Origin of the sequence: Neofamilia massiliensis (assembly GCF_001299475.1) — a bacterium.
GTDB classification, from domain to species: Bacteria; Bacillota; Clostridia; order Tissierellales; family Peptoniphilaceae; genus Neofamilia; species Neofamilia massiliensis.
Genome location: NZ_CYUJ01000003.1, coordinates 634,388 through 691,837, shown reverse-complemented (window position 1 = coordinate 691,837; position 57,450 = coordinate 634,388). Strand labels below are relative to the sequence as shown.

The 57,450-nt window shown below is 36.0% G+C and carries 59 protein-coding genes and 2 riboswitches (2 of these 61 only partly in view); of the genes, 43 read left to right on the top strand and 16 right to left on the bottom strand.

Going from position 1 to position 57,450, the window contains the following annotated elements; all coding sequences use genetic code 11:
* From BN2667_RS07670 to BN2667_RS07655, 4 genes are all read left to right on the top strand, one after another.
* A protein-coding gene (locus tag BN2667_RS07670; RefSeq protein ID WP_054252742.1) for a DUF5714 domain-containing protein crosses the window boundary here: on the top strand, positions 1-105 show its 3' portion. It extends 600 nt beyond the left edge of the window; only the last 105 of its 705 coding nucleotides appear in the window; its start codon lies off the left edge, out of view; the stop codon is at positions 103-105.
* A gap of 26 nt (positions 106-131) precedes the next feature.
* Complete coding sequence (locus BN2667_RS07665) at positions 132-383, top strand: kinase to dihydroxyacetone kinase (RefSeq protein ID WP_054252741.1); 252 nt, start codon at positions 132-134, stop codon at positions 381-383.
* A gap of 139 nt (positions 384-522) precedes the next feature.
* On the top strand, positions 523-1,080 hold the full coding sequence (locus BN2667_RS07660) for a ribonuclease domain-containing protein (RefSeq protein ID WP_082380230.1): 558 nt from the start codon (positions 523-525) through the stop codon (positions 1,078-1,080).
* Positions 1,081-1,091: 11 nt separating this feature from the next.
* Positions 1,092-1,358 (top strand): barstar family protein, encoded by a 267-nt coding sequence (locus BN2667_RS07655; protein ID WP_054252740.1) that lies wholly within the window; start codon positions 1,092-1,094, stop codon positions 1,356-1,358.
* Positions 1,359-1,432: 74 nt separating this feature from the next.
* Here BN2667_RS07655 and BN2667_RS07650 read toward each other — a convergent pair whose 3' ends face one another.
* Positions 1,433-1,723 carry a hypothetical protein gene (locus BN2667_RS07650; protein ID WP_054252739.1) on the bottom strand — a complete coding sequence of 97 codons (291 nt, stop codon included), beginning with the start codon at positions 1,721-1,723 and terminating at the stop codon, positions 1,433-1,435.
* Between the two features lie 14 nt (positions 1,724-1,737).
* On the bottom strand, positions 1,738-3,081 hold the full coding sequence (locus BN2667_RS07645) for an MATE family efflux transporter (protein WP_054252738.1): 1,344 nt from the start codon (positions 3,079-3,081) through the stop codon (positions 1,738-1,740).
* Between the two features lie 187 nt (positions 3,082-3,268).
* Here BN2667_RS07645 and queG point away from each other — a divergent pair, with 187 nt between their 5' ends.
* The 4 genes from queG to BN2667_RS07625 are packed head-to-tail and all read left to right on the top strand — an operon-like array spanning position 3,269 to position 6,458.
* Positions 3,269-4,162 (top strand): tRNA epoxyqueuosine(34) reductase QueG, encoded by an 894-nt coding sequence (gene queG / locus BN2667_RS07640; RefSeq protein ID WP_054252737.1) that lies wholly within the window; start codon positions 3,269-3,271, stop codon positions 4,160-4,162.
* A 4-nt stretch (positions 4,163-4,166) separates the two neighbouring features.
* A complete protein-coding gene (locus tag BN2667_RS07635) occupies positions 4,167-4,460 on the top strand; it encodes a DUF503 domain-containing protein (RefSeq protein ID WP_054252736.1) in 294 nt (97 codons plus the stop codon).
* The gene (gene nth, locus BN2667_RS07630; RefSeq protein WP_054252735.1) at positions 4,447-5,091 is read left to right on the top strand and encodes an endonuclease III; all 645 of its coding nucleotides are present in this window, start codon (positions 4,447-4,449) and stop codon (positions 5,089-5,091) included. The genes BN2667_RS07635 and nth overlap by 14 nt, the downstream gene beginning before the upstream one ends.
* A gap of 11 nt (positions 5,092-5,102) precedes the next feature.
* Entirely contained in the window at positions 5,103-6,458 is a 1,356-nt protein-coding gene (locus tag BN2667_RS07625) for a VanW family protein (RefSeq protein ID WP_054252734.1), read from the top strand.
* A gap of 98 nt (positions 6,459-6,556) precedes the next feature.
* On the opposite strand, the gene rd (BN2667_RS09205) is transcribed toward BN2667_RS07625, so the two are convergent.
* The gene (gene rd / locus BN2667_RS09205; RefSeq protein WP_075967910.1) at positions 6,557-6,718 is read right to left on the bottom strand and encodes a rubredoxin; all 162 of its coding nucleotides are present in this window, start codon (positions 6,716-6,718) and stop codon (positions 6,557-6,559) included.
* Between the two features lie 72 nt (positions 6,719-6,790).
* Positions 6,791-6,952: a rubredoxin gene (gene rd, locus BN2667_RS07620; RefSeq protein WP_075967924.1), complete on the bottom strand. Its 162-nt coding sequence runs from the start codon at positions 6,950-6,952 to the stop codon at positions 6,791-6,793.
* 181 nt (positions 6,953-7,133) lie between these two features.
* On the opposite strand from rd (BN2667_RS07620), the gene BN2667_RS07615 reads away from it, so the two are divergent.
* Both BN2667_RS07615 and BN2667_RS07610 read left to right on the top strand, forming a co-directional pair.
* A complete protein-coding gene (locus BN2667_RS07615; protein ID WP_054252732.1) occupies positions 7,134-7,550 on the top strand; it encodes an ATP-binding protein in 417 nt (138 codons plus the stop codon).
* A 144-nt stretch (positions 7,551-7,694) separates the two neighbouring features.
* Entirely contained in the window at positions 7,695-8,132 is a 438-nt protein-coding gene (locus BN2667_RS07610; protein ID WP_054252731.1) for a MarR family winged helix-turn-helix transcriptional regulator, read from the top strand.
* Between the two features lie 92 nt (positions 8,133-8,224).
* On the opposite strand, the gene yfcE is transcribed toward BN2667_RS07610, so the two are convergent.
* Together yfcE and BN2667_RS07600 are read right to left on the bottom strand one after the other, a co-directional pair.
* The gene (gene yfcE, locus BN2667_RS07605) at positions 8,225-8,770 is read right to left on the bottom strand and encodes a phosphodiesterase (RefSeq protein ID WP_054252730.1); all 546 of its coding nucleotides are present in this window, start codon (positions 8,768-8,770) and stop codon (positions 8,225-8,227) included.
* Positions 8,771-9,007 (bottom strand): glutaredoxin family protein, encoded by a 237-nt coding sequence (locus BN2667_RS07600; protein ID WP_054252729.1) that lies wholly within the window; start codon positions 9,005-9,007, stop codon positions 8,771-8,773.
* A 123-nt stretch (positions 9,008-9,130) separates the two neighbouring features.
* Between BN2667_RS07600 and BN2667_RS07595 the strand changes: the two genes are divergently transcribed.
* The 7 genes from BN2667_RS07595 to BN2667_RS07565 all read left to right on the top strand — a co-directional run bounded on the left by BN2667_RS07595 (position 9,131) and on the right by BN2667_RS07565 (position 17,916).
* Positions 9,131-9,592 (top strand): hypothetical protein, encoded by a 462-nt coding sequence (locus BN2667_RS07595; protein ID WP_054252728.1) that lies wholly within the window; start codon positions 9,131-9,133, stop codon positions 9,590-9,592.
* A 128-nt stretch (positions 9,593-9,720) separates the two neighbouring features.
* The gene (locus tag BN2667_RS07590; protein WP_054252727.1) at positions 9,721-10,899 is read left to right on the top strand and encodes an iron-containing alcohol dehydrogenase; all 1,179 of its coding nucleotides are present in this window, start codon (positions 9,721-9,723) and stop codon (positions 10,897-10,899) included.
* Between the two features lie 192 nt (positions 10,900-11,091).
* The gene (locus BN2667_RS07585; protein ID WP_054252726.1) at positions 11,092-11,682 is read left to right on the top strand and encodes a TetR/AcrR family transcriptional regulator C-terminal domain-containing protein; all 591 of its coding nucleotides are present in this window, start codon (positions 11,092-11,094) and stop codon (positions 11,680-11,682) included.
* 101 nt (positions 11,683-11,783) lie between these two features.
* Complete coding sequence (locus BN2667_RS07580) at positions 11,784-13,577, top strand: oleate hydratase (protein ID WP_054252725.1); 1,794 nt, start codon at positions 11,784-11,786, stop codon at positions 13,575-13,577.
* 82 nt (positions 13,578-13,659) lie between these two features.
* Positions 13,660-15,081, top strand: coding sequence for an AAA family ATPase (locus tag BN2667_RS07575; protein WP_054252724.1), 1,422 nt, complete (start codon positions 13,660-13,662; stop codon positions 15,079-15,081).
* The gene (locus tag BN2667_RS07570) at positions 15,053-16,837 is read left to right on the top strand and encodes a vWA domain-containing protein (RefSeq protein ID WP_054252723.1); all 1,785 of its coding nucleotides are present in this window, start codon (positions 15,053-15,055) and stop codon (positions 16,835-16,837) included. Before BN2667_RS07575 ends, BN2667_RS07570 begins: the two co-directional genes overlap by 29 nt.
* Before the next feature lie 221 nt (positions 16,838-17,058).
* A complete protein-coding gene (locus BN2667_RS07565) occupies positions 17,059-17,916 on the top strand; it encodes a DegV family protein (protein ID WP_054252722.1) in 858 nt (285 codons plus the stop codon).
* A gap of 69 nt (positions 17,917-17,985) precedes the next feature.
* On the opposite strand, the gene pdxS is transcribed toward BN2667_RS07565, so the two are convergent.
* The 6 genes from pdxS to BN2667_RS07535 form a co-directional block, all read right to left on the bottom strand.
* Positions 17,986-18,825 (bottom strand): pyridoxal 5'-phosphate synthase lyase subunit PdxS, encoded by an 840-nt coding sequence (gene pdxS, locus BN2667_RS07560; protein ID WP_054252721.1) that lies wholly within the window; start codon positions 18,823-18,825, stop codon positions 17,986-17,988.
* 206 nt (positions 18,826-19,031) lie between these two features.
* Positions 19,032-20,150: an NADH:ubiquinone reductase (Na(+)-transporting) subunit F gene (locus BN2667_RS07555; protein ID WP_054252720.1), complete on the bottom strand. Its 1,119-nt coding sequence runs from the start codon at positions 20,148-20,150 to the stop codon at positions 19,032-19,034.
* Between the two features lie 9 nt (positions 20,151-20,159).
* Positions 20,160-20,750 carry an Rnf-Nqr domain containing protein gene (locus tag BN2667_RS07550; protein WP_054252719.1) on the bottom strand — a complete coding sequence of 197 codons (591 nt, stop codon included), beginning with the start codon at positions 20,748-20,750 and terminating at the stop codon, positions 20,160-20,162.
* Entirely contained in the window at positions 20,750-21,364 is a 615-nt protein-coding gene (locus BN2667_RS07545; RefSeq protein WP_054252718.1) for an NADH:ubiquinone reductase (Na(+)-transporting) subunit D, read from the bottom strand. Before BN2667_RS07545 ends, BN2667_RS07550 begins: the two co-directional genes overlap by 1 nt.
* Entirely contained in the window at positions 21,364-21,966 is a 603-nt protein-coding gene (locus tag BN2667_RS07540; protein WP_054252717.1) for an RnfABCDGE type electron transport complex subunit G, read from the bottom strand. Before BN2667_RS07540 ends, BN2667_RS07545 begins: the two co-directional genes overlap by 1 nt.
* Positions 21,963-22,946: an RnfABCDGE type electron transport complex subunit D gene (locus BN2667_RS07535; protein ID WP_054252716.1), complete on the bottom strand. Its 984-nt coding sequence runs from the start codon at positions 22,944-22,946 to the stop codon at positions 21,963-21,965. The genes BN2667_RS07540 and BN2667_RS07535 overlap by 4 nt, the downstream gene beginning before the upstream one ends.
* Before the next feature lie 198 nt (positions 22,947-23,144).
* Positions 23,145-23,325: riboswitch (cobalamin riboswitch) on the top strand.
* A 334-nt stretch (positions 23,326-23,659) separates the two neighbouring features.
* On the opposite strand from BN2667_RS07535, the gene BN2667_RS07530 reads away from it, so the two are divergent.
* The 18 genes from BN2667_RS07530 (at position 23,660) to BN2667_RS07445 (ending at position 39,411) form a co-directional block, all read left to right on the top strand.
* Positions 23,660-24,637 carry an ABC transporter substrate-binding protein gene (locus tag BN2667_RS07530; protein WP_054252715.1) on the top strand — a complete coding sequence of 326 codons (978 nt, stop codon included), beginning with the start codon at positions 23,660-23,662 and terminating at the stop codon, positions 24,635-24,637.
* A gap of 70 nt (positions 24,638-24,707) precedes the next feature.
* A complete protein-coding gene (locus BN2667_RS07525) occupies positions 24,708-25,724 on the top strand; it encodes a FecCD family ABC transporter permease (RefSeq protein WP_054252714.1) in 1,017 nt (338 codons plus the stop codon).
* Positions 25,724-26,479, top strand: coding sequence for an ABC transporter ATP-binding protein (locus BN2667_RS07520; RefSeq protein WP_054252713.1), 756 nt, complete (start codon positions 25,724-25,726; stop codon positions 26,477-26,479). Before BN2667_RS07525 ends, BN2667_RS07520 begins: the two co-directional genes overlap by 1 nt.
* A gap of 40 nt (positions 26,480-26,519) precedes the next feature.
* Positions 26,520-26,652: riboswitch (molybdenum cofactor riboswitch) on the top strand.
* Positions 26,653-26,704: 52 nt separating this feature from the next.
* The gene (modA, locus tag BN2667_RS07515; protein ID WP_054253016.1) at positions 26,705-27,556 is read left to right on the top strand and encodes a molybdate ABC transporter substrate-binding protein; all 852 of its coding nucleotides are present in this window, start codon (positions 26,705-26,707) and stop codon (positions 27,554-27,556) included.
* Between the two features lie 23 nt (positions 27,557-27,579).
* Positions 27,580-28,269 (top strand): molybdate ABC transporter permease subunit, encoded by a 690-nt coding sequence (gene modB / locus BN2667_RS07510; RefSeq protein WP_054252712.1) that lies wholly within the window; start codon positions 27,580-27,582, stop codon positions 28,267-28,269.
* A complete protein-coding gene (locus BN2667_RS07505; RefSeq protein ID WP_054252711.1) occupies positions 28,269-29,318 on the top strand; it encodes a sulfate/molybdate ABC transporter ATP-binding protein in 1,050 nt (349 codons plus the stop codon). Before modB ends, BN2667_RS07505 begins: the two co-directional genes overlap by 1 nt.
* Before the next feature lie 17 nt (positions 29,319-29,335).
* Entirely contained in the window at positions 29,336-30,571 is a 1,236-nt protein-coding gene (locus BN2667_RS07500) for a molybdopterin molybdotransferase MoeA (protein WP_054252710.1), read from the top strand.
* Between the two features lie 14 nt (positions 30,572-30,585).
* On the top strand, positions 30,586-31,527 hold the full coding sequence (moaA, locus tag BN2667_RS07495; protein ID WP_054252709.1) for a GTP 3',8-cyclase MoaA: 942 nt from the start codon (positions 30,586-30,588) through the stop codon (positions 31,525-31,527).
* A 2-nt stretch (positions 31,528-31,529) separates the two neighbouring features.
* Positions 31,530-32,015 (top strand): cyclic pyranopterin monophosphate synthase MoaC, encoded by a 486-nt coding sequence (moaC, locus tag BN2667_RS07490; RefSeq protein WP_054252708.1) that lies wholly within the window; start codon positions 31,530-31,532, stop codon positions 32,013-32,015.
* Complete coding sequence (locus BN2667_RS07485) at positions 32,012-32,440, top strand: MOSC domain-containing protein (protein WP_054252707.1); 429 nt, start codon at positions 32,012-32,014, stop codon at positions 32,438-32,440. Before moaC ends, BN2667_RS07485 begins: the two co-directional genes overlap by 4 nt.
* A 7-nt stretch (positions 32,441-32,447) precedes the next feature.
* Complete coding sequence (locus BN2667_RS07480; protein WP_054252706.1) at positions 32,448-33,425, top strand: molybdopterin-binding protein; 978 nt, start codon at positions 32,448-32,450, stop codon at positions 33,423-33,425.
* Positions 33,425-33,940, top strand: coding sequence for a MogA/MoaB family molybdenum cofactor biosynthesis protein (locus BN2667_RS07475; protein ID WP_054252705.1), 516 nt, complete (start codon positions 33,425-33,427; stop codon positions 33,938-33,940). Before BN2667_RS07480 ends, BN2667_RS07475 begins: the two co-directional genes overlap by 1 nt.
* Positions 33,941-34,062: 122 nt before the next feature.
* The gene (locus tag BN2667_RS07470; protein WP_054252704.1) at positions 34,063-34,716 is read left to right on the top strand and encodes a ferredoxin-like protein; all 654 of its coding nucleotides are present in this window, start codon (positions 34,063-34,065) and stop codon (positions 34,714-34,716) included.
* A gap of 10 nt (positions 34,717-34,726) precedes the next feature.
* Complete coding sequence (locus BN2667_RS07465) at positions 34,727-36,829, top strand: aldehyde ferredoxin oxidoreductase (protein WP_054252703.1); 2,103 nt, start codon at positions 34,727-34,729, stop codon at positions 36,827-36,829.
* Between the two features lie 47 nt (positions 36,830-36,876).
* Positions 36,877-37,611, top strand: coding sequence for a hypothetical protein (locus BN2667_RS07460; RefSeq protein ID WP_054252702.1), 735 nt, complete (start codon positions 36,877-36,879; stop codon positions 37,609-37,611).
* Between the two features lie 24 nt (positions 37,612-37,635).
* The gene (locus BN2667_RS07455; RefSeq protein ID WP_054252701.1) at positions 37,636-37,869 is read left to right on the top strand and encodes a Sec-independent protein translocase subunit TatA/TatB; all 234 of its coding nucleotides are present in this window, start codon (positions 37,636-37,638) and stop codon (positions 37,867-37,869) included.
* Between the two features lie 17 nt (positions 37,870-37,886).
* On the top strand, positions 37,887-38,636 hold the full coding sequence (tatC, locus tag BN2667_RS07450) for a twin-arginine translocase subunit TatC (RefSeq protein ID WP_082380227.1): 750 nt from the start codon (positions 37,887-37,889) through the stop codon (positions 38,634-38,636).
* Positions 38,620-39,411 (top strand): molybdopterin-guanine dinucleotide biosynthesis protein B, encoded by a 792-nt coding sequence (locus BN2667_RS07445; RefSeq protein ID WP_054252700.1) that lies wholly within the window; start codon positions 38,620-38,622, stop codon positions 39,409-39,411. The genes tatC and BN2667_RS07445 overlap by 17 nt, the downstream gene beginning before the upstream one ends.
* Before the next feature lie 255 nt (positions 39,412-39,666).
* On the opposite strand, the gene BN2667_RS07440 is transcribed toward BN2667_RS07445, so the two are convergent.
* Positions 39,667-40,908 carry an AraC family transcriptional regulator gene (locus tag BN2667_RS07440; RefSeq protein WP_054252699.1) on the bottom strand — a complete coding sequence of 414 codons (1,242 nt, stop codon included), beginning with the start codon at positions 40,906-40,908 and terminating at the stop codon, positions 39,667-39,669.
* A gap of 190 nt (positions 40,909-41,098) precedes the next feature.
* On the opposite strand from BN2667_RS07440, the gene argF reads away from it, so the two are divergent.
* From argF to BN2667_RS09375, 7 genes are all read left to right on the top strand, one after another.
* Complete coding sequence (gene argF, locus BN2667_RS07435) at positions 41,099-42,091, top strand: ornithine carbamoyltransferase (RefSeq protein ID WP_054252698.1); 993 nt, start codon at positions 41,099-41,101, stop codon at positions 42,089-42,091.
* Between the two features lie 140 nt (positions 42,092-42,231).
* Complete coding sequence (locus tag BN2667_RS07430; protein WP_054252697.1) at positions 42,232-43,386, top strand: CD0519/CD1768 family membrane protein; 1,155 nt, start codon at positions 42,232-42,234, stop codon at positions 43,384-43,386.
* A gap of 9 nt (positions 43,387-43,395) precedes the next feature.
* Entirely contained in the window at positions 43,396-45,906 is a 2,511-nt protein-coding gene (locus tag BN2667_RS07425; protein ID WP_054252696.1) for an AAA family ATPase, read from the top strand.
* A 14-nt stretch (positions 45,907-45,920) separates the two neighbouring features.
* Positions 45,921-47,084: an ornithine cyclodeaminase family domain gene (locus BN2667_RS07420; RefSeq protein WP_054252695.1), complete on the top strand. Its 1,164-nt coding sequence runs from the start codon at positions 45,921-45,923 to the stop codon at positions 47,082-47,084.
* Complete coding sequence (locus BN2667_RS07415) at positions 47,084-48,178, top strand: putative NPN-dependent ornithine cyclodeaminase (protein ID WP_054252694.1); 1,095 nt, start codon at positions 47,084-47,086, stop codon at positions 48,176-48,178. Before BN2667_RS07420 ends, BN2667_RS07415 begins: the two co-directional genes overlap by 1 nt.
* A gap of 17 nt (positions 48,179-48,195) precedes the next feature.
* Positions 48,196-49,125 carry a carbamate kinase gene (arcC, locus tag BN2667_RS07410; protein ID WP_054252693.1) on the top strand — a complete coding sequence of 310 codons (930 nt, stop codon included), beginning with the start codon at positions 48,196-48,198 and terminating at the stop codon, positions 49,123-49,125.
* Between the two features lie 353 nt (positions 49,126-49,478).
* Complete coding sequence (locus BN2667_RS09375; protein WP_156191370.1) at positions 49,479-49,643, top strand: hypothetical protein; 165 nt, start codon at positions 49,479-49,481, stop codon at positions 49,641-49,643.
* 468 nt (positions 49,644-50,111) lie between these two features.
* Here the strand turns inward: BN2667_RS09375 and fic are convergent, their stop codons facing one another.
* The 3 genes from fic to BN2667_RS07395 all read right to left on the bottom strand — a co-directional run bounded on the left by fic (position 50,112) and on the right by BN2667_RS07395 (position 52,407).
* Complete coding sequence (fic, locus tag BN2667_RS07405; RefSeq protein ID WP_054252692.1) at positions 50,112-50,675, bottom strand: protein adenylyltransferase Fic; 564 nt, start codon at positions 50,673-50,675, stop codon at positions 50,112-50,114.
* Positions 50,676-50,841: 166 nt separating this feature from the next.
* Positions 50,842-51,927 (bottom strand): tRNA 2-thiouridine(34) synthase MnmA, encoded by a 1,086-nt coding sequence (gene mnmA / locus BN2667_RS07400; RefSeq protein ID WP_054252691.1) that lies wholly within the window; start codon positions 51,925-51,927, stop codon positions 50,842-50,844.
* 48 nt (positions 51,928-51,975) lie between these two features.
* A complete protein-coding gene (locus BN2667_RS07395) occupies positions 51,976-52,407 on the bottom strand; it encodes a Fur family transcriptional regulator (RefSeq protein ID WP_054252690.1) in 432 nt (143 codons plus the stop codon).
* 320 nt (positions 52,408-52,727) lie between these two features.
* On the opposite strand from BN2667_RS07395, the gene BN2667_RS07390 reads away from it, so the two are divergent.
* Positions 52,728-57,450 carry the 5' portion of a G5 domain-containing protein gene (locus tag BN2667_RS07390; protein WP_054252689.1) on the top strand. Its footprint extends 1,304 nt past the window's final position, so the window shows 4,723 of its 6,027 coding nt (coding positions 1-4,723); its start codon is at positions 52,728-52,730; its stop codon lies off the right edge, out of view.

Genomic DNA, 57,450 nt, shown 5'->3' with positions numbered 1-57,450 from the left:
TTTGGTGTGAAAATGGACATCCCAGACCAAGTTACTTGTAGGTTTTTTAGAAACAACCGCCAATGCCTAGGAAAGAGATGCCCTTACTTTCCAAATAAAAATTAAAAATTTTATAAATCACGGAGGATATAATGATAGAATATAGATATGACGTTCAACTTCTAATTGAAGGCGAAAACTTAGACGAAAATGTTATTAACGATTATTTCAACGAAAACTTTAAGGGAGACTGTCTCCTTGCAGTTGGCGGTGGCGACCTTGTTAAGATCCACTACCACACAAACGAGCCTTGGGACGTTTTAAAATATTGTAGGTCCCTTGGAGAAATTTTTGATATAGTTGTTGAAGACATGGACAGACAAGCTAGAGGCCTTGAAGGTTAATTTTTTGCAGCCAAGATTTTCTTGGTTGCTTTTTATTTGCCCTTACATAAGAAGAGAAAGTTTTAAATGTAGACTTAGTTTTTAAAACTTTAAATAATTTTTAAATGATAATTAACAAAAATTGGGGTATAAAGCTTATATGAATAATAAAATTAAAAAAAGATATTTGAACAAGCTTCTTTTATTTTTCTTGGCTGCAGTTTTTATTTTTACTGGCTGCAAGTCAAAGGATCAAAAAATAGAAAAAGCTCAAGCAGACCAAGTAGTCGAAGAAAACTTAATAGAAAAAACTGAAAGAAAAAAGACTCAAACAGATGAGTCAAGTGAAGAGAATTTAGTTGAAGAAGAAACTCTTGAAGATGAAAAACTCATTTTAGAAGATGAAGAATATTATGATTTAGAAGATCTAGTTGAGTACATTCATATCTACAAGACCCTGCCAAAAAATTATATTAAAAAGGCTGAAGCCAAAGACCTTGGTTGGTCAGTTGAAGACAACGGAGGTTTTGTAATTGGTGGCGACATCTTTTATAACAGAGAGGGACTTTTGCCTAAAAAAAGTTCTAGGACTTATTATGAAGCTGATTTAATTTCTGGCTATGACAAAAATAGGGGACCTGAAAGAATAGTTTATTCAGACGACGGATTAATTTTTTATACTAAGGACCACTACAAGTCCTTTGAACAATTTTATTAGTAGGTGATTTTATGAAAAAATTTATTTTAATGGGAGAGGAATTTGTAAATAGAGACAAGGCCTATGAGCACATGGACAAAGTCTTTAAGTTTCCTCAAAGTTTTGGAGATAACTTAGATGCTCTTTGGGATATTTTGTCAATGGAAGAAAACTTAGACGTTGAAATTGTCGATGCAAGATTAATACCTAGAAGCCTTGGCGACTATGGTCTCAATATTCTCGATGTCTTTGGAGACCTAAGCAAGATGAACGACAATAAAATTGAAATAATGTGGTAAGAAAAAAGGCCAGTTTTATACTGACCTTTATTTTTTTGCTTATTTACTTGTAAAATGAAATAAAGCCTGCCTTATTATTTCAAGTTTTCCTTGTCTACCATTGAATCGTAAATTACATTTATTGGAAATCTAGTAGAAATTATTGTAAGCTTTCTATCTTCCCCATTAGGTCCATTTAGAGAAACTAAGTAGCCATCCATTTGGGAATATTTTTCGATTGCTTCAACTGTATAGGCTTGTAAGTCATTTTCTTTAATATACTTGTCTAAGGTCAGTTTTAAAAAGACCTGCCTATAAAAAAGCAAAAAGACTACAAGTAGGATCAAAAAAATTATTAAGATATTTTTCCCAAGTGATTCTTTCATAGGTCCTCGTCCTCCTAAAGGGGATTTGATATTTTGTAAGTGGCATAGGTCTTTAGCTTGTAGGTTGAAAATATAAAACCAACTAGCTCTGACAGAGGAAAGGCAAGCCAAATTAAATTTAAGTTTCCACTTAGAGATAGAAAATATGCTGCAGGCAGCAAAACTACCACTTGTCTAAGTAGAGACGAAACTAAGGCAAGAACTCCGTTTCCTAAGGCTTGGAAGACTGCATTGGCTACAAAGTTTATTACTACAAAGAAAAAAGATGTAGAAATAATTCTAAGAGCAGGAATTCCAAGATCCAAAAGTTGGTCTGAGGCGTTAAAGATTTTTAAAAGCTTTTCTGGGAAAATTTGGAAAATCAAAAATCCCAGACAGGCAATGGCAAGGGCAAGCTTTATAGCAAAAGATATTGTGTCCAAGGCCCTTTTTGGCTTTTTCGCCCCGTAGTTGTAGGCAATTATTGGAATCATCCCGTTATTTAAACCAAAAACTGGCATAAAGACAAAGGACTGGACCTTATAATAGGCACCTAGTGCTGCAACTGCTGTTGGCGAAAAACTTCCTAGGATCATATTCAGAAAATAAATTACCGTTGAAGTCATTGTAATTAAAACTACAGATGGAATGGCAATTTTATAAATCTCTCCAATAATTTTAAAATCTAGGTCAAGGCCTTTTAATCTCACTTCAGGATTTTTCTTTTTATTTAAAATAAAGCCAAGGATCGCTCCTAGAACTTGGCCAATAACTGTAGCCAGAGCTGCTCCTCTAACACCCATTTTAGGCAGGCCAAAGTATCCAAAAATTAAAAGCGGATCTAGAATAATGTTAATGACGGCGCCAAAAATTTGGGCGTACATAGAAAGTTTTGTCCGACCAGAGGCTTGCAAAAATCCTTCAAAGGAAATTTGAAAAAATATTCCAACTGCCATCATAGTAACTATTCTACTGTAGGCTATGCCGTAGGAAATAATTTCTTGCGAATCAGTTTGGCTTTTGTAGTAGCCTTCCATAAAGAAAAGTCCAAAGACAAAGAGTAAGATGCCGTGAAAAATTGTAAGGCTCAAGGCATTTTCTGAAACCTTAGAAACTTTTTCTAAATTTTTCTCTCCTAGATAGCGAGACATTAAAGCTTTTGTTCCAACTGATGTTCCTACAGCTAGGCCGATAAAAGTATTTTGAATTGGAAATGCCATTGAAACTGCAGTGAAGGCAGCCTCGTTTATTTGTGAAACAAAGTAGGAATCTATAATATTGTAAAGGGCTTGGATCAACATGGATAACATTATTGGCAGAGACATTTCTAAAAGCAGGGCTCTTGTATCCATGGTTCCCATTTTATTTTCTTTTTCCATAAGTTCTCCTTTAAATTCTTATAAGATTATACTATATAGCTGGAGTTATTAGTAGACTTTTTCTAGGCCAAATTAAAAGATCAAGTTTGTATAAATTAAAACCATTCAAAAGTTACAATATGTTTAAACTTTTGTAAAAGTAAAGAAATTTCATAAACTTTAAGGTATAATTAAGATGGTGAAAGACGTGGACATAAGACTAGATGATTTAAAGAAAAAGCTTAATATTGACCTTTTAGGCCTAGTGGAGGCAAAGAGCTTAGACCAAGTTGGATCTAGGATTTTATCAAATAAAAACGAGGGCCTAACCACAGATTTTGAACTTCAAGATCTTTCCTTGCGTATAGATCCTTGGACAAGGCTAGAGAGTGTTAAGAGTATTTTTGTCTTAGGCATGTCCTATTATTGGCCTTGTGATTTTGACGGAGCCTATAAAATTTCATCCTACGCTAGAGGTAGAGACTATCATTTGGTCTTAAGAGAAAAAATTCAAGAACTTAAAGAGATTTTAAAAGAGACTTTTGAGTTTTCATCTTATATCCAAGTTGACAGCGGTGGCTTTTATGAAAAAGAACTAGCCCGTCTTGGAGGCTTTGGCCACTATGGGAAAAATTCCCTTATAATAAACAAGGACTTAGGGTCTTATTTTTTTCTAGGCCTGCTTTTTACTTCAATACCAGCAAGTAAATTTATTTACGAAGCTGAAATTGATTTAAGTTCTTGTGGATCTTGTAATTTATGTAAAGAAGCCTGCCCAACTGGGGCAATTCTTGGCGACTACAGGGTAGACTTTTCTAAATGCCTGTCCTATTTGTCCCAGAAAAAAGATGCCAGTCCTTATTTAAATAACTTGACCTACGCCTATGGCTGCGATGTCTGCCAGGAAGTCTGTCCAAAGAACAGGGGAATTTTATCAGATGTTCACGCAGACTTTAAGCCGAAATTTTTAAGTTTTGACGATCTTGACCTTGCCAGCCTTTCTAACAAGGCCTTTAAGAAAAAATACAAGGACTTTGCCTTTGCCTGGTCAGGGAAAAAAGTTATTGAGAGAAATATAAAAATACTTGCTTCAAGGGGCTGATTTTATGTATGTAGGTGTTTTAGAAGTCCAGATAAAAATCTATGAGGCCTTTAACTTAAAAGACAAGAGGAGAATTATTAAGTCCACCTTTGACAAGGTTTCAAAAATTTATAACTTTTCTTGTGCTGAAGTTGAAAATTTAGATATGATAAATTTAGGAAGCCTTGGTTTTTCTTGTGTTTCAAATTCGTACAGCCACTTAGAAGAAAGATTAGACCAGCTAATAAAATTTTTAGATGACGATTATAGATTTGAGATTATAAATTTAGAAAGAGAAATTATAAATGTTAATTACTGATGAAGAGTTAAAAGAAGTATTAGATATTTTAAATAAGACCTATCCTGATGCTAGGCCAGAGCTGGACCATACAAGTCCCTTTGAAATGTTAATAGCCACAATTTTATCTGCCCAGTGTACTGACGTTAGGGTAAATATGGTTACTAAGGACCTTTTTAAATTGGCCCAAGGACCTGAAGATATTTTAGCCTTAGGCTTTGGTCGTCTTAGTGAAATTATTCGCCCTTGTGGTTTTTATAACACCAAGGCATCTAACATTTTAAAAACCTGCCAGCTTTTAGTTGACAACTATAAGTCTGAGGTTCCTAAAACTATTGAAGAATTAATAACCCTACCTGGAGTTGGCAAGAAAACTGCCAATGTTGTAGTTTCTACTTGTTTTGGAGTACCTGCCATTGCAGTTGATACCCATGTTTTTAGGGTAACTAATAGAATAGGAATTGTAGATGAAAAAAATGTTGAAGATACTGAAGAAAAATTAATGGAGAGAATTGATAGGAACTTTTGGACCAAGGCCCATCACATTTTTATCTTCCACGGAAGAAGAACTTGCAAGGCCAGAAATCCTCAGTGCCAAAATTGTCCAATTAGATCTTTCTGTTTAGAGTATAAAAAATTAGTTCAAGTTTAATGAGGTGAAAAATGAAGAAACTAATCTTCGGCCTTTTAATTATATTATTAGTTCTTGGAATTTTTGTAGGCATTAGCTATGGAACCTATAACAATGTTGTCAATGTAGACACAATTTATAGGGGGATTTCTGTAGACGGCATAGATGTTTCAAACTTAACCCTTACAGAAGCTATGAAAAAGGTTGTTAAAGAGGGAAAGATTCCAGACAAAAAACTAGTGCTGACATATGAAGACTACAAGTTTGAGTATCCTTATAGCGAACTAGGTTATAAAATTGATTACGGCTATGGAGTTTTACAGGCCTACAAGTATGCAAGAGAAGGAAGCCCAGGAGATAGATTTGTTCAAGTTACAAAACTAAGCTCAAATCCAATAAACTTTGAGTTAGAGGGAAGTTTTTCTGAAGCAGAAATAGATAAGGTTATTGGCGACTTAAATAATATGATTTCAAGGCCAGCAGTAGATGCAAATTTTTCTGTAGTCAATGGCAAAAAACAAGTTGTTGAAGCAATTGATGGCCTAAATGTAGACAATAAGAAAACCAAGGACCTAATTTATAAGTCTCTAGAAACAGGAGAGGATGTAAAAATTGTTGTAGATAAAAAACCTGCCAATCTTTACGCCAGTGCCTTTGACCACTTAAAGGGTCCAATTGGAACATTTGAAACAGATTATTCTTCTAGCGTTTTAAATAGAAAAAAGAATATAAAGAAGGCAGCAGAAATTTTAAACGGCTTAATTATAAAACCCAAGGAACAAATTTCCTTTAACAAGGTAATCGGAGAAATATCTGAAGAAGCAGGATTTTTCCCTGCAACAGTTATAAATGAAGGAAACTTCGACACAGGAGTTGGTGGAGGAATTTGCCAGGTTTCAACAACCCTTTATAACGCAGCAGTCAAAGCAGATCTTTCTATTGACGAAAGAAGAAACCATTCAAGACCTGTAAACTATGTACCAAGGGGAACAGATGCAGCTATAGCCATTGGATATTTAGATTTAAAAATTTCTAATCCCTTTGATTTTCCAATTTATATAGGGGCAGAAGCTGACGACAAGAAAATTAGATTTACAATAATTGGTGACACTGATGTAAAAGACTATGACGTGTCTTTAATTGTAGAGAAAGTTGAAGATATAAAAAGTGAAACTATAAGTAGAGACAATCCCAACTTAGACCAAGGCCTAAGAGAAGTTAGCCAAAAAGGCTATGATGGATCAATTTATCAATCCTACAAGGTCAAAGAAAAAAATGGAGAATTTTTAGAAAAAGATAAATTTTATAGGTCAACATATCCTGCTAGAAATACAATTATAGAAAATGGAACAAAAATTGTTGAAACAAGTTCAGAAGATTTAGATTAAAAAGAGGGCTGAGGCCTTCTTTTTTTGCTTAAAAGAAAAAATTTAAAAGAAAAAACCTGCAGGTTTAAACCTACAGGCTTAATAGTTAATTTATACAATTAGTCTAGTGGTGAGAAAGAATCCTTACCAACACCACATAGTGGACATTCGAAATCTTCTGGAAGATCTTCAAATGCTACACCTGGTTCTAAATCATATTCTGGAGCTCCAACTTCAGGATCATAAATCCATCCACAAGCGTCACATACATATTTTTGCATAAATATACCTCCTAATAGTTATTGTACTTATAAATTACCCTAAAAGTAAATTTAATAAGCAGAAATTTTAAATTATTCCATTGGGCTAAATTGATCTTTGCCAACGCCACAAATTGGGCATACCCAATCATCTGGAATATCTTCAAAAGCAGTTCCGATAGCTATATCAGTATCTGGATCACCAAATTCTGGATCATATACATAGCCACAAGCGTCACATACATATTTCATAATTTTACCTCCTATAATATTTCTCAATACTTATTTACCCATTAAATCCTGTTAAAAACTTAGTTAATAGATATTTTTCTGATTTAAAAAAATTTAAAAGGGTAAATTTACTAATGTAGAAGTTAACAAGAAATTAACAATAAACCTACAAGGAAATAGAAAAAATTAAGGTGAGTTGTAGTAGATGGAATACTATTTTAATGGATGTGTAAGAAGCGACATAAATATAATTAGAGACTTTGTAGATTGTCGAATGAGAGAACTACACAGGTATATTTTAGATGCAGATAAGCTCTTTGATGTAAAACTAATTGTCAACGAGCTGATTATTAATGGTGCCCTCCATGGCAACAAACTTGCACAAGATAGGTCTGTCTATTTAAATATAAACATAGAAGAAGGCTATTTGACAATAAAGGTTAGAGACGAAGGAGCTGGCATAGTTTATGATTTAGAAAATGACTACTATCCAGAACAAATGCTATCTTCAGGCAGGGGCCTAGTTTTAGTTAATGGCCTTGCTGATAAACTCGTCTTAGACCACAACAAGGCTGTAGCAATTATAGCTTTGGAAACCAATGGAGAGGAAGACAATAAATAAGAAATGTCTAATAAATCTTCTTATATTATTATTAGATATAAAGAAAACAATATTTCACCAAGTTTTTATTAAAAAAATCTGTTTTATATGTTAAAATAGAATTGTAAAATAATATAAAAATATTTTTAGGAGAAAGATATACTTATGAAAAAACAATTTTTAAAGGTTTACAATAGGTTTAAATTAGACTTCTACAGAACATTAAATATGGGAGAAAACAAAGAAGACAGTTTAACTGTTTCTGAATCCTTCTGCCTAGAAGTTATTAATGGCCTAAAGAAACCTACAGTAAGAGACGTTGCTAGTTTTATGAAAATATCCCAACCAAACGCAGCCTACAAGATTTCGAATCTTGAAGACAAGGGATACATTACAAAAACTCAATCTAAAGAAGACAAGAGAGTTTTCTATCTAAATGTAACTAAAAAATATGACAAGTTTTCACAAAGCAAAAACAAATACTTGGCAGATATTTTAGACACTTTAGAAAAAACTATGTCTCCTGAAGACATTAAAAAGACAGAGGAAGTATTAAAGGCTGTTTATGACCACCTTCCTACTGCAGATGACTTATTAAAATAAGTAAGTTAGTACTTAAAAAAGAGAGCACCTTGAGGTGTTCTTTTTTTTGTTTTAAATAAAAAACTAGACCCTGGAAGCCAAGGTCTAGATATTTAATCGATTTTCAATTCTTTAAGAACTTTTTTACTTTCTAAATCAATTAGCTTAAAAGTTTTATTTTCATAAGTGGCAATGGACTTAGACCCATCTTTTGGTAGAGTTGTAGATCCTGGATTTAAAATAACCATACCATCTTTTTCTTCTAAAACCTTTATGTGAGTGTGACCTGTTACAATAACATTGGCTCCAAGTTCTAGAGCCTTATAAAATCTAGAATTTTCTGATTCTAAATAGCCGTGAGTTGCAAAAATCTTTAAATCTCCCCAAGATAAAAAGTCGCTAGACTTTGAAATATCTTTGTCCATAACCATTTCATCTACATCGGCATCACAATTGCCTCTAATGTAGGAAATGTTTTTTCTGGATTTTAAAATTTCTGCCAGGTCCTTTGGATTGTATTCTTCTGTAAGGGCATTTCTAGGTCCATGAGCAAGGACATCTCCTAAATGCAAGATCTTGTCACAGTCAGAAAGATAGTCAAGAGCTTCCATGGTCCACTTAAGATTGCCGTGGGTGTCTGATAAGAATCCTATTTTCACTTATGCTAATTGGTCCTTTAAAAATTTTACAATGTCTCCAGATTCGTACATTGGTTTGCCGTCAATTGTAAGCATTGGGACTTGGTCTTGGCCACCGATTTCAAGTAAGTCCTTGTGGTTTTTTTCGTCAGCTATATCAAGTTCTTCAACCTTAAGCTCAGGATTTTTTTCGATAAACTTTCTAACTTTTTTACAAAATGGACAGCCTTCCATATAATATAATTTTAATTCTTTCATTTGATCCTCCTAAAATTTTTTTGGACAGTGTTTGTCCTTGATACTTAAATAATACCCTAAAAGAAAAAATAAATAACAAATTTAGGGTATAAATTAAATAGACAGGTAGAGAGGGGACTTAGTATGAAAAAAGATATAGACCTAATAGTAAATGAACTTTATAAAACGCTTAACCAAGGCAGGGATATAGTTATGACCCAAGTAAGCGAAATGTCTGACTACTGCCAGCAAAAAAAAGAAATAAAAAAACTTGAAGACCAACTTGAAATAGAATTTAGAGAAATTGGAGTTCTTTCTTATGAACTTTATAAAATGGACGTAGCCTATTCCTTTGACGACTTTAAAAGAAAATTTAAAAAAATATCAGAGCTTCAAAGGCAGTTAAAAGAAATAAAAATCGACCCAGATAATTTTAATAAAAGCCAAAGACCTAGTATTGACAAAAATTTAATTGAAGAAAAGATGCAGACAGCATTTTCAGATAAAAATCTTGATCAAGAGCAAATGACAAGGTGTAAAGCCTGTGGCAAAGCCAATTCTATTTATGTAGCCTATTGTTCATCTTGTGACGAAAAATTAGAATAGGAGGCAAAACTACTTAAGCTTAAGTAGAAAATTAAAAATAAATTAAAGAGATAGTGTTATTTTTAACGATTTCGGGGTATAATGTAATTGTTAGATAGTAATGTTATTACACAAGGAGGAAAAACATTATGAAAAGATACACATTACCTAGAGATACTTATTACGGACCAGGTGCCTTAGATGCACTAAAGGACCTTCATGGTGAAAAAGCCATTGTAGTAGTAGGTGGAGGCTCTATGAAAAAATTTGGCTTCTTAGACAAGGTTGTTGCTAACCTAAAAGAAGCTGGCATGGAAGTAGAATTATTTGAAAATGTTGAACCAGACCCATCTGTAGAAACAGTTATGGCTGGCGCAAAGAAAATGCAAGAATTCAAACCAGACTGGATAGTAGCCATGGGTGGTGGATCTCCAATAGACGCAGCTAAGGCTATGTGGATTAAATATGAATATCCAGAAATAACCTTTGAAGAAATGGTTGTTCCATTTGGTCTTCCAAAACTTAGAAACAAGGCAAAGTTTGTAGCTATTTCATCAACATCAGGAACAGCTACAGAAGTAACAGCCTTCTCAGTTATTACTGACTACGAAAAGGGCATTAAATACCCAATAGCTGACTTTAACATTACTCCAGACATAGCCATCCTTGACCCAGCTCTTGTAGAAACTATGCCTAAGAACTTAATTGCCTATACAGGAATGGACGCTTTGACTCACGCCTTTGAATCCTATGTTTCAACTGCCAACAGTCCTTTCACAGATCCACTAGCAATTCACGCCATCCAAATGGTCTTTGAATATCTAGAAAAATCTTATAACGGCGACCTTGAAGCCAGAGAACAAATGCACTATGCCCAATGTCTAGCAGGCCAAGCTTTCTCTAACGCCCTACTAGGAATTGTTCACTCAATGGCCCACAAGACTGGCGCAGTTTTCTCAACTGGCCACATTATCCACGGCTATGCAAACGCCATGTACCTTCCATATGTAATCCAATACAATATGAAAGATGAAACTGCCCTAAAGAGATACGGCGAAATTGGTAAGAACCTTGGCCTAAGTGGAACTGACGAAGAAATCGCCAACGAACTAATTAAAATGATCAGAGGCTTAAACGCTAAGTTCGATATTAAAAACAACCTAAGAGACTTTGGAATTAAAGAAGACGAATTCAAAGAAAAGATCGATGCCATAGCAACAAATGCAGTTGCCGATGCATGTACAGGATCAAACCCAAGGTCAATTGATGTTGCAACAATGAAAAAATTATTTGAATATGTTTACGAAGGCAAAGATTTAGACTTCTAATTAAAAAAATTTTTGGCACCTAGAATTAACTAGGTGCTTTTTTGTTGAAAAAATTTTTGTTTTTAGTAAAGGTTTAGAACTTATAGAGCTAATAAAACCCTTAATTTGATTATTTTAATACTTATGATTTAAGTTCTTGATTTTTGAGGGTATATTATACATATAAATTTTTATTATGAAAGTGGTGGACTTATGTCACAAAATTATACTAAGGACCTTATTCGCAAGGAATTTATAAATCTTTTAAACAAAAAACCTATCCACAGTGTTACAGTTACTGAACTAGCTAAGAAGTGTCAAATCGAAAGAAAAACTTTCTATTATCACTACGAAAATCTAACTGAATTAGTCAAGGAAATTTTTGAAGAGGAATTAGCTGTAGTAATTGAAGAGTTTAATGAAACTCTTTCTTGGGAAGATAGTTTTATTTTAGCGGCCAAGTTTATTTTAGATAATAAAAAAGCTATAAAACACATGTATGAATCAGACTACAAGGCTGATGTTGAAAAATATGTTTTCTCTATTGCTGGAGAAATTATGAACAAGTACGTAAGTCTTGTTGCTAAAGAAACAAAGGCCAAGGACATAGACATTAAATTAATAGCTTATTTTTACCAATGCGCTTTAAGCAGCTCCCTAATCCAATGGGTTGCAAGTGGAATGAAAACTGATCCAGTAGCGCTTACTAATAGGATTGGCAAGTTAATGGATGGAAATATTTTACTTTCTCTAAAGAGAAGTGAAGACTTAAAAGATTTTACCCAAAATTTAAATATTGAGTAAACTTTACCCACAAGTCCTCTTTTGGTAGATGAATCTTTGTCAGATAAGTGATTTAATTAAAAGTGTAAAGAATAAAGATTGAATTATTTAAGGAGGAAATTATGGAACTTAAAACTTATGATGAAAGACTAAAACTTACTAATGGAGATTTTCAAAGACTAGTAAAGGCTAGAAAGCCTAAGGGAATTGAAGAAAAATCTGCCTACTTAGTTGGAACTGGTATTGCATCTTTAACTGCAGCTTGTTTTCTAATTAGAGATGCTCACATGGACGGTAAGAAAATTACCTTCTTAGAGCAAATGGATATTCCAGGCGGATCTCTTGATGGAGAATATATGGATACTAGAGGTTATGTTGCCCGTGGTGGTAGAGAAACTGGTGCCCACTTTGAATGTCTTTGGGACATTTGGAGCTCAATTCCAAGTTTAGAAAACCCAGAAATGAGTGTATTAGATGATTATTTCTATACTAACTACGATGATCCAAACTTCAGTAACTGTCGTATTACCCACAAACAAGGTAATCGCTATGACGATGGAAAATTTAACTTAACTCAAAGCCAAGTTAAAGAAATTGCTACTTTATGTATGACTAGTGATGAGGACCTTGAAGACAAGGCAATTGAAGATATTTTCTCTGATGGAGTTTTAAATTCAGACTTTTGGACTTATTGGAGATCTATGTTTGCCTTTGAAAATTGGCACTCAGCCTTGGAAATGAAATTATATTTAAACCGTTTTATCCACCATGTTGGAGGTTTAACTAACTTATCTGCTTTAAGATTTACTAGATATGACCAATACAATTCTATTGTAAGACCAATGGTAAAATATCTTGAAGACTACGGATGTAAATTCCAATATAATACTAAGGTAACTGATGTTGATTTTGATATTTCTGAAAATAGAAAAGTTGCTACTAAGATTATAGCTGAAGACAAAAATGGCAACGACAAGTCTATAGACCTTAGCGAAAATGACCTTGTCTTTATTACTAACGGTTCTATGACAGAAAATTCTAGCTACGGAGATGATAATACTCCTGCTGAACTTAGTGATGAACAAACAGGTTGCTGGGAAATGTGGAAAAATATTGCAAAAAAATCTGATGACTTTGGTCGTCCAGAAGTTTTCTGCACTGATGTTGAAAAAACAAATTGGGAATCTTGTACAGTAACCTGCCACGATGATTCTATTCCTAAGTATATTGAAAAAATTACTAAGAGAAGCCCTTATGGTGGAAAGACTGTAACTGGTGGTATTGTTACTTGTGTTGACTCATCTTGGTTAATGTCTTGGACTATTAATAGACAAGGTCAATATCCAGACCAACCTGAAGATGATGTAGCAGTTTGGGTTTATGGATTATTTACTGACGTTGAAGGCGACTATATAAAGAAGAAAATGAGAGATTGTACTGGTAAGGAAATTACTAAAGAATGGCTTTACCACATTGGCGTTCCAGTAAATGAAATTGATGCACTTGCTGAAACTTGTACTGCTGTTCCAGTTATGATGCCTTATATTACTTCTCAATTTATGCCAAGAAAGGCTGGAGATAGACCATTTGTTGTTCCTAAAGGTGGAGTAAACTTTGCTTTCTTAGGCCAATTTGCTGAAACTCTTGACAAACCAGGTAGAGATACAGTATTTACTACTGAATATTCTGGTAGAACAGCTATGGAAGCAGTTTATGTCCTATGTGGAGTTGAAAAAGCTGTTCCAGAAGTTTTTGCATCTAGATACGACCTTAGGTATTTATTAAATGCCATGGTAGCCCTATCAGATGGAGAAAAGCCTGATCTTCCACTTACACCACTACAAAAAATGAAGGTTGGAAAACTTATTAGGGGAACAGATATAGAAGAAATGCTAAAGGACTTTAATTTGATCTAAAGATTATTATCTTAAAAATACAAAGGGGCGAGCTTGTTATCGTCCCTTTTTTACATCAAAAACAAAGGAGCATGGCATAAATATGAAAAATAAAAATATAGATTCTATACCTAGCCTTAGAGAAATTCAAAATCTCTATGAAGATGCCTTGCGCAAAGAGGCAAAAGCGACGTCAGATAAAAGTTCAACTAGCCTAGGCGAATTTTTCAAAAACTTTAGAATAGAAGAAGATGTAGACAGGTCTTTTAGCGAAAATGACTTATTAAAAAAATATAAAGACTACCTAACTTTAAATAAAAGTTATCAGAAAAAAGCCATTGAAGAATTGGAAAACTTAATTGCCTACGAAAAATTTTTCCTAACAGTTGAAAGAAAAGAAAATCAAAATCTTTATGCTAGTAATTTTTATGGAAGCAGCTTTCAAACTAGGGCTAGGATAGAAAGAATTAATGAATATAATAAAAACCTAAAAGAACTAATAACAAGTTCTCCTGATGCTTGGGAATTTTATTATCAAAGACAGTTACTAAGAGACATAGAAAATTCAAATAGCAATAACTTAGTTGACATTTCTTATGTCCTTGAAGCTAAGAAAAAAATTATAGAATCTTTAAAGGCTGGAACTCCAGTATATCTTGTTGGCCACCTAGGTAGTGGAAAAACTCAGCTGGCTAGAGAGGCAGCAATGGAGTTTTCTATAGAAAATATTATCCAAGATGACCTAGAGCTAGAAATGAACAAGTGGTTTTTAAAAAATCAAAATATAAGTGAAGCTGAAGCCATAGAAAAATTTGCTCAACTTAACAAAGAAAAAAGGACCTATTACAAAGAAGCCCTAGCTAGAGGCAGTGAAAAAGATCTTGAAAAAATATATCCCTACTTTATATCAGGCTCTTACAATTTGACCTATGAAGATATGTTTGTTGAAAAGACTCTGTCTTTAGAAAAAGCAAATTCAAAAGAAAGTGACATAGACCTTGTAGACAAAGTTGTGGACCAATATTTAACCTGGCTAAGAAGTCACGAAAAAGACTTTAAGAACCTTCCATATGAAAAAGAAAACCTAATAAAATCTAAACTTTGGGACAGTATTTCAGAAATTTTTATAGCTAGAAACTCAACCTATGGAACAGTTGTAAAGAAAATCGAAAAGGAAATATTGTTGGCAGTAAAAAACGGCAGAACTGTTATTATTGATGAGCTTAACACCATTGCCATGGAAAATCTCATAGGTCTTAACGATATTCTCCAAAGTAAAGTTGGCTCAATGGCCTATGTAACTGGACTTGGACCTGTGAAAATAAAAAAAGGTTTTGGACTTATTGGAACAGGAAACCTTTCAACAGATTCTGTAAGTTATGAAGGAACCCAAGACCTAAACCCAGCCTTTAAGTCTAGATTTTTAACTATAGAGTATAATTATGTCAACCAATCCACCCTAGGCTCACTAAAAAATCAAACAAATCCTGAAAAAAATGAATTATTTAGAAAAGTTTGTTTTTAATCCAAAGGAAGGTATTTTATATTTGCCACTGGCAAGTTTTTTAGAAAAGGATCTTTCTAATAGTGAAATTTTGTGGCATATATATTATGAATTAGCCCTATACCCAGATTGGAAGAAAAATGCAGATTTATATTTAAAGAGAAGGCTATCTTTTAAAGATGAAATAGACCAAGTTTCTTACTATCTACAAAAAAAGTTAGAAGACCTAGTAGAAGATTCAACGACTATTGACAAAAATTTTATAAGATCCTATGTAGAAAAGGAAATATTAGATTTTTTATTTGAAATTGATTGTTATAGTGCCTATTTAAAAGTTTTAGAAACCTGCCCATTTTATAGAGATCAAGAAGAAAAAGAAAAAATTATCACTTATATGAAAAAAGAAAAGAATCCAAAAAGAATTTTTTCATCTTTAGACCACCAAGCCTTTAGTCAAAGCTTTTTACTTTGGACTTTATATTTTAATGACGAAGGCTTAAAAAGAGACATTGAAAAGAAATTTGGTCAGGAAATAATGGGCAAGTCTATTTATGAATTTTTATATGACAACCTCCTAAGACAAATTAACGACAACCAGGGAATTATAGAAAGAGATCCACTTATAAAGGCCTTCATTTATCCAAACTTTAAAAAACTTTGGTTAAAAGAAATTGACTCTATGAATAGCAGCCAAGAATCTTCTAGTGGAGAAAAAATTTTTGAAGATGGGAATGAAGACCAAAGAGAAAATAAGTTAGAATCGTCTAGAGCAGATGTAGAAGAAAGGCTAAGGGAAATCCTAAAAGAAGAAAAGCCTCAAGTCCTATCACAAAGGGAAGCAGAAATAAAAAAACTTGAAGATTTTGCTATAAGTAGAGAAGATATATACTTATTTTCTTTTTATGAAAATAAAATTAGTGGCCAAAGAAGGGCTTTGAAAGAATTTTGGAAAAAACTTCTTGGGTCTGCAAAAAAAGAAGTTCAAGTAGAAAAGGACAAGCAGGCTAAAGGAGACTTAAATGTAAATGATTTAATTTATTCTTATCCAGATTTTTTAGAAGCCGAAAAAAAGGGAGCCTACAAGGACTTAAAAATATTTAACAGGTATTTTCTTGAAAGTAAAAACAATTTTCTACCAGAAAAAATTGAAATTTCTTTCTTAATAGACAATTCTGGCTCAATGGATGAGGAAAAAATTGAGGCTATGAGAAAAACCTTAGCAGCAATTTTATTGTCATTAGAAGACTTTAATGATTATTTACAAGGATCTAGCCAAAAGACCAATGAAAAAATTGTACTTTTAACAGAAACTTGGTTTTTTGGAAGAGACTTTTATAAGGTTAAAGACTTTACAGATACAGGCAATTTAAAACTAAGTAAGATAATATCATCAGTTACAAAAGTAGACGGATCTTCTGGAACCACTGACGATGGAGCTTGTCTTAGGGAGATTTATAAAAACATAAGTCCTAGAGAGAAAGTAGAAATTAAAGCAAAAAAGACCTATAAAATTATTTTTGAAATAACTGACGGAGCCTCTACTTTTCCTGGAGCAACTAGGGACATAGTAAAAGAGTTTTTAAAAGACAAGGTGGAAATTTATGCCCTACAAATTGGTCCAATAAATAGCTTAGATACAAAGACCTTTAACTATATCTGGAATGATGGCTTTAAATACTCTCATGGTATAATTTTAGGAGAAAGTATTGAAAGCCTAACAGAAGAGCTAATAAAAATTGTTAAAGAAAACTTAGAGTCAATATTTCTAGGAAAGTAAATAATACTTGCTAAAATTAAATAACAAAATAAAAAAGCTAGGACTTTTAGAGGACTTCAAAAAGTTGGAGACCATGTTAGCAAGTGTAAAAGATTTTTCAGCAAAGAACATAACAAACTTTAAGAATAATAAATGATATAAAAGACTTTACAATATCAGTTTCTTATGCTAGGATAAAATAAAATAGAAGTATACTTTTAGAGAAAGAAGGTTTTATCTAAATGAAAAATATTATTTTACTAGCAGACACTGGGGCAGACCTGTCCCAAGAGCAAATAGAAAAATTTCAAATTAAACTTGTAAACATGCACATAAATATGGGAGCCCAAAGTTACTCTGATAAAAATTTAAATGGTGAGGATATTATAAACTATTACAAAGAAAATAAAGTTTTGGCCCAAACATCTGGAGCAAACCCTTATGACTTTCACCAGGTCTTTGAAGAAATCAGAAGGGAAAGTTCAGATCCCATTGTCTACGTTTCTATATCTAAGGACTTGTCAGTTTCATACAAGTCGGCAGAAATAGCAGCGAAAGACTTTGACGATATTTATATTTTAGACTCAGGCCTAGTATCTATTGGAACAGGTCTTCTTATAAAAAAATTAGCAGAGTATATTAAAGCCAAGGGACAAATTGATGTAGAAGAAATCTTGGCCTACGGCGAAGAGTTAAAAAAACGCATTAGACTTTTTGCCATTCCCCAAAGTCTGGAATTTTTAAAGGCAGGAGGCAGACTTTCAAACAGCCAGTACCTGGGAGCAATTTTGTTTAAAATATTTCCACTTTTAACCATAGATTCAGGAAGGCTTGTAGCCAGTAAAAAGTTTAGAGGGTCTTTTAGAAAGGCACTTATTTCAACTCTTGAAGAATTTTTTGCAGGCGAAAATATTGACTTAACAAGTATTGAACTTTTACAGTCTTTTGGACTAACAAAAAGAGAAGAGAAATTTATTGAAGATGCCTTAAAGGTATTTAATGTAGATGATTTCAATTGGACTGAGGCTGGCCCATTAATTTCCAGCCACGCAGGACCAGGAGTTTTTGCTCTTGCTGGTTTAGTAAAGGAAGAAAATTAAATAAGCAAAGAAAAAAGCTAGGATTTTTTTTGGTCCTAGCTTTTTTGTGAGATAAGAAATATGTGTTTTTTATCTTTCGCTCATTATAACTTCGATTTCGTCTTCGTTTAGGCCAACCATTGCTTCCCCTAGGTCTTCTGAAACCTCAGCTAGGACTTCTGGCTTGTCGTAGTTTTGAACAGCTTTAACAATAGCTTCTGCACGTTTTTTTGGATCTCCAGATTTGAAAATTCCAGAGCCAACAAAGACTCCGTCTGCTCCTAATTGCATCATTAAGGCTGCGTCTGCTGGAGTTGCTACTCCACCTGCTGAAAAGTTTGGCACAGGAAGTTTTTGATTTTCGTGAACATATAAGACAAGATCGTATGGTACTTGAAACTCTTTGGCTATATTATAAAGCTCATCTTTTCTCAAAGAGGCAACGTATCTAATTTCTTCTTGGATGGCTCTCATGTGAGATACAGCTTGAACAACGTCTCCTGTTCCCGCTTCGCCTTTGGTCCTAATCATCTTGGCCCCTTCTTGGATTCTTCTAAGGGCTTCACCTAAGTTTCTAGCTCCGCAAACAAATGGAACTTCAAAGTCAGCCTTGTCAATGTGGTAGACATTGTCAGCAGGAGATAGAACTTCTGATTCATCTATACAGTCAACATCAATTGCTTGTAAAATTTGGGCTTCAACAAAGTGGCCGATTCTAACCTTGGCCATAACTGGAACATCTACAGTTTCAATAATTTCCTTAATCATTTTTGGGTCACTCATTCTAGAAACTCCACCAGCAGCCCTAATGTCTGCAGGAATTCTTTCAAGGGCCATTACTGCAACTGCACCAGCTTCTTCAGCAATTTTTGCTTGTTCAGGATTAGTAACATCCATGATTACTCCGCCTTTTAATTTTTCAAAATCCATTTTCAAACCTCCGATAAGTAATTTTTGTTTTCTGTATTTAGAATAAGACAAAGCTGATATGCTTTAAAGACCCACATAAACATAAAATATAGGAACCAGATACTCGGCTTAATATTAAGACAAAAATTTTTAAACAAAAATTTAAGACTTATATAGAAGACATAAAAAACCCAAGCTAAAAACTCTAGCTTGGGTTTAAAAATTATTTAAAATGCGTCGTAATAAATTCTATCTTCTGTAACTCCTTTGGCTGTTAAATGTTCGATTATTGAGTCGATCATTTTTGGAGAGCCGCATAGGTAGGCTGTCCAGTTGCCGCCGCCGTCTTCTACATACTTGTCTATAGAATCTGTTACTCTTCCAGTATCTCCTGTCCAATTCATTTCTGGAGTTGTTCTAGATAGAGTTGGCATAAATTTAAAGTCTGGAAGTTCTTCTTCAAACTTTTTCATTTCATCTAAGACAAAAAGGTCGTCTGGAGTTCTGGCTCCAAAAAACATTCTAACTTTTCTATCTATGTTGTTGTCTCTTAGATGGTAGAGAATTGAAAGTAGGGGAGCCATACCAGTTCCTGCACCAATTAATAGGATTGGGCCGCCGTCATCTTCCTTATAGTAAAAGTCTCCATAAGGACCGTTCATATTTACAATGTCTCCTTCTTTCATAATCTTGTGAACGTAAGTGGAGCAAATACCTTTTGTATAGCCGATAAAGTTTTCGACATATCCGTGATCGCCAGCTGATGAGGCTATTGAATAGGCTCTAAAGACTTCTTCATCTGAACCATCAAAGTCATCTCCACCGTCATATTCTGGGGCCTTTATTTGTATATATTGGCCTGGTTTAAAGGTAATTGATTCACCTTCAGGAAGTTTCCATCTAATCTTTTTAATTTTATCTGTTACATCTTCAATTGATTCTACTGTAACATCATATTCTCTAACATTAAATAATTCTTCTGGAATTTGGATTTTAATATCTTGTTTAACTTTAACCTGGCAGGAAAGTCTTGTGTTAGACTCTACTTCTTCCTTTGATAGCCAAGGAAGTTCTGTTGCAAGGACTGGGCCGCCTCCTTCAAGGACTTGGCACTTGCAATAACCACAAGATCCCTTACCACCACAGGCTGAAGGAATGAAAATTTTATTGTCTCTAAGAGTAGATAAAAGAGAATTTCCTCCTGCAACTACCATTGGTTCTTCGTCATTTATTTTTAGTTCAACTTCTCCATAGTCAGCAATGTACTTGTCAGCTAGTGACAAAGCTAAGGCAAGGACTGCTGAAATTATTCCTAGGATGAGAACTGTCTGTAAAATTATAGCCATGTCTCCTCCTTATGATATTTGAACTATACCAGAAAATCCTATAAAGGCCATGGCCATAATACCTGTAATAATTAAGGTGATAGCAGGACCTCCTAGGCCTTTAGGTAGGGCATCTTCATTTATTCTTGAACGAATGCCAGCCATTGAAACTATAGCAAGGAGCCAACCAAGGCCAGAACCAAGTCCAAATAGGGCTGTTTGAATAAAGTTGTAGTTTCTAATTACCATAAATAGTGAAACCCCAAGGATTGCACAGTTTACAGTAATAAGTGGTAGGAAGATACCTAGGGCATAGTAAAGATTTTCTACATATCTTTCTAAAAACATTTCCAATAATTGTACAAAGGCGGCAATGACTAAGATGAAAACAATAAATCTCAAATAGTCAAGGCCAAATGGGACTAGGACATAGTGGTAAACAATGTAGTTTAAAATTGTTGTAATAGTAAGTACAAAGGTTACTGCTATTCCAAGTCCAGTTGCTGTTTCAATTTCCTTAGAAACTGCTATATAAGAACACATTCCCAAAAAGTTTGAGAAGATCATATTAGAAGTAAAAATTGAAGCAAAAAATATTACTAAAGGATGAACATCTACCATTATCTTTTCGCCTCCTCAGTTTTGTTAACTTTTGCATTGGCCCACCACATAATAACCGCTAGGATAAAGAAAGCTCCTGGAGGCATTATCATTAGGGTCCAAGCTGTAAAAGACTCTGGCAAAATTTGAATTCCAAATACAGAACCAAAGCCAAGAATTTCTCTAATAAATGAAATAACTAATAGGACCATAGTATATCCAAGACCTGAAGCAACACCGTCTACAAAAGATGGTAGAGGTTTGTTTGCTATAGCAAAGGCTTCAGCTCTTCCCATGATAATACAGTTGGTAATAATAAGTCCAACATAAGGTCCAAGGGCCTTAGACATATCTGGCATGTAGGCCTTTAAGAAAATATCTACTAGGATTACATAAAATGAAATTATCAGTACCTGAACCATCATTCTAATATGGCCAGGAGTTTTATCTCTCAAAGCAGAAATAGTCAAAGATGAAAAACCAGTCACTAAAGCTAGGGCCAGTCCCATAATTAGGGAGTTCATCATTAAGTTTGTAACAGCTAGAGTAGAACAAATCCCTATAACTTGGAAAATTATTGGGTTGTCTTCTATTAGTCCAGCTCTAACAATTTTTTTATATTTTGTCTTAGCCATTATTTATTACCTCCTTGGTCGAAGGCCTTTAAATCTTCGTTGATCATATTTTGAACAAAGGTAGAAGTTTGAGTAGCACCAGCTATGGCATCAATATTTCCGCCAGGTGCTGGTCTATTAATAATGTACTTGTCAGTGGCATTGGAAATATCTACATTTCTGTATTGTTCCTTATAAGGAGCTTCAGAAATTCTTCCACCAAGACCAGGAGTTTCGTTTTGAGAAATAAATTCTACACCAGTAACTTCGTTCATATTTGCATCTACACCAATATAGCCTGTAATTGATCCCCAAAGACCTGGGCCAGAAAATGGAACAGCATAGGCTTTTTCGCTAGACCCATCCATAAGGGTAAAAAGCTTAGCATAATTCCAGTCAGATTCTACAACATGGTCTTCAAAAAGTTTGTTGACTTCGTCGTCAGAAGTTTTTCCTTCTTCATACATGTCAAAGACGTAGAGAATCTTTCTTCTAAGTTCTAGGTTTTGGTTTTCTTCAACCTTGGCCAGAGTAGTTTGGTTTAAAAATGCTAGGATAAAAACTGTAATGACAGTTAATAAAGTCATAAAAATAATTGGATAAGCTAGTGATTTGTTTTTCATGCCTTAGCCACCTCTTTTTCTTTGGACTTTTTCTTTTTCTGGGTCTTCCTAACAGTATAGTCAATTATTGGAGCAAAGGTATTGCCAATTAAAATAGCAAACATTACACCACCAGAGAAAAGGGCAAAGCCTCTAATAATTACAGTTACCACACCAATAATAATTCCGTACAACCACTTGCCAGGGACTGTTTTCGCTGCAGAAATTGGGTCTGTTGCCATAAAAACTGCACCTAAGATAAAGCCACCTGTAAGCATGCCGATTATAGGATTTGGAACAGATTCAACTCCCATTAGATTAAAGATTAAAGTTAGTCCAGTAAAACCAAGGGCACAACCTGCCATAATTTCCCATGAAGCAACTTTTTTCCAAATTAGATAAATTGCACAAAGAAGAATTACAATTTTTGCAGATTCGCCAATAACTCCAGGAACATTTCCTATTAATAGGTCTTTAATATTAGGAAGGATTCCTTCGTTTCTAAAGGCAAGCATTGGAGTTGCAGTAGAAACTGTGTCAATACTTGGGAAAATCCATTTTGCAAAGCCTCCTGGAAAGTCTGAAAGACTTGGAACTAGGTTCCAGTGAATAGTTAAAGGCTCTGGGAAGTTAATGTAAATAAAACACCTGCCAACAATAGCTGGGTTAAAAACATTTTTTCCAAAACCACCAAAAACCATTTTGCCAAAAAATACTCCAAAGACTATACCTACAATACTCATCCAAAGAGGAAGAGAAACAGGTAGTGTCATTGTGTATAAAATGGCAGTTACCAATAAGGCTTCAGAAACCTTTTTCTTCTTGTTGATTTTAGTTTCAAATAGATATTCAGTTAAAAAGGCAAAGATTATATTAACGGCTGTTAAAAGTAAAACCCTTAGGCCATTAAAATAAACAGAACAAATAAGTACTAAAACTAAGGCCTTTAAAACAGTTCTCATCATTTTTTGTTTAGTAAAAGTGTCGTTAACGAAACTCATAATCAACCTCCTTTTTAAAATTATTATAAAACTCAACTCATTAAATTTTATATTATGTATTATACCATTAAAAACCTTTTCTTTAAAGAACTAGTTGGGATTAAAAGCAAAAGCAAAATAAAAAATTCATCAAAGGTAAAATTTTTAAAAATTTTTAAAAGTGCTTGTAATTTTAATAGACTTGTGCTATATTCTACTTGTTTAATAAAACGTGTGTATGCACCTAGTGCTGAAGCGAAAGCGAAGGGAATTAAGTTAAAATCTTAAACTATCCCAGTAACCGTGATGCGGACAAAGGACAAAAGCCACTGCAAGTTTGTGGGAAGGCGTCTGGAGGATGAAGCTAAGTCGGGAGACCTGTACATGCGGATATTCTCCTGGGTATGAGACAAACATTTATTTGTGTTTTTGCTCTTACTTTAGGTGAGAGCATTTTTTATTACCAAGAGATAATTAAACGATAGCGCCAAGGGTCAAAATTTAATCTTTAGTGTTTCTCCTAATCTCTAGAGATTATATAATCATAATACTTTATCTCCAGAGCCCTCTCTAATCAAATTCTGGATGCGACCTAAAGCGTATAGAGTAAAAGTCCTTAGCCACCCACTAGGGGCTTTTATTTTTTAATAACTTGGGTAAAACTTTTAAGAGAAATAAAACTTTTCTTAAAATTTTTATAAATACAATTTTTGTAAATAATGAGGAGGAAATTTATGAAAAAATTTAGAATACTAGCCTTACTTTTAGTTTTAACTTTAAGTCTTGGCCTAGTAGTAGGATGTGAAAAACCAGCAGAGAACAAGGAAGCAAAGGCACCAGCCCAAAGCACTGAAGAAGTAAAAGAAAACGAAGAAGAAAGAGTAGATGGCGCCGCCTTTAATGTTGTCGATATGACAGGCAGGGAAGTTTCTTTTGAAAAGACTCCAGAAAAAGTTGTTGCTATTACTCCATCAGATGCTGAAAACCTAAACGCCATTGGAGCAGTTGACAGCCTAGTTGGAATTGGAACTTATGTTGATAATCCAGAAGAAATCCTATCTCTACCAGTTGTTGCATCTGGCAGCGACTTAAATGCTGAAGAAATTATTGCCTTAGAACCAGACTTAGTTTTAATGGCAGACATGGCCCAAAGCGAAGAACAAATTAAGGCTCTATCTGACGCAGGTGTTAATGTTGTCATAACCAATGCTGGAACAATTGAAGAAGTTTATCAGGCCCTTGAATTAATTGGCAAGGTTATGGGCAAGGAAGACGATGCAGCTAAAGTTATCCAAGATATGAAAGATTCTTTTAAAGCAATAGAAACTAACAAAGAAAACCTTGCTGGCAAGAAAATTTATTTTGAAGTTTCTCCACTTGAGTATGGATTGTGGTCTGCAGGAGCCCATACCTTTATGGATGAAATTGCACAAATTGTCGGCCTAGAAAATATTTTTGCTGACGTTGAAGGCTGGTCTGAAGTTTCAGAAGAAGAAGTTATAGCTAGAAACCCAGACTACATTGTGACAATTACTATGGGATCAATGGAAGGTCCAAGTCCTGTTGAAGAAATTATGGCTAGACCTGGCTGGGAAGGAATCACTGCAGTTAAAGAAGGAAAAATTCTAAATCTAGTTGACAATGAACTTTCTAGACCATCCGTAAGACTTGTTCAAGGGGCAGAGGCTTTAAACGATTTTGTAAATAAATAAAAACAACTTTAGGATGCTGGCTACCGCTGGCATCTTAAAATTTTACATATAATAAAAAGGGGAGAAAAAAATGAACAGAGGAAGAAAAAAATATTTTATTATCTTAGTCCTAGGCCTTGTCCTAAGTATTTTTGTCTGCCTAAGTATAGGTAGTGTCTCTATTCCTCTAAGAGAAATTTATAGCATTTTAAAGGGCCAAGTTTTAAAGGCTCCAATAAAGTCAGCCAATGGGTCTATAATTTTGGCAGTTAGGTTTCCAAGAGTTTTAAATGCCTGCCTAGTTGGATCTTGTTTGGCCTTAGCTGGAGCTGCCATGCAAGGACTACTGCGAAATCCTCTTGCTGAAGGAGGAACCCTAGGAGTTTCTGCAGGGGCAGGCCTAGGAGCAGTTTTAGCAATTGCCTTAGACATAAGCATCCCCTTTATTCCCTTTGGCGGCCCAGTAGTTATGGCAATGATATTTTCCTTTTTATCAATTTTAATTATTTTAACTCTGTCCTATAAGTTAGACTACGGCCTATCAACAAATACAATAATCCTTTTGGGAGTAATTTATTCAATGTTTATAAGCTCCATCCAGTCTTTTATTATTGTATTTTCATCTCACAAGCTAGAGGCAATAACATCTTGGTCAATGGGGTCCCTTGCTGGGTCAACCTATAAGGGAGCTTTGGTTATTTTTATAGTCCTTATAATTTTTGGCCTTAGAATTTATTCTAAATCTAGAGAGCTTGATGCCTTTGCCATTAGTGAAAAAAACGCAGCCCACATTGGAGTTGATGTAAAAAAAGTAAAACTTTCAATTATGATAAGCGTCTCTGCAATAATTGGAGTGGCAGTTGCCTTTGCTGGCTCAATTGGTTTTGTAGGCTTAATTATTCCCCACATAATGAGAAAGTTAGTTGGCCCTAGTCACAAAAAACTACTACTTGCAACTACTTTGGCTGGAGGAATTTTTTTAATGTACGCAGACCTTTTAGCCAGAGTTGTTTTAGCTCCAATTGAACTGCCTATTGGAGTAATTACATCTTTTGTTGGATCAATTCTCTTTGTAAATATATATTTTTCTATGAGGAAGGTAAGCTAATGTTAGAAGTCAAAGACCTTAGTGTTATTTTTACAAAAAAAATATTGGACCAAGTTTCTTTTACTGTAGAAGAAGGAGACTGGCTAATGATTATTGGCCCAAATGGCGCAGGAAAAACTACAATAACCAATGCCATTGCCCAAAGTTTATCTTATAGCGGCCAAATTTATTTTAAAGGCACAGACCTAAAAGACCTGCCAGCAAAAACTAGGGCAAAAAACCTAGGAGTCCTTATGCAAAACCACTACATCTCTTATGCCTTTGCAGTTAAAGATGTTGTCAGCCTAGGATCTTATTCTAGGGACAGGGGATTTTTTTCAAAAAAGACTGACGATGAGGACGACAAAATTGAAAAAGCCTTAGACCTAACTGGTATTTCTTCTTTAAAAGATCGGTCAGTTCTTAGCCTATCAGGTGGAGAGCTCCAAAGAGTTTTTCTAGCCCAACTTTTAGTCCAAGACCCAAGGCTAATGATTTTAGATGAGCCAACCAACCACCTAGACCTGTCCTACCAAGAGACGATTTTTTCTTTAGTTGATAAATGGAGGCAGGAATCAGGCAGGGCAGTAATTTCTGTTGTCCACGATTTGAGGCTGGCGAGAATGTTTGGGACCAAGGCTCTATTATTAAAAGAAGGAAAAGTATTTTCTTATGGAGACATTGAAGACGTAATGACTAGGGAAAACTTAAAAGATGTTTATGGAATTGACGTCTACCAGTGGATGAACAGATTAAATGAGGGCTGGGACCTTTAAATTGCAATTGCTATATAGACTTATTTATGCTAATATTTAAGAGTAAATATGAATCCGAGCAAAAATTTTCTAAGGGCAACTATGAAGTTTTTGCCAAAACTCTTTGGAGTTTTCAGGGTCAGAAGAGAAATCGACTGGCCTTCCGTATTTGAAAAGGACGACATAAATAAGATTTACTTGTTGTTTTGTTGTCCAAAACAACTTTTTTTATTTGGAGAAAAAAATATGAAAAAATTTTTCTTGGCGGTCTTAGCTTTTACTTTAATCTTTGGACTGGTTGCATGTAAGAATGAGGACAAACAAACAAGTGAGAAAGCAGCAATGAAAAATGCTGAAACTACAAATGAACAAACAAGTGGAGGCAAAAAAGAACTTTATGTTTTTGCAGCAGCATCTTTAACAGAATCCTTAGAAGAAATTAAGGCTGCCTATGAAGAAGAAAATCCAGACTTGGAAATAATTTATACCTTTGACTCATCTGGAACTTTAAAGACTCAAATTGAAGAAGGCGCCTATGCTGACATTTTTATTTCAGCTTCCCAAAAGCAAATGAACGCCTTAGACCCAGAAAAAAATCCTGAATCGACAGACAAAGTAGTTGACTCAGAATCTAGAATCGACCTTTTAGAAAACAAGGTCTGTCTAGTTGTGCCAAAGGGATCTACCAAGGACATTAAAACTTTTGAAGATTTAAATTCTGACAGAGTGGATACTCTTGCCCTAGGAAATTCTGACGTTCCAGTAGGCCAATACTCAGAAGAAATTTTAAGAAAGCTTGGCTCTTGGGATGCCATCCAAGAAAAGATCACTTTTGGATCAAATGTAAAAGAAGTTACTACTTGGATCGTTGAAGGAGTAGTTGACTGTGGTATTATTTACAAAACTGACGCCTACTCTGCAGGCCTTGATGTAGTTTATGAAGAAGACGGCAGCCACTTAGACACTCCAGTCATCTATCCTGCAGCCCTTTTAAAAGAAAGCGAAAACCTAGAAGAAGCAAGAAAACTTTTAGCCTACTTCCAAGGACCAGAAGCCATGGAAATATTTGAAGCAGTTGGCTTTAGTCCAGCAAAATAAAAAATTTACTTATAGGAGAACTTATGGACCTTTTTCCCCTCTACAATTCACTGAGAATAGCTATAATTTCATCTATAATAACATTTTTCCTAGGCATTTTCTTTGCCTACGAAATAAAGAAACTTCCTAGGACCCTTAAGGGGGTCCTTGATGTTTTTTTGACCCTGCCTTTAGTTTTGCCACCGACAGTAATTGGATTTTTTATTTTAAAAACTTTAGGACCAAATTCATCTTTAGGAGCCCTTGTAGACAAGGCCTTTGGCATAAGTCTTGTAATGAAATGGTATTCGGCAATTTTTGCAACAGTTTTAGTTACCTTTCCCCTTATGTATAGAACTGCCAGAGGGGCCTTTGAAGCCTTTGACGAAAATTTAAAATACGCAGCCCAAACCCTAGGCAAGTCCAACACTTGGATTTTTTGGAAACTGTATTTACCAAATTCCAAGTCGGGGATCCTAGCAGGTTTAGTTTTGGCCTTTGCTAGGGCCCTTGGAGAATACGGGGCGACTTCAATGGTTGCAGGTTATACTCCAAAGAAGACAGCTACAATTTCAACAACAGTTTATCAATTGTGGCGAACAGGCAATGACGTTGAGGCCTACCTTTGGGTTTTAATAAATGTCTTTATTTCCCTTTTAGTTTTACTAACTATAAATATTTTAGAAAACAAAAACCAGACTAAGCTAAAAAAAGAAAGTCTTGAGGACCTATAATGATAGAAGTTAAAATAAAAAAAGAATTTCCAGGCTTTAGCTTAGATGTAGATTTTAAATCAGCAAATGAAATTCTCGGCCTCCTTGGAGCCTCAGGTTCAGGCAAGTCACTGACCCTAAAATGTATAGCAGGCCTAGTCAAACCAGATTCTGGTCGCATTGTTTTAAATGGCAGGGTCTTATTTGACAGCGAAAAAAACATTAACTTAAGGCCCCAAGATAGAAAAGTTGGCTACCTCTTCCAAGACTACGCCCTCTTTCCCAATATGACCTTGAAAGAAAATGTCTTAGTTGGCATTAGGGAAAAAATATCTAAAGAAGAGAAAGATTTATTGGCAGAAAATATCTTAAAAGAATTTGACCTAGTAAACCACAAGGATCATTACATTTACGAACTTTCTGGCGGACAAAGACAAAGGGCAGCCCTTGCGAGAATTATTGTAAACAAACCAGAGATTTTACTTTTAGACGAACCTCTTTCAGCCTTAGATGACTTTTTAAGATGGCAAATAGAAATTTCACTAAAGGAAATAATTACAAAGCACAAGCTACCTGCAATTTTAGTTTCCCACTCTCGAGACGAGGTTTACAGACTTTGCGACAGCATATCTGTAATAAAAGACGGCAAGTCAGAAGAAAAAATGTCTACCCTAGACTTATTTGCCAGGCCAAAGACCCTAGCAGCTGCCTTAATATCTGGTTGCAAAAATTATTCTCACATAGAAAAAATTGGAGACGACTTAGTTTATGCCAGCGACTGGGGAATAGACTTAAAAGTGAAAGATTTAAAAGACCAAGATATTTTAGGCATAAGGTCTCACAGCTTAGAAATCATTACAAGCCAAGAAGAAAACTCTTTTAAAATAGAAAAATATATGGAAATAGATGACGTCTTTGAGTCAGTTGTTATAGTACACAGTCCGAAAAACTCTTCTAAGTTTGGGAAAATTAGAATTTCCCTGGCCAAAGAAAAATGGGCAGCCTTAAAGACCGAAGAAAATTTATATGTTAAAATTAGACCAGAAAAAATAATGCTATTAAATACTTAAAACCCTAAGGAGGGCAAATGAATTATAAGGACCAAATTACTCCTGACCAAGGAGCCAAAAAACTTTTAGACTTTAATATAGAATATAAATATGAAGAAATAGAGACAAGCCAGGCCTTTAAAAGGATTTTAGCTGAGGACCTATATGCAAAAATTGACGTGCCTTCCTTTGACAAGTCGCCCTTTGACGGCTACGCCCTAAGGGGAGAAGATACTAAAGGCGCCAGCGAAGAAAATCCAATAAGATTTGAAATTACAGAAGAAATTCCTGCAGGATCTTTTCCAAAGAAAGATCTTGGAATCTTTCAAGCAGCAAAAATTTTAACTGGCGGTCCTCTACCTAAGGGAGCCAACACTACAATAAAATTTGAAAAAACTGACTTTACAGAAAATCAAGTTTTTATAAAAGAGGAGCTAAAGGCAAACTCTAATGTAGTTAAACAGGGAGAGGATATTAAGAAAAATAGTTTACTTTTAGAAAGGGGAAGTAATCTTGACAGTCCATCTCTTGGACTTTTAGCTAGCCAGGGCATAGAAAAAATCAAAGTTTATAAAAAACCGAAATTAGGATTTTTCCTAACAGGATCAGAATTAAAAGAGTTAGGTCAGGACTTAGAGCCAGGAGAAATATACGACTCTAACCACTTGACCTTCTTGTCGATATTTGAAAATCTAGGCTTTGTAGTAGAAGACTATGGTTTAGTAGAAGATGGCCTTGAAGAAATTATGAGACTTACAAAGATAGCCAATGAGACTTGCGACCTTTTAATAACAACAGGTGGAGCCTCAGTTGGCGACTACGACTATGGAGCCAGGGCTGTTAAAAATTTAGGCGGAAAGGTTCTCTTTACAAAAACTGCCATGAAGCCAGGAGGGTCTCTAGTTGTTTCAAAACTTAATAACAAGGCAGTTATTAACTTGTCTGGCAATCCAGGTGCAGCAATCCTCGGCCTCTTTAGAGTCTGCCTGCCATTTTTAAAAAAGACCCTAGGCAGGAAAGAAATTTATAGCCCATCTTTTCAAGCCCTTTTAAAAAAGCCCTTTGACAAGGAAAATCCAAGGCTTAGGCTTTTAAGAGGATCTTTAGAATATGAAGATGGCAAGGTTTATTTTGTAGAGGACTCAAGCCAAGGCAATGGAATTTTATCTTCCTTTGTTGGCTCTAAGGTCTTTGGAGAAATTCCTCCAGGAGTAAACTACTTAGACGCAGGAAAGCTTATTAAAGTATATGACTTAGAAAATTTATTTAGTTAGCGGTGAATTAATTAATGAAAGATAGATACAAAAGAGAAATTTCCTATATGAGAATTTCCCTAACAGACAGGTGTAACTTTCGATGTCTCTACTGCATGCCAGCAGATGGCATAGAAAAGTGCAGCCACGACGACATAATTTCTCTAGAAGAAGTTGAAAAAATCGTTAGAGCAGCAGCAACCTTAGGCATAAAAAAAATTAGACTGACAGGAGGCGAGCCCCTAGTTAGAAAGGGAATCGTGTCCTTGTGCGAAAAGATTTCTAAAATACCAGGCATTGAAGAAATTTGTCTGACTACAAATGGAGCTCTTTTCAAAGACTATGCCAAGGCCTTAAAAGACGCTGGAGTAGGAAGAGTCAACTTTTCCCTAGACACCCTAGATCCAGAAAAATTTAAAAAGATAAGTAGAGGCGGCGATCTAAAGCAGACTTTAGCAGCAATAGATGAGGCCATAAGTCTTGGATTTAAGGTTAAGATAAATGCCGTTCTCATTGGCGGTTTTAATATAGATGACATTGAAAAATTAGTGGACTACACTAAAGACCATGATATTCAAGTTCGCTTTATTGAACTTATGAAAATGGGTCAGACTATTAATTGGGACCAAAAAAACTTTGTTTCTAATAATATAGTTTTAGAAAAACTTCCAGACTTGGAAGAAGTAAAGACAGATGGAGTGGCAAAAGTTTATAAAATGCCAGGACATAAGGGAACTGTCGGCCTAATTTCTCCAATTTCATCTTGCTTCTGCCAGGACTGTAATAGGATTAGACTAACAGCAGATGGCAAACTTAAGCCTTGTCTCCATTCAAATAGAGAAATTTCATTAAAGGGCCTAGATGGAGATGACCTACTAGCTGCCTTAAAGGAAGGAATATATGACAAGGACAAAAGCCACCACTTAGTTGACGGGACAACTGACACAAAAAGATTTATGAACACCATAGGAGGTTAAGGATGGAAAAAAATCTAACCCACTTAAATGAAAGTGGCAGGGCCAAAATGGTTGACGTGTCTAATAAAGACAAGACTCAAAGAAGCGCCAAGGCCTCAGCCAAGGTACTATTAAATGAAGAAACTTATAGGTTACTTGTTAACCAGGGCATAAAAAAGGGAGACGTTTTAGCAGTTAGTCAGGTAGCTGGAATAATGGGAGCAAAAAAAACTCCAGACCTAATTCCCATGTGCCATCCAATATCTATAACTGGTGCAGACATCGACTTTGTTCTAGATGATAAAAAATATGAAATTGAAATTATTGCTACGACAAAGGTCCTAGGCGAAACTGGAGTTGAAATGGAAGCCTTGACTGCAGTTGCAACAGCAGCTCTAACAATTTATGACATGTGCAAGGCTGTTCAAAGAGATATTGTTATAACAGATATAAAATTATTAGAAAAAACTGGCGGCAAGTCAGGAGACTATAAAAGGGAGGACGCATGAAAGTAGTTTCAGTTTGTATAAGTGAAAAAAAGGGGACAAGAAAACACAAGGTTCCTTTTGTTGAAATAAAAAAAGACCACGGCATTGTTGGAGACGCCCACGCAGGCAACTGGCACAGGCAAATTTCTCTACTAGGCATTGAATCTTTAGAAAAAATGAAAAAAGAATTGCCAGACTTAGACTCTGGAGACTTTGCAGAAAATATTATGACTGAAGGCCTTTGCCTTTATGAACTTCCTATAGGAACTAGATTAAAAATTGGCCAAACAGAAGTTGAAGTTACTCAAATTGGCAAAGAATGTCACCATGGATGTGAAATTAGAAAAATAACTGGCGACTGTGTTATGCCTAGAGAGGGAATTTTTGCCATAGTAATTAAAGAAGGAAAAATTTATCCAGGTGACCCAATAGAAATTTTAAAGTAGGTAAGAAATGATAAAGAAAATAAAAACAGAAGAAGCAATTGGAAAACCACTTCTTCACGACATAACAGGAATTCTAGAATCAGGTTTTAAGGGAGTTGTCTTTAAGAGAAATCACATAATCAAAGAAGAAGACGTTGAAGTCCTTAAGGACCTAGGCAAGGACCATGTCTATGTAGGAAGCCTAGATAAAGACCAAGTTCACGAAGAAGACGCAGTTTTAGAAATTAAAGACCTGCTAAAGGGAAAAAATATTTCTACATCAGAAGTTTCAGAGGGAAAGATCTCACTTATAGCTGACTGTGATGGAGTCTTAGAATTAAACAGCCAAGGCCTTTACCAGATGAATTTAATTGGCGATTACACTTTGGCGACTTTAAAAAATTTCTCTCCAGTAAAAAAAGGCGACAAGCTTTGTGGGGCCAGAATTGTTCCCCTTTGGACTAGCAGGGACCAAGTTGAAAAAGCCAAAAACCTTGCAGAAAAATATTTTCCAATTTTTCAAGTACATCCCTACCAGCACTTAAGGGTGGGCATAATTATAACTGGCGACGAAGTCTACACTGGCAGAATCGAAGATAGGTTTGAAGGAGTTTTAAGAAATAAACTTGCAAGCTTTGATGCAGATATTATTGATGTAAGAAAATGTCCAGATGATCTTCAAAAAATTAAAGAAGCCTTAGACTTTTATCTCTCTAAAGATGCAGACTTAATTATTTTTACAGGAGGCATGAGTGTAGACCCAGATGACCTAACACCAACAGCAATAAAAAATTCTGGGGCAAGGATGATTATCCAAGGTCTTCCAGTTCAACCAGGAAATATGCTGACAATTGGCGACTTAGATGGAAAGATTTTAATCGGAGTTCCTGGAGCGACTATGCACGCACCTATAACTTCCTTTGACTTTGCTCTGCCAAGAATTTTTGCAAAAATAAAATTAAAGAGAGAAGACTTTATAAAAATGGGAGAAGGAGGACTTTTATAATGACAAAAAAATTAAACGGCTACAAGGCAGCAGTCCTTACAGTATCAGACAGGTCTTATGCAGGAGTTAGAGAAGACCTTGGCGGTCCGCTTTTAAAAGACCTACTAGAAGACCTAGGTTTTGAAGTTGTTGCCAAAGGCCTAGTTCCAGATGAAGTCTATCGAATTAAAGATGCTTTAATAGAAATTACAGACAGAGAAGACATAGCTCTTGTTGTAACAACTGGAGGCACAGGTTTTTCTAAAAGAGATGTAACACCTGAAGCGACAATAGAAGTTTGTGACAGACTTGCTCCAGGCATCCCTGAAATGATGAGGGCCTATTCAGCAAAGATTACTAACAGGGCCTGCCTATCAAGAGCCCAAGCAGGACTTAGAAAGTCTAGCCTAATAATAAATTTTCCAGGCTCACCAAAGGCCATAAAAGAAAACTTGGAGGCAATTTCTGATTCACTTATTCACGGCTTAGATATGCTCACAGGTGGACCAGCAGATTGTGCAAATGAAAACAAATAAATAAAATTTTTAAAGGACAAAAGCTCTATAAAGACTTTTGTTCTTTTTTTGTTTTTTTATTGACAAGGACTTTTATTTCCACTAGTATAATATTTATAAGAAACTAATAAGAGGGGAAAAATATGTCAGAAAATAAAAAATTATTTGATAAGAAATATACACGTAGACAATTTTTACAAATCTCTGGAAAGGGACTTGCAGGTCTTGCTGTTTCTGCTTCACTTTTAAACCTAATTGGTTGTGAAGAAAAACAAATTAAAAACGGCAAAATCTTTTCCTGGGCAACACCAACAGGCTTACTTGTTGTTAACAAAGACAAGTGCGTTGGCTGTCACAGGTGCGAAATGAATTGTAACCTACAAAACGACGGAAATAGAATTCAACCATTTATCGCTAGATTAAACCTAAGAGATAATTATTACTTTGGTGAAGAGCTAAATGATGATTACCTACATAATCCAGGAGTCATTGGAAACTTTAGATGGGAACCAGTTACTTGTAAGCAATGTGCAAATCCTTGGTGCGGAAACGCCTGTCCAGTTGATGCAATTTATGCAGACGAAAAAACTGGAACAAGATTAATTGACAAGGAAAAATGTATTGCTTGTGGCGCTTGTACAAAGGCCTGCCCATGGCATCTACCAAAAATTGATCCAGAAGAAAATGTTTCAACTAAGTGCGTTAACTGTGGAGCCTGTGTAAAAGGCTGCATTACTGGCGCCATTGAAATGGTTAAGTGGGAAGATGTAGCAACTGCCCTAGCTGAAAGCAAGTAAGGAGGATTTTATGACTTTAGGATTTACAGGCAAACAACTTAGGATAAACCTAACAACAGGAGAATCTACAGTTGAAGATTCTTTAAAATACAAAGACTATATAGGAGGAGCTGGAGTAGGAACTAGAATAATGTATGAAGAAGTTCCAGTAGGCACAAAACCTTATGACGAAGCCAACAAATTAATTTATTCAGTTGGACCAAACACAGGTACCTCAGCTCCATGTTCAGGTAGAATTACAATCACTTCACTTTCTACATTTACCAAGGGCCACAACATTATCCACGCCCACATGGGTGGAGAAATGGCCTACATGATGAAAATGGCTGGCTATGACACAATAATTGTAGAAGGAAAAGCTGACAAGCCAGTCTTTATAAAAATAAGAGACGACGAAGTTTCTATAGAAGACGCCTCAGACCTTTGGGGCCAATCGACTAGGGAAACAACCAAACGTATAGCAGATAAAATCGGCAAGGAATACAACACAACTGCCATAGGAGTAGCTGGAGAAAATCTAGTCAACCTATCTTGTATGCTAAATGCAACAGCCCACTCAGGTGGTGGAGGAACTGGCGCAGTTATGGGTTCTAAAAACTTAAAGGCCATTTCAATTTATGGAACAGGTGGAGTAAAAGTCGCCGATGGCAAAAAGATTTTAGAACTAAATAACTATGTAATGAAAGACCTAATGGGATCTAACAACAATCACGTTGTTCCATCAACAGAAAGACCTTGGGCAGAATACCACGATCCTAACTCTCGTTGGACAGGAAGACCAGGCCTAACTTGGGGAGCAGCTGACGGCGGCCCAGTTGATACAGGAGATGCACCTCCAGGGGAATTAAATAAATTTGGTTACAGGTGCCAAAAGGCCTACAAGGACTTTGGACCGGTTTCAGAAAAATATACAGTAAAAATGGGCGGATGTACATCTTGTCCAGTTAGGTGCTACGGAGTAGTTGAAGTTCCATTTATGGAAGAAGAAGGCTACCTACCAGTTGGCGCTAACACCTGTATGCCTAACTTTGAATACGCAAAAATTTTAAATAAACCAAAGGACTATATGGAAGAAGGAGACGGAACTTTCTTAGCCAATTACGCAGCCTTAACAACTGCTGACGAGCTTGGACTTTGGGAAAACTACGGAGAACTTCCAAACACAATTAAATATTTTATAGACCACAATATTTTGGAACAAATTTTACCAAAAGAAGAATACGACGACCTAAGATGGGACCTATATGAAGCAGGAGACCCAGGCTTTATTAGAGACATTCAAACTAGAATAGCAGAAAAGCGTGGAGAAATTGCCCACCTAGGTGAAGGCGCCTACTTTGTAAACGAAAGATACAAGGACATCTTAGGAGACGACTACCTAAACGCCAAAGAAGTTTCAGTAATTTCACCTCTTGGTTGGTCCAAACACCACGGCAACGAATGTGCTGCCCAAGTTGGAGCCCTAACAAATATTTTCTACAACAGAGACTGTATGACTCACACAATTGTAAATATTTGGGGATCAGGCCTTCCTTATGACGTACTTAATCCAATAATTGAAGGCTACTTTGGCAAGGGATGTTTAGACAAGGTTAAAAACTACACTCCAATGAACGAGTCTAAGGCAAAATTTGCAAAATTCGGTGTTGTTCGTCAGTGGCTACACGACTCCTTTACTCTTTGTAACTGGGTATGGCCAATGACTTTATCTCCACTTCCAGAAAGAGGCTACAAGGGTGACCTTACAGTAGAAGCCCAATATATGACAGCCATTACTGGAGACGAATGGTCAATGGAAGACTTAGACTTTGCAGCAGAAAGAGGTTTGCAACTTCTTAGGGCTACAACAGTTTTAGGTCTAAACACAGTTGATATGAGAAATGAACACGATGCCTTTAACGATTGGGTTTATGATATGGATCCTGACTTTAAGGCCTTTGAAGAAGGAACTATTAAAATGGACAGGGCAGATATGCAAACAGCTCTAACTATGATTTACAGAGAAATGGGCTGGGACGAAGTTACAGGAGCACCAACTAGGGCGACTTTAGAAAAGTTTGGCCTAGGAGATGTTGCTGACGATTTAGCTTCAAAAAATCTGCTACCAGCATAAGAAATATAGGCGGGCCAAATGTGCCCGCTAAATTTTTAGGTGATTAAGTGACAAAAAATTTTGACCAAGAAAAAAATCTTCCTCAGACCAGAGCTGAAGAGGAAGCTGAAATAAAAAAATATATAGAAGAAAATACAGACCTTGATGAGAAGGAAGCAGCTGAGCTAATGCACAACTTAGATTTAAAAACAATAGCAGCCTTTGAAACTGCTATGGACAAGGTGGCAAAAGAATACGAAAGAGAAAGGTCTCAGGCAGAAATCCTATACGAATATATAAGAGGAAAAAATTTAAAAGAAAAGCTTGGAAAAAAATCTGATCTTATAAAAAATCCTCCTCAAGGCTTAAGGTCAGAAGAAGTTGAAGAGATTCTTACAAACATTGACGATTATGAAGACCTTGACAATCTTGATCTAATAGAAACTGCCAAGGATGTTTACTATTATGATATTCTCTTGTGGACTGGACAATATGCAGACACTGCTGTAATATTAGAAGAGAAAGATATTAACAAGGCAATAGCAACTAGGGCCAGAAGAGATTGTAAAATTTATCCAAGGCCCTTACAATTTACTGCCCTTTATGAGCCTCCTTATTCCTATAAGGAAGAAGAAATTGAAAGAGCCTTAAAGGCCATGGAAGCAGACGAAAACTACCAAGACATAAAAGTAGTTGAGGCTTCAAACGGCGGCAAGTGTATTTATTCCACAGATGAAATGAGCGAGAAGTATGCAAAAAGTCTTTGTGAATATTTAGAAGTTGAAAGTAAAGAGTACCAATAATTTTTATAGAAAGAAGGAAGATAAATGGGAAGATTAGGAATAGGCGAATTAGCCATAATACTAGTAATAGTCTTAATAGTATTTGGACCAAAAAAATTACCAGAGCTTGCAAAGTCAATGGGCCAAGCAGTCAAGGAATTTAAAAAAGGCCAAGAAGACCTAGAAGAAACTTTAAACCAACCAGCCATAACAAAAGAAGAAAAAACTGATGGTCAGGTTTCAGAAAAAATTGACCAAGCTCAAAACAATGACAAATAAGACTAGAGGTTAGATTTTTGAATTCAGATAAAGACATGCCAATCATTGGCCACTTAGACGAATTAAGAAAAAGACTTACTATAGTGTCAGTAGCTCATTTAATTGTGATGCTACTGGCATTTTCACGCTCAGGAAAGATCCTAGAAAAGCTTATGGAATTAAATCCTAAGATGCACCTGATTTTTGTAGAACCGTCAGAAATTATGAACGTCTACATTCACATAGCCCTAGTTCTAGCAATTGGAATCTGCTTGCCACTGACTATCTACCATCTTTGGGCCTTTGTAGCCAAGGGCCTTTATGACAATGAAAAGAAAATGGTAAAAATAGCTTTAGGTCTAGGCTTTGGATTTTTTCTTGTAGGAGTGATTTTTGCCTACAAGGTTGTTGTGCCAATATCCCTACAATTTTTTACCAGAATTGCCATTGACCAAGTTGCGCCGATGATTTCTGTAAAATCTTATATATCCTTTATCTTGACCTTGATGTTAGCTATGGGCGTGGTTTTTAATATTCCATCCTTTGCCTACATTGGCACCAAGCTAGGGATTTTGACACCAAGCTTTTTTACTAGCTATGACAAGCACTTAATTATTTTGATTTTTATTTTGGCAGCAATTATTACGCCACCAGATGTAATTTCCCAGTGCCTAATAGGCCTGCCAATGGTTGGCCTTTTAAAACTGTCAGCCTTTATTTCAACAAAGACCTACAAGGAAAAACTTAGAGAAGCAGACAAGGAGTTAGTAGATGAGACAAAAAAATAAACACATGAAGGCCTTTTCTGTAACAGGAGTTTCTAAGTCTGGCAAGACAACTTTAGTAGTTGAGCTTACAAAAGAATTGACAAAAAGAGACTATACAGTTGGAACAGTAAAATCAATTGGCTGTGGCAGAGGCTGTCAAGGTCATTTAACAGGAGCCTGTGACGGAAACCACCACCATCCAGAATTTGGTTTTACCATAGACACTGAAGGGAAAAACACCTTTAAGCACAGAAGGGCTGGAGCAAAAGTTGTAACAGCCTGGTCCAAGGGAGAAACAGCTTTAATTTATCCTGAGAGACTAGAACTTGCTGACCTTATTGACAGCTACGACTATGACTTTTTAATTGTAGAAGGTGGCAGGGCCTATGATCTTCCAAAAATCACAACAGGGTCAAGTCTTGAAAACTTAGACAAGAGACTAAAAAAGACCACCTTTGCCATATCTGGAAAAATTGCAGATGAGATAGAAGACTACAAGGGCCTTAAGGCCTTTAAAACTTTTGATGACATAGAAAAACTAGCAGACCTAGTAGAAGAAAAAGTCTACCCAGCTCTTGCCTTTAAAGACTATAAGGGCTGCAAAATGTGTGGACTGACTTGCAAGGACCTGGCAGAAAAAATTGCCCAAGGAGAAGAAACTTATAAGGCTTGTCTAAGAGCCTATCCAAAAATTGCTTTTGATGGCGATGAAGAGACAGAAGAAAAAATAAGGAAGGCCCTAGTGAAAATGGACCTAGAAAACTTTCCAAGAGAAATAAAAATTTCATACAAATAAAAAACCAAGATTAGCGAAAATGCCAGTCTTGGTTTTTTTGATTTGTTGCAAAGGGGGACACAGCTAAAACGTAAGGGGACTGTCCCTTGTGGCCTGTCCCCGACTTAACTGCAAGGGGGACACACCTGAATAGGCCGTCGAATTCTAACCAATCGACCTTCCCTTTCGGTCGGTCTCTTGGGAATTCTTGGCACGAGACCTGTAACCAAATCAGAGATTTGGACTAGGGCTTCGAATGTCCCCTGAACAAAAAATTTATTTTTCCTTACCCTTGGCGAAGCTTCTAAAGTCTGACGGGGTCATTGTGGTCTGTCTTTGGAAGTTTCGCAGGAAAGTTTTCTGGTTGTTAAAGCCTACTCGCAGGGCGATTTCACCAACAGGAATGTCTGTGTCTGTTAGTAGTTGGCAGGCTTTTTTTATTCTTAGAGTTGAAAGCAGGCTAGAGAAGTTTTCTTCTACATAGTATTTTAAAATCTTGTTTATATTTTGAGGACTGGTATCAAAAAGTTCTGACACTTCTAGGATGTCCAAATCACCTTCGTAGTTGTCGTAAATGTATTCTAAAATTTTTACTGCCCTTTGGTCCAATTTTGTATTTAAAAACTTTGTGTAGGCCTGGTTGGCCTTGCGAAACTTGTTGGCCTGAACCCCTGTGTGGGTTTGAAAGACCTTGGACACTTGGGCTCCGTCTGTAAAGTTTAATAGTGAAGCAATTTCTTCTAAAGTCAAGTTGGTGTAGACTAGGAGAAATTCGATTTTTAAAATCTTCATAGACTGGATCAGCTCATAAAAGCCCATGCCAGTTAGAGATTTTATATAAGTTGAAATTGCCGATTCAGACATATAAAAAATCTTTGACAGCCTAGCAAGTGACAAGTCCTCTTTTAAATTTAAAAACATATAAGATAAAATCTGCTCGCTAAAAAATTCGTCTTCTTCAAACTCTTCTTCAGACCTTTCAGAAAGTCTTAAAAAATAAACTAGAAGCTCTGATATTTTTGCAAAGACAAAGATGTCAGAATAATTTTTCTTGCTTAAGTTTACATCTAAGGAACAAAGGCCAACTTCATCTCTAAGACTTTGGAAGATATTTAAAATCTCAGATCTCAAGGACTGAGGAACTTGGACCTTGTTGATCCTATAAAGGGTTTCTAAAAAAGGAAAGTCTTCGCTATTTAGGTTTATGTGATTTTTAATTTGATAGTTAAATAGTTCGTACTTGTAAATCAGTAGATAATAGCTAATGTGGTCATCGACTTCAATTATTTCTGAAATCTGCCAAGGATTAAGGGCAAGTAGATCGCCTTCTTCCATGGTGTAGATTTTATTTTGGATTTTAATTTTTGCCTGGCCAGAAAGGACATATAAAAACCTAGACTCCTTGTGAAGTAGGGGCCTAGTTGGAGAAAAATCTGTTTGTAGGTCTAAGGTTATTAGGTCTCTTTCGCTGACCTTGGCCTTGTAGGGATTTTGAATTTCAACTTGTTTTAAAGCCATAATTTTGCCTTTCTAAATTTCTAGATCTAATCTTTCTTCATATAATATTATATGAAAAAAATTTTGAAAGTTAAAGCTTAAATCCATTAAATACAAAATTTTCACTCGATTTTGTCCCTTGTTGGGAAAAGGTTTATGTTAAGATTATAGTAATTGTACATGTTAAATAATTATAAAGGAGACGAAGACAATGAGTTTAAATTTAAGAGGAAAACATTTTTTAAAGCTACTAGATTTTTCTAGCGAAGAAATTAGATACCTACTAGATCTATCTAAAAACTTTAAGGACATGAAAAGAGCAGGAGTTCCACACAGATACCTAGAAGGAAAAAACGTTGCTCTAATTTTTGAAAAGACTTCAACTAGAACTAGATGTGCCTTTGAAGTTGGCGCCAAGGACCTAGGTATGGGAGTTACTTATCTAGACCCAACTGGTTCTCAAATGGGCCACAAGGAATCAATTGCAGACACTGCTAGAGTTCTAGGCAGAATGTTTGATGGAATTGAATACAGGGGCTTTAAACAAACAACTGTTGAAGAACTAGCTGAATACGCTGGCGTTCCAGTTTGGAATGGCCTTACTGATGAATGGCATCCAACTCAAATGCTAGCTGACCTTTTAACTATTGAAGAACATTTTGGTTATTTAAAGGGCCTAAACTTTGTTTACATGGGCGATGCTAGAAATAATATGGCCAACTCTCTAATGGTTGCCTGTGCAAAAATGGGAGTTAACTACACAGCTTGTGCTCCAAAAGAGTTACAAACTGACGAAGAAATTGTAAAAATCGCCACAGAAATTTCCAAAGAAAACTTCTCAACTGTAAAAGTTACTGACAAGGTTTCTGAAGCTGTTACAGGCGCCAATGTTATCTACACTGATATTTGGGTTTCAATGGGCGAACCAAAAGAAATTTGGGCTGAAAGAATTAAACTTCTAAAGGACTACCAAGTTAACGCCGACGTAATGAAAAAAGCTGATGAACAAGCTATTTTCCTACACTGTCTACCATCTTTCCACGATGACAAGACTACAGTTGGCCAAGATATTGCCAAAGAATTTGGCCTAGTTGGTCTTGAAGTTACTGACGAAGTTTTTGAATCAAAACAATCTAAGGTTTTTGATGAGGCTGAAAACAGAATGCATACAATTAAAGCTGTTATGTATGCAACCTTATTCTAAGATAAATAATTTTAGGCCGATAGATAATTTTGTCGGCCTTTTACATAGGAACTTTAAAAGTTTGCTTGGATCTGCCAGGCTTTCTTTTAAATTGTTTGATAATTTAATTTTAAAAATTTTTACTTAAAAAGAGGATGCTTATGGATAGGAAAGAAAAAGTTTTTTACAAAAACGAAGTTGGCCTAGAAGTTTTTATTTTTCTGGCCTTGTTTTTAGGATTTTTTATTTATATGGGATCTGTTATGGGCGGATCTAATATGATAAACACCATTATGTTAACTGCCTACAAACTTTTAATGGACGTCTGCTTTTATTTAATGGCAGTTTGTGTAATTGCTGGTGGGATTTCAGGACTTTTTTCAGAATTTGGAGTTATCGCCTTTATTAACAAGGGACTTTCTGTTGTTATGAAGCCGATTTACGACCTGCCAGGGGCTGCGTCTCTGGGAATTTTAAATTGTTTTATGTCAGACAACCCATCGATTTTAGCCCTGGCCCACGACTCAAACTTTAGAAGGTATTTTAAAAAGTATCAATTGCCAGCTTTAACTAACCTTGGAACTTCCTTTGGCATGGGACTTATTGTCTGTACAACTATGGTTGGCCTACCCCTAGCTGATGCGCCGAAGGCAGCCTTAGTTGGTTTACTTGGTGCCATTGTCGGCTCAATTGTTTCAGTTAGACTGATGTTACTTTCTACCAAGGCCTATTATGGCGAACTTGAAATGGTTGAAGTGACAGAAGGGGATATTATTCCAGAGGGCAAGAGAAAGGTTAGAGAAGGATCTTACGGCTCTAGGTTTATCCAATCGCTTTTAGACGGAGGTAAGGTTGGAGTAGACATGGGCCTTTCAATTATTCCAGGTGTACTTTTAATTTGTACTTTGGTTATTATGCTAACTAATGGCCATGGAGCTAACGGCCTCTATGACGGTTCTGCCAACCAAGGTGTTGCCCTTTTGCCCCTGCTTGGTGAAAAAATTTCTTTTATAATCAAACCACTTTTTGGTTTTACATCAGCTGAGGCCATTGCCGTTCCTATAACTGCCCTTGGCTCATCAGGAGCAGCCATAGCTGTAGTTTCTGAAATGGTAAAATCTGGCAAGGCCCTTGGCAATGACATTGCAGTTTTTACTTCAATTTGTATGTGTTGGTCAGGTTATCTTTCGACTCATATTGCAATGATGGATGCCCTTGACACCAAAGAAATGACAGGCAAGGCAATTTTATCTCACACCATTGGTGGATTTTGTGGAGGAGTTGCTGCCCACTTTATCTATTTACTTCTAGCCTAAAGGAGGATTATGGATACCACAACTTATACCCAGGAAGCTGCTTTTCTTATAAAAACAGGCCAAGACCTGGCTATAAAAAACGAAAATTTAGAACTGACAAATTTGCATATACTCTATTCGATTTTAGACGATGAAGGAACTAAAGTTTTTAAAATTCTTTTAGACTTAGGTCTGCCTCTAAAGCTAATTAAAGACGACCTTGACCAGGCTATAAAAAAATTAAAGTCGCCTAAGGGAGTCACTAAACTTTATCTGTCTAAGGCCTATCAAAAAATGATTTTAAGTTCTGGGGAAATTTCTAGGACCATGTACGCCTCAAAAGTTTCTTCTAGCCACATTCTCTTAGGGATTTTAAAGGGAGATGACCAGGCCAGTAAAATTGCAGGCAAGTATGGCCTAAACTACGAAGTCTTTGAAGAAGCCCTTATGGATCGTTACACTAAAGATTTAATAGAAGGAGTTTCAAAAGATTCGCTTTCTAAACTTTCTAAGTACGGCAGAAATCTTACAAAAGAAGCCTTAGAAGGAAAACTCGATCCAGTTATTGGCAGGGACAGAGAGTTAAATTCCCTAATTAGAATTTTGTCTCGTAGGCTCAAGAACAATCCAATTTTAATTGGCGAAGCAGGAGTTGGAAAGACTGCCATAGTCGAAGGCTTGGTTCAAAGAATTGTAAAGAAAGACCTGCCAGACCTTTTACAAAACAAAATCGTCTTTTCCCTAGATATGACTGCCTTAGTTGCAGGAGCCAAGTACAGGGGCGACTTTGAAGAGAGACTCCAAGAAGTCCTAGACATAATAAAAGACTCTAATGGAAAAATCATTCTCTTTGTAGATGAAATCCATAACATTATTGGTTCAGGGTCTTCATCTGGGACCATGGATACGGCAAATATTTTAAAGCCCATGCTTGCTAGGGGAGAAATTTTAACCATTGGGGCTACAACCATTGACGAATATAAAAAATACATTGAAAAAGATTCAGCCCTTGACAGGCGCTTCCAAAAAATTTTAATTGAAGAGCCAAGTGAGGAGACGACTCTTTCTATTCTCAGAGGGATAAAATCCAAATACGAAAGCCACCACAAGGTTACAATCACCGACCAGGCCCTAGTTGAAACTGTAAAACTTGCAAAGAGATACCTGCCTCAAAGGAAGTTTCCAGACGTTTGTGTAGACATAATTGACGAGGCGGCGGCTCTTTTAAGAATGTATGCTGACCAGACACCTAAGGAAATTGACGATTTGAAGAGACAAATTTCCCAGCTGGAAACAGAAAAGGCTCTTATAAAAATTGAAGAAGGAAAATCTTCTTACAGGCTTGAAGATTTAGACCAGGCCATCGAAGAAAAAAATAAGCTTTATCAAGAAAAACTATCAGCTTACAAAAAAGAAAAGACCAGGCAGGAAGATTTAATAAAAGAAAAAATTGCCCTAGAAGATATAGACAAACAAATTGCTAAGGCCAAGGCCGCAGATGACTATGAAAAACTAGACAATTTACTTCTTGGGAAAAAATCTATAGAGGCGGAAATAAAAGACCTTGAAACCCAAGGACCTTATTATAAAATCGCAAACCAAGTTACAGTTGACCAAGTTAGAGAAATAGTTGAAACTCTTTCAGGCATGCCCCAAAAGACCACTGCCTACAACTTAGACTACTTTGAAAAATTACGAAAAGATTTAAAAGAAAAATTAGTGGCCATGGATCCACTAGTTGATAGCCTAGTTGATGCCTTTATTAGGTCTAAGGCAAAAGTCATTAAAGGGAATAAGCCTCTAGGATCATTTTTGCTTCTAGGCCCAAGTGGAGGAGGCAAGTCATATTTTTCTGACCTAGTTTCTAGAGAAATTTATGACGGCGATGCATCTCTAATTAAAATGGATATGGGAGAATTTACTGACAAGTCGGCGCTGACAAAACTTTTAGGAGCCCCGCCAGGCTATGTTGGTTTTGATATGGGAGGAGCCCTTTGCGAAAATATTAGGATCCATCCTTATTCAGTTGTAGCCTTTGAAAATATTGACAAGGCCCACAAGGATATTTTTTCTACCATTATAAATATAATAAAAAACGGAAAAATTAAAGATTCTAAGGGTAGAGACGCAGACTTTTCAAATGCTTTTTTAATCTTCAGCCTAAGTACAGACCTAGAAGAAGAAAAAGCCAGAGAAAAATTAGAAGAGCTTTTGCCAAAAGACTTTTTACGCAGTCTAGACTTAATTTATTATATAGACAAATTAAATGAAGAAAATGCAAGAAAGCTTGTGCAAATAAAATTAAAAGACCTCCAAGGGTCTTTGAAAAAATCCTATATAGAATTTTCTTACGACAAGGACCTAGAAGATTATTTAGTGGCCCAAGCCTTGGCAGAAAAAACTACAGGTCTAGCATTAAATAAAATTATAGAAGATGACCTGCTAACAGAAATTTCTATCTTAACTATAGAAACAGGACCAGAAGACTTGATAAAAGTACACGGGTCTTTTGATAAAAAAATTCAAGTAATAAAAAAATAAAAAGGGGAGGAAATATGTTTAAATTACCTGTATTTGAAGCACCAGACTTCAAAGAAGAAAAGTACATGACTATGCCAAATGTAAAAACTGAGGCAGTAGAAATTAAGGGAGTGGCCCCAGAAGATTTTTATCTAACCAGTCACATGCCAACATATTATAAGGTGGGAGACAAGTGGTACCTACCAGATCACAACTCAATTAACTGCCTGGCAGTTGTAAAAGATGGGGAAGTTGTAATAAAAGAATTTAGAGACCTTGAAGTTGGAGACCAAGTTGTCCTTGGCCAAAAAAGAGATGGATCTCAGGGAATTTTACTTTACAAGGAAGGCTTTCCAGCATCTGTCTATACAGAAAAAGGCTGTGCAGTTGAATCATCATTTTCAGAAAAATACGACCAGCTTTTTGACCTAATGGAATACGAAAGAGACAACGGCGGCTATATAGTTTGGGTCCTTGGACCTTCAGTTGTCTTTGACTATGACACTAGACACTCGCTAAACAAATTAGCAGAAAATGGCTACATTGACTGCCTACTTGGCGGCAATGCCATGTGTACCCACGACCTTGAAGGTGGATTTTTAAATACTGCCCTTGGTCAAAATATTTACACCCAAGAAAATGTACCTCTAGGCCACTACAACCACTTGGACCTTTTAAACGAAGTTAGGGCTACTGGTTCAATAAAGAAGTTTATTGCAGACGGCCATGTAAAAGACGGAATTATAAAAACACTAAACGACATGGACGTACCTTTTGTCCTTTGTGGATCAGTTCGTGATGACGGCCCGCTGCCAGAAGTATATGGCGACATAGACAAGGGTCTAACAGCAACTAAAGAACACTTAGACAAGGCCACACTAATAATAACAGTTGCAACCATGCTTCACTCATCATCAGTTGCCAATATGGCCTCAGGTTATAGGGTGAGAGAAGACGGTAAGATTACTCCAGTTTATATGTACACAGTTGACATAACAGAAAACGTAGTAAACAAAATTGCAGCAGCCAGAGAAAATATGGCCTTTACACCAATAGTAACTAATGCCCAAGACTTTGTAGTAAACTGTGAAAGAGCCTTAATTAAAGTAGCAGATAATGAGCTTCAAGCAGCCAATAAAATTGAAGAAAAAGAATATATACCAGCAAAGAAAAATTCAGTGGAAGGAGAAATAAGATAATGAAATTTGAAATGCCAAAATACCATCATCCAAACTTTGAAGAAGAATTTTTAAAAAAAGCTCCAAATGTTACAACTCAAGTAGTTGAAAAAGATGGAATTTCTCCAAGAAACTACCACGCCCTTTCAGTATTTCCAGAATACTTTAAAATTAACGGCAAGTGGGTCCTAGCAACTCAGTCTAGAATGGATACAGTTTGTGTAGTAAACGACAAAGAAGGAGAAGAATCTGTAGACATAGTTGAATTTAGAAATCTAAAAAAAGGCGACAAGGTTGCCATTGGAAGAACAGAAGACGGATCAGAAGGGATTTTCGTCTGGACAAAAGGCTTCTTAGAAGAAGAGGAAGAAGCAAACACCTTTGCCTTTAGAGAAGGAAGGTCTAGAGAAACTGCCTACTCAGTTGACTATGACAACTTATACGAAGTTTTAAAACACGAAAAAGCAAACAATGGTTATGTAACCTTAGTTATTGGAGCAGCTCTTACCTTAGACAGGGATTCAAGATTGGCTCTAGAAAGATTAATTCGCGAAGGCTATGTCCAAGCGATTTTTTGCGGAACAGAAACTGCAGCCTTTGACCTTGAAAGGGGAATCTTTAACACAGCTTGGGGCCAAAAGGTTTTTGATAAGGAACAAAACACAACTAGAAATCTTTATGCCACAATAAACCTAGCAAGAAAGTACGGCTCAACTAAGGCCCTAGTAGAATCTGGCATGGTTAAAGACGGTTTTGTAAAAGCCTGTATAGAAATGGACGTGCCAATAGTAATGGGAGGCACAATTAGAGACAGACTTTCGCTACCAGAAACCTATAACAACGTCTACGATGCCCAAAACGAAATGAGAAAGCACTCAAGAAAAACATCGACAATGATAATGATGTCAGCAATACTATTTACAATAGCAACAGGAAATATGACTCCATCTTACAACGAATTTGATGGCCTAGTAAGACCAGTTTATATGTACACAATTGACATCCAAGAATTTGCCGTCAACAAACTTTCTGACAGGGGAACAGTTACTGCAGTAACAATGGTAACCAACTCCCAAGACTTTATTAGAAATGTTGACAGAGCCTTAAATTCATAAGAAGAGGAAAATAATATATGAAGAAAATTGTACTAGCCCTAGGAGGAAACGCCTTAGGCTCAACTCCGGAGGAGCAAAAAGACGCAGTAAAGACAACTGCAAAATCAATAGTTGACCTAGTTGAAGCAGGCAACAAAATAATAATATCCCACGGCAACGGCCCCCAAGTTGGAATGATAAACTTAAGCTTTGATACAGCAGCAAAATCTGAAGCAAAAACTCCAGCTATGCCCTTTCCAGAATGTGGAGCAATGAGCCAGGGATACATTGGCTACCATTTGCAAAACGCCATAGAGAATGAACTTAAAAATAGAAAACTAGAAAAAATGGTTGCAACAATAGTCAGCCAAGTTCTAGTAGATAAAAAAGATCCAGCCTTTGAAAATCCAACAAAACCAATTGGGTCCTTCTATAGTGAAGAAGAAGCCAAGGCCATGGAAAAAGACGGTTTTGTCTTTAAAGAAGATGCAGGCAGAGGCTACAGGCGAGTAGTTCCATCACCAAGACCTGTAGATATTGTTGAAAAGTCCGCCATAAAACTCCTTTACGACAATGATTGTATTGTTGTAGCAGGAGGCGGCGGAGGCATTCCAGTTGTAGAAGAAGACGGCAGGCTCATAGGAGTTCCAGCAGTAATTGACAAGGACTTTACCTCAGCAAAAATTGCAGAACTTGTAGACGCTGATACTTTAATAATTTTAACAGCAGTTGACCAAGTCGCCATAAATTTTGGTGAGGAAAACGAAAAATGGTTAGATGAAATTACAATTGATCAAGCCAAGGTCTATATAGAAGAAGGCCACTTCGCTCCAGGCTCAATGCTACCAAAAGTCCAAGCTGCTATTAGCTTTGCAGAAACTAAAGAAGGCAGACAAGCCCTAATCACATCCTTAGAAAAAGCAGCAGCCGGGCTCCAAGGCAAAACAGGAACAATAATAAAAAAATAAAAATTGAATAGAGAAAAGGGGACATTTAATTTTTGGGACGTTCCTTTAGGGAAAGGGGACATTGCTTTAGCTGTGTCCACGTTTTTCAAAATTTCGGGGACATTCGAAGCCCTAGTCCAAAATTCTCCCTTCGCTCCACACAACGTGGGGACTGACCCTTGTGGTCTGTCCCCCTTCACCATCTTAACACCAAGGCGAGAGTCGATTGGCTAGAATCTGACTGCCATTTATGTGCGTCCCCTTTTCAATTGACATAATTCACTTGCAAAAAAAACTTAACCTCATCTTAACAAAGACCCAAAGAAAAACTAACAAGCCTCCAGTAAACTAAGACTACAAACTAGGAGGCGAAAATGAAAAACGGACCAATAATAGTAAATCCCCAAGCCTTAGAAAACCTAGGCAGGGACAAAACACTTGAAATCAAAGACGAAAAACCACAAACAATTAAAGTACAAATAAACCCAGACCTAAAAGTCTACACCTACGACGAAATGTGGGAAGCGATATTTGATTGAGAATTTTTTCTTAATTTAGATTTATTAAAAACATTGACCACAACTCGTAAGTTAAGAAATTAAGTTCTTTTCATAAACAACTATTGCCAATGGCGAAGCAGCCTTCCGCAGGAACAGTTTAGGGTGAAAGGGGAGGAGGGTCTCGGGAGGAGGCGATGAGGGAGAATTAAAGCCCTAGTCCAAATCTTTGATTTGGCTAACAGGTCTTATGCAAAAGATTCCCAAGAAGCCGACCGTAGGAAAGGCTGATTGGCTAGAATCTGACTGCCAGCTCCCTTAGTCTCCTCCTGAGGTGGCAACTCATTTAATCAATGAGAAAGACTAAGCGTCACAATGACTTTTGAATTTGGCGAAGCAGAGCTAGCTCAAATATTTTTATTTACTAAAAAGAACTAAGATCAGAAACAAATTATTTAATTGGCGAAGCCTTAATACAAAAAAACCAAGGCAAAATCCTTGGTTTAAATTTTATAAGTTATTAATATCGTAGTCTTCCATAGACTCATAATAGTAAGATTGTTGAATGCCTCTTAGGTAAACTTGTCTAGATTTTATTTCATCTGTCAAGGCAGCCTTTAACAAATGCTTTAGCTCTAAAGAATTTACAGGCGACCTTTCCATTGCTGACAGGTAGTCATACTTATTTACTTTCGCCCAGTCAATACATCGACCAAGCCTGGCTTTTAAAATTTGGTCCAACCACAACCTAGTTGCCCTGCCATTGCCTTCTCTAAAGGGATGGGCTATGTTCATTTCAACATACTTTTCTACAATTTGATCAAAGTTTTCTTCTGGCATAGCTTCAATTATTCTCAAGTTGTCTTTTAAAAATAAGGTTGGGGCAAAGCGAAAGTTGCCCTTGGCTAGGTTGACATCTCGGATTTTGCCAGCAAAGGGAAAGATGTCTTGGAAAAGATAGGCGTGAATGTCACAAAGTCCTTTAAATGTTCCAACTTCAAAGTTATTGATTATATTTTTGTCCCAAAGTTCAATTGATCTTTTTTTGCTTAACAATTCTTCATCTTTTTTCATTTAGTCACCTCGCTGTTTTCGTCTTTTATTTATTATAATATAATAATAGAGGAAAGGGCAAGATGGAGATTTTTGTTAATGGGGACGAACCTAAAGGAACGTCCCCGTTTTTTTAATATCAAAAAAATGAGACGATACTTAACTTCGTCTCATTTTTCAAATACATTTATTTTGCAGACTCTAAAGTCCCTCCGCCGACAACATAATCATCTAAATAGAAAACTGCTGCCTGGCCTGGGGTGATGGCTCTTACTTTTTCTTTAAAGGAAATTTTTACCCTGCCATCATCAAGAGGAGAAATAACTGCGTCAGTTGCCGATTGGGAATATCTGGTTTTTACTTTGACATCCATTGGACCGTCAAGACTTTCCATGTAGATAAAGTTTACATCAGATACAATTGCTTCACTAGAATAAAGGTCTGATTCCTCTCCAAGAACAACTAAATTTTTCTTAGGATCAATGGCAACAACATAGGCAGGCTTTCCAAGGGCGATTCCTAGGCCCTTTCTTTGGCCAATGGTGTAGTGGGTGTGGCCCTTGTGGTCGCCGAGAATTTTTCCATCCTTGTCTACAAATTTTCCTGGACCTGGATTTATATTAAGCTCTTCTCTTAAGAACTTTTCGTAGTCGCCGTCAGGAATAAAACAAATATCTTGCGAGTCCTTTTTGTGGGCGACATCTAAGTGGCCGTCTTCTGCAAGGTCTCTGGCCTCGTCTTTACTAAGTCCTTCCATTGGAAAGAGAACACGACTAAGTTGGTCTTGTTTTAGGCTGTAAAGGACATAGGTTTGGTCCTTTCTAGGATCAGCTGACTTTCTCAAAAGATACCTGTCCTTGGTCTCATCGTATTCAATTCTTGCGTAGTGGCCAGTTGCAATTTTATCAAAACCAAGTTCGTCTGCTAGGTCAATGAGCTTTGAAAATTTTATATAGCGGTTGCACTCAACACATGGATTTGGAGTTCTGCCTTCTTCATAAATTTTTCCAAATTTATTTATAACCTTGTCCACAAAATCTTCGCGATAGTCTAAAAGATAGTGGGGAAAGCCAAGGGTTGCTGCAACTTTTTTTGCATCTTCTTGGTCCTTACTTGTTCCACAGGCCTTATTAGATTCGTCTTTTTTATCAAAAAGTCTAAGGGTGACGCCAGCAACTTCGTAGCCTTCTTTTACCATTAAAAGGGCAGCAACAGAAGAATCAACGCCACCAGACATTGCAATTAAAACCTTCTTATTAAAATCTCTTTTCATTGTAAATCCTCTTTAAAAAATTCCCAAAAAAAAGAAGCACCTAGGCTTCTAATTTTTTTTAAGTTTTTCTTCCTCTAAACAATCCTTACACAGGCCCTTTAAATAAATATCCTTGCTATCAACAGCACAATCAGCAAGTGTTGATGTATCAAGGTCCAAAGCCCTAATAGCCAGGTCCTCAATTTTTCCGCAGGCCTTACAAATAAAATGCGCATGGTCTTCTAAAATCATATCGTAGTGGATTTCAGAATTATCAAAATTAATTTCCTTAATAATTCCCCTGTTTAAAAACAACTTTAGATTATTATAAACAGTTGCCTTAGAAATCGTAGGCAGGTTTTTTGATAAATCAATATAAATTTTATCTGCTGTAGGATGAATGTGATTTTCTTCTAAGTACTTTAACATTAAAATTCTTTGAGAAGAAGGGCGAATGTCCCTGTCTTCTAAAAATTTTCCATAAGTATCGAAACTTGTCATTAATTTCCCTCCTATCAGTTTAAATTTAAAATCGTTCTAAGTAATTTGTTATATTATATGCGAATAAATATTAGTTGTCAAGAAGATGACAAATCCCACTTTAGAAATAAAATTAAAAACGTAAGTAAAAAATATATAAAACAACCAAGACTAAAATAAAAACGATAACTTTACAAACCTTGCAAACACTAATGTGTAAAATTGATGAAAGAATAGAAAAAACTTTATAATTAGAATCATTAGTGTTATAATACGCATACAATAATTAAACGGAATATAATAAGTATAAAGTGAAAACTTTAAAAGTTAGGAGTAAAAAAATGAACCAAATACCAAAAGAAAAAATCAAAGTAAGAGCTCCTTATTCTAATGAATACATTAAAAAGATTCTATTAGGAGCATCACTAGTAGCAGGAGTAGGACTACTAGGATCTGCAAGCCCAGTTCACGCAACAAACATGGCAGAACCAACTGCTATCGTTGAAAGCACAGAACGAGAAAGCATATCCATATTCCAAACCCCTAGCGACCAAAGAGAAGAAGCTGAAAAAACTTCAGAAAGAGAAATAAGTATTTTTAATAGAGAAGCAGAAGCAGCTCAAGCTAAAAAGACTTATGAAAGTCAACCAAGTATAATTAATAACCAAGAAGCAATTATCAAAGAAGCAAAAGAAGTAGAAGAAACAAAAAATTCTTCAATGGAAAGCAAGGAAATAAACAGAACCCAAGCTTCAGCTAGAAGAAGGGCAATGGCATCCAGACCTAGAATAAATAGACCTACTAGCACACCTAGTCCAAGATTAAATACTAGTAGCTTTAACCTACAAAAAGCAAACATATTAGCCAATGGATTAGAAATGTTTGGAGATACAAATTTTGGAATTCAAAAAGCACCTCAAATGGCAACTGATCCGAACTATTTAAAAGATGAGAGAAACGTAGGATTCTATAAGGATACCCAAATAGAAAGAGGAAATGGTCCATATGTCGGATATACTCCTACTACTGAAATGGATAGGTTTATAGATGGTTATCGCTACAATACCTTAGAACCATCTGCAACTGCTGAATCGAAAACTAAATATGGTTTTGAGATTGAATTTGACAAAGAAAAAGGTCAAAGAACCTATACTAGTTTTGGGTTTAGTAACTCTGGTCTTTTGAAGAATTTACTAGATCCTGTAACTATTTCTGCAAAATCACCAGAAGAAGGCAGTCTTGGAGATGGATTTAAAGCACCTAATTATAAGGCTAATACAGTTCTTGAAATTACTCCTGCCGGACGCCAAATGAATTTGAGTGCTCTTAATACTATAGAAGATTTAGAGCATATCAACAATAAAGATATTACAAACACAACTATGGTTTGGGAAGGTAACTACACAAAAGATAATCCTAATGGACTGAGAGCTACTCAAGGAAGTAATGCTTTATATAGCTTTACAGTTAATCCATGGCCAAATGAAAATGATATGCTTGACCTCATATACCTAAATGGAGATTATGACAAAAAAGAATTTGTCCAAGGTCAAATTATAGAAACTGGCATAAAGGTAGAAAACCTTGACGACAATGCAAGAGAAAGACTAGTAGGTCAAGTCTACCATCCGGTATCAGGAGAAGTTGTCCCAGGTGCAGAAGCCTATATCGATAAAAATGATATGGTTGTAGTTAAAATGCCAGAGGGTGCTCTAAAGAAAGACGCCAATGGCAAGACTGTAATCAATGAAGAATCTATCTTTAGCAAAGCTGGATACAAGAACATTCAAAGTTTGGATGTAAAATTCTTTGCTCGTCCAAGGACTAAAGCGGAGTTTGAATCGATTGCTGGAGATAATTATGGAACATATACGGAAACAGGTGCTGGTACTGAAACCATCAACCACAAGGGCCAATCTGTAACAATAGACAAACAAGGTATCCCTCGCTATGACCACTACAACATAGTAGGTGAATTCAAGATTAACCTTGACGACACTATGTACTATGACCAAAGGTTTGAAGATGGAAACGGTGATGATACTACAAAGGTAACTTCATCAGCTGTAAAACCAGAAGAGCCTTTTGAAGTTAAAATTGTACCACCAGCTAATCCTGGTGAAACTGACAAGTCAGCTGCAGATATGAATGGTGCAGAAAGCAGGGGAGAAGCTTCCGGAGAGTTAATACTAGATTTTATTGAAAAAGAAAATAAAGGCAAAGCACCAGAAGACCAATGGAAGATAGATGTTGACGAACATGATATTTCTAAATTTACTATCACTCCCCCAGCATCAGCCAAGGCAGGAGACTTTGTGGCTGTAGCCGTAAAATATACCTATACAAATGGATCTACAGATACTCACTGGTTCCATTTTGTTGTTCAAGAGTCAACCTATATAAAACCAGAATATGATGCTCAAGTTAACTTCCCTTTCAATAAGCAAACATCACCAGCTACATGGACTGAAGATGGAAAGAGAATTCCACCAAGTAGATTTACTCTTCCAGACACTCTAGAAACTGATGAAGAAGGCAACAAAATAGCTACTGATGATAAGGGAAACAAATGGATTGTAACCCTTGATGAAAAAACGGGTCAAGTTACAGCTCAGCCAGTTACCCCAAAAGACTTTGATGGTGGAGAAAAGCTTACAGTACCTGTAATTGCTCATTATGTAGATGAACAAAAACCAGGCGAAGATATAACTGAAGAAGTCAATGCCTATTTCGTAATAGAAGAAAAGGCAAATATGACTCCTCGTTACAATGCAAAAGCAGGTAAAGAAGGAGATGAGCTTTCTTCAGATGTTATCTTAAACGAAGAAGATAGGTACAATAGAAGACCAGGCAAGTTTACCCTTGATTCACCAACTTACACAGATGATAAGGGCAACGTTTGGAATGTAACTATAGATGAAAAGACAGGCACAGTCACAGCTACAGTACCAAATGCTGAAGAAGGCAAGACCATTGACGGTGCCCTACTAAATGTCCCAGTAACAGCCCACTATTATGAAGAAGATGAAGAGGGCAATATTGTTGAGGCTGGAACAAAACAAACAGAAGTACAATTTGTTGCATCAGGTACAGATGGAACTTATACAAAAACTCAAGAAATTCCTTTTGAGACTAAGGTAGAAAAAGATCCTAAGCTTGCAAAAGGTGAAATCAAAGTTATCACTGAAGGTAAGCTAGGTTCTAAAGAAGTAACTTATGTTATCAAAGACTCTCAAATTGATGAAAGTAAGACAACAGAAAAAATATTAGAAGAACCTCAAGAACGTCTAATTCACGTTGGTGAAGGCACAAATGACGGAGAACACAAGATTGAAGAAAAAGTTGAAGTTCCTTATGAAGTTGAAATAGAATTTGACGACAGCCTAGCACCAGGTGAACAAAAAGTAACTCAAGAAGGAATACCTGGAGAAAAAACTAGAACTACAACTATCACAATCCAAGATGGTAATGTTATAAATACTCAAGTAGGAGAATTTACTGAAACAAAAGCACCACAAAAGAAAATTATTAAAGTAGGCGCAAACACTGAAGGTAAAGTTGTTCACGAAGAAAAAATTCCGTTTAAGTATGAAATTTCTTACGATCCAAATCTAAAATCAGGCGAATATGTTATAGATGTACCTGGAACTGAAGGAACAAGAAAGACAACTTGGACTATTAAAAACTCTGAAATAGTTGGAAAACCAGAAGTTGAAACTACAGACCCAGTGAATGCCGTAATTAGAGTTGGTAAGAAAGACTTCACAGGAACCCTTGAAACTAAGAAAACTAAGGCTATCGAATTTGAAACAGAATATAAGGTTGATAATTCATTAGAACCAGGTCAAGTAGTAGTAGAACAAGAAGGCTCTCTTGGTGAAGAAGAAACTACAGTAACTCACACTATCGTAAATGGCGAAGTTACTAAGTCAGAAGAAGGTACACCAATAATTACTAAACAGCCAGAAAAGAGAATTGTAAAAGTTGGTCCAGGAAAAACTGAGGGAACTCACACAATCGAAGAAAAAGCTGAAGTTCCATTTGAAGTTGAAATCCAATTTGATGACAGCCTAGCCCCAGGCGAACAAAAAGTAACCCAAGAAGGTGTTCCAGGAGAAAAAACCAGAACTACAACTATTACAATTGAAAATAGTGAGGTTACAAACACCGAAGTTGGAGACTATAAGATTACAAAAGAGCCAGTTAAGAAAATTATTAAAGTAGGTAAAAAACCAACTGAAGGAACTCACGAATACACCAACAAGATTCCTTACGAAGTTGAAGTGATAGTAAACCCTAAACTTAAAAAAGGCGAACACAAGGTTGTTCAAAAGGGTGAGCCAGGAGAAGAAAAATATACTATTACCATAGAAAACTCTAAGGTTACAAAAACAACAGGTCCAGAAAGAACCAAAGAGCCAATAAAAGAAATAATTGAAGTTGGCGATGAAGATTTCACTGGAGAATTTGAGTATGTTGACAAGGAAGTAATTCCATTTGATACTATTGTAAAAATCAATCCAAATCTTGCACCAAATGAAATAAAAGAAATTACACCAGGTGAAAGTGGTTCTAAAGAAAGAACTGTTACTCAAAAATATACTAACGGTGAAAAAGGCGACTTAGTTGTTGGAGAATATAAAACAACTAAAGAACCAGTAACTAGAGTTATTGAAGTTGGTTCTAATACTACTGGCCAATACAATGAAACAGAAACTATTCCATTTGAAGTAGAAGTTAGAAAAGACCCTTCACTTAAAAAAGGCGAATGGAAGTATGATGAAATTGATGGCGTTCAACAAACAGGTGAATATGGTCTAAAGGAAAGAACTATAACTATAGTTAATTCTCAGGTTACAGAAATATCTGAATTTAAGACAACTAGAGAACCTAAGAAAGCAATAATTTTAGTTGGTGATGATGACTTTACTGGAACTTTCGAAACTAAGAAGACCAAGCCTATTCCATTTGAAATAGAATATATTGTAGATGAAACTTTGGAGCCAGGCAAAACAGTTGTTGTACAAGAAGGAGAACCTGGCGAAGAAGAAGTGACAGTAACTC

Excerpts from the sequence above, each read along its gene's own strand:
- BN2667_RS07540 (WP_054252717.1), bottom strand. The coding sequence starts at position 21,966 with ATGAAAAACAAATCACTAGCTTATCCAATTATTTTTATGACTTTATTA.
- moaA (WP_054252709.1), top strand. The coding sequence starts at position 30,586 with ATGAAAGATAGATACAAAAGAGAAATTTCCTATATGAGAATTTCCCTA.
- BN2667_RS07430 (WP_054252697.1), top strand. The coding sequence starts at position 42,232 with ATGGATAGGAAAGAAAAAGTTTTTTACAAAAACGAAGTTGGCCTAGAA.
- BN2667_RS07570 (WP_054252723.1), top strand. The coding sequence starts at position 15,053 with ATGAATTATTTAGAAAAGTTTGTTTTTAATCCAAAGGAAGGTATTTTA.
- BN2667_RS07415 (WP_054252694.1), top strand. The coding sequence starts at position 47,084 with ATGAAATTTGAAATGCCAAAATACCATCATCCAAACTTTGAAGAAGAA.
- BN2667_RS07475 (WP_054252705.1), top strand. The coding sequence starts at position 33,425 with ATGACAAAAAAATTAAACGGCTACAAGGCAGCAGTCCTTACAGTATCA.
- BN2667_RS07505 (WP_054252711.1), top strand. The coding sequence starts at position 28,269 with ATGATAGAAGTTAAAATAAAAAAAGAATTTCCAGGCTTTAGCTTAGAT.
- BN2667_RS07650 (WP_054252739.1), bottom strand. The coding sequence starts at position 1,723 with ATGAAAGAATCACTTGGGAAAAATATCTTAATAATTTTTTTGATCCTA.
- BN2667_RS07655 (WP_054252740.1), top strand. The coding sequence starts at position 1,092 with ATGAAAAAATTTATTTTAATGGGAGAGGAATTTGTAAATAGAGACAAG.
- rd (WP_075967910.1), bottom strand. The coding sequence starts at position 6,718 with ATGCAAAAATATGTATGTGACGCTTGTGGATGGATTTATGATCCTGAA.
- BN2667_RS07660 (WP_082380230.1), top strand. The coding sequence starts at position 523 with ATGAATAATAAAATTAAAAAAAGATATTTGAACAAGCTTCTTTTATTT.
- BN2667_RS07615 (WP_054252732.1), top strand. The coding sequence starts at position 7,134 with ATGGAATACTATTTTAATGGATGTGTAAGAAGCGACATAAATATAATT.
- fic (WP_054252692.1), bottom strand. The coding sequence starts at position 50,675 with ATGAAAAAAGATGAAGAATTGTTAAGCAAAAAAAGATCAATTGAACTT.
- modA (WP_054253016.1), top strand. The coding sequence starts at position 26,705 with ATGAAAAAATTTTTCTTGGCGGTCTTAGCTTTTACTTTAATCTTTGGA.
- BN2667_RS07530 (WP_054252715.1), top strand. The coding sequence starts at position 23,660 with ATGAAAAAATTTAGAATACTAGCCTTACTTTTAGTTTTAACTTTAAGT.
- BN2667_RS07575 (WP_054252724.1), top strand. The coding sequence starts at position 13,660 with ATGAAAAATAAAAATATAGATTCTATACCTAGCCTTAGAGAAATTCAA.
- modB (WP_054252712.1), top strand. The coding sequence starts at position 27,580 with ATGGACCTTTTTCCCCTCTACAATTCACTGAGAATAGCTATAATTTCA.
- BN2667_RS09375 (WP_156191370.1), top strand. The coding sequence starts at position 49,479 with ATGAAAAACGGACCAATAATAGTAAATCCCCAAGCCTTAGAAAACCTA.
- mnmA (WP_054252691.1), bottom strand. The coding sequence starts at position 51,927 with ATGAAAAGAGATTTTAATAAGAAGGTTTTAATTGCAATGTCTGGTGGC.
- BN2667_RS07545 (WP_054252718.1), bottom strand. The coding sequence starts at position 21,364 with ATGGCTAAGACAAAATATAAAAAAATTGTTAGAGCTGGACTAATAGAA.
- BN2667_RS07470 (WP_054252704.1), top strand. The coding sequence starts at position 34,063 with ATGTCAGAAAATAAAAAATTATTTGATAAGAAATATACACGTAGACAA.
- BN2667_RS07425 (WP_054252696.1), top strand. The coding sequence starts at position 43,396 with ATGGATACCACAACTTATACCCAGGAAGCTGCTTTTCTTATAAAAACA.
- BN2667_RS07600 (WP_054252729.1), bottom strand. The coding sequence starts at position 9,007 with ATGAAAGAATTAAAATTATATTATATGGAAGGCTGTCCATTTTGTAAA.
- BN2667_RS07610 (WP_054252731.1), top strand. The coding sequence starts at position 7,695 with ATGAAAAAACAATTTTTAAAGGTTTACAATAGGTTTAAATTAGACTTC.
- BN2667_RS07555 (WP_054252720.1), bottom strand. The coding sequence starts at position 20,150 with ATGGCTATAATTTTACAGACAGTTCTCATCCTAGGAATAATTTCAGCA.
- BN2667_RS07595 (WP_054252728.1), top strand. The coding sequence starts at position 9,131 with ATGAAAAAAGATATAGACCTAATAGTAAATGAACTTTATAAAACGCTT.
- BN2667_RS07440 (WP_054252699.1), bottom strand. The coding sequence starts at position 40,908 with ATGGCTTTAAAACAAGTTGAAATTCAAAATCCCTACAAGGCCAAGGTC.
- BN2667_RS07520 (WP_054252713.1), top strand. The coding sequence starts at position 25,724 with ATGTTAGAAGTCAAAGACCTTAGTGTTATTTTTACAAAAAAAATATTG.
- BN2667_RS07455 (WP_054252701.1), top strand. The coding sequence starts at position 37,636 with ATGGGAAGATTAGGAATAGGCGAATTAGCCATAATACTAGTAATAGTC.
- BN2667_RS07445 (WP_054252700.1), top strand. The coding sequence starts at position 38,620 with ATGAGACAAAAAAATAAACACATGAAGGCCTTTTCTGTAACAGGAGTT.
- BN2667_RS07590 (WP_054252727.1), top strand. The coding sequence starts at position 9,721 with ATGAAAAGATACACATTACCTAGAGATACTTATTACGGACCAGGTGCC.
- nth (WP_054252735.1), top strand. The coding sequence starts at position 4,447 with ATGTTAATTACTGATGAAGAGTTAAAAGAAGTATTAGATATTTTAAAT.
- BN2667_RS07585 (WP_054252726.1), top strand. The coding sequence starts at position 11,092 with ATGTCACAAAATTATACTAAGGACCTTATTCGCAAGGAATTTATAAAT.
- BN2667_RS07525 (WP_054252714.1), top strand. The coding sequence starts at position 24,708 with ATGAACAGAGGAAGAAAAAAATATTTTATTATCTTAGTCCTAGGCCTT.
- BN2667_RS07635 (WP_054252736.1), top strand. The coding sequence starts at position 4,167 with ATGTATGTAGGTGTTTTAGAAGTCCAGATAAAAATCTATGAGGCCTTT.
- BN2667_RS07625 (WP_054252734.1), top strand. The coding sequence starts at position 5,103 with ATGAAGAAACTAATCTTCGGCCTTTTAATTATATTATTAGTTCTTGGA.
- BN2667_RS07580 (WP_054252725.1), top strand. The coding sequence starts at position 11,784 with ATGGAACTTAAAACTTATGATGAAAGACTAAAACTTACTAATGGAGAT.
- BN2667_RS07565 (WP_054252722.1), top strand. The coding sequence starts at position 17,059 with ATGAAAAATATTATTTTACTAGCAGACACTGGGGCAGACCTGTCCCAA.
- pdxS (WP_054252721.1), bottom strand. The coding sequence starts at position 18,825 with ATGGATTTTGAAAAATTAAAAGGCGGAGTAATCATGGATGTTACTAAT.
- BN2667_RS07395 (WP_054252690.1), bottom strand. The coding sequence starts at position 52,407 with ATGACAAGTTTCGATACTTATGGAAAATTTTTAGAAGACAGGGACATT.
- BN2667_RS07535 (WP_054252716.1), bottom strand. The coding sequence starts at position 22,946 with ATGAGTTTCGTTAACGACACTTTTACTAAACAAAAAATGATGAGAACT.
- BN2667_RS07645 (WP_054252738.1), bottom strand. The coding sequence starts at position 3,081 with ATGGAAAAAGAAAATAAAATGGGAACCATGGATACAAGAGCCCTGCTT.
- BN2667_RS07500 (WP_054252710.1), top strand. The coding sequence starts at position 29,336 with ATGAATTATAAGGACCAAATTACTCCTGACCAAGGAGCCAAAAAACTT.
- BN2667_RS07420 (WP_054252695.1), top strand. The coding sequence starts at position 45,921 with ATGTTTAAATTACCTGTATTTGAAGCACCAGACTTCAAAGAAGAAAAG.
- BN2667_RS07465 (WP_054252703.1), top strand. The coding sequence starts at position 34,727 with ATGACTTTAGGATTTACAGGCAAACAACTTAGGATAAACCTAACAACA.
- BN2667_RS07665 (WP_054252741.1), top strand. The coding sequence starts at position 132 with ATGATAGAATATAGATATGACGTTCAACTTCTAATTGAAGGCGAAAAC.
- arcC (WP_054252693.1), top strand. The coding sequence starts at position 48,196 with ATGAAGAAAATTGTACTAGCCCTAGGAGGAAACGCCTTAGGCTCAACT.
- argF (WP_054252698.1), top strand. The coding sequence starts at position 41,099 with ATGAGTTTAAATTTAAGAGGAAAACATTTTTTAAAGCTACTAGATTTT.
- BN2667_RS07485 (WP_054252707.1), top strand. The coding sequence starts at position 32,012 with ATGAAAGTAGTTTCAGTTTGTATAAGTGAAAAAAAGGGGACAAGAAAA.
- moaC (WP_054252708.1), top strand. The coding sequence starts at position 31,530 with ATGGAAAAAAATCTAACCCACTTAAATGAAAGTGGCAGGGCCAAAATG.
- BN2667_RS07550 (WP_054252719.1), bottom strand. The coding sequence starts at position 20,750 with ATGGTAGATGTTCATCCTTTAGTAATATTTTTTGCTTCAATTTTTACT.
- BN2667_RS07480 (WP_054252706.1), top strand. The coding sequence starts at position 32,448 with ATGATAAAGAAAATAAAAACAGAAGAAGCAATTGGAAAACCACTTCTT.